The organism is Pseudomonadota bacterium (assembly GCA_039196715.1).
Taxonomy (GTDB): domain Bacteria; phylum Pseudomonadota; class Gammaproteobacteria; order CALCKW01; family CALCKW01; genus CALCKW01.
The window spans coordinates 1-56,444 of sequence record JBCCUP010000017.1 but is presented as its reverse complement, the minus strand read 5'-3'; the positions used below and the strand labels follow the sequence as shown (position 1 = coordinate 56,444).

The window sequence follows — 56,444 nt, the reverse complement described above, 5'->3', positions numbered from 1 at the left end:
GAACGGTACACTCGGCACTCCCTGTGCTGGACCCGACCAGACGCCCAAGGTGGTTTCGATGTGCGTGATTCAACGGCTGATTGCCGGATTGAGCCTGTTGCTGCTCGCAGGCTGCGGAAGTCTGCCCGCAGGCATGGCACCGGTAGAGCGCTTTGACCTCGAACGTTACTCGGGTACCTGGTACGAGGTGATTCGCCTGGAAAACCGGTTCGAGCGGGGCCTCTCGCGTGTGACGGCTCAATACACGGTGCAGTCGGACGGCAGCGTGCGGGTGCTGAACCGTGGCTATGCCGATGCCGACAGCGTGTGGAAAGAGGCCAGTGGCAAAGCCAAGTTCGCCGGCGCGAGCACGGAGGGGCGGCTCAAGGTGTCCTTCTTCGGGCCCTTTTACGCCCCCTACATCGTCTTTGACCTCGACGCCGTCGACTACCAATACGCCTTTGTCAGCGGCGGTGAGCGCACGCTCTGGTTGTTGGCGCGCACACCGACAGTGGACGACGCGCTGATCGAGCGGTTTCTCGCTGCGGCGGCGCGTTTCGGCTACGCCCTGGACGAGCTGGTCTACGTTGAGCACGGGCCATTGTGACGTCGTCTGCCGGCCCGACGCAGCCCCCGGACGACACTGTGATGCGTCGTCCGCCGACCCACAACGGTCGGGAACTCGAGCTGATGTTATCCGGAAGCAAACCGCTCGCGCTGTTCGGAGATGCGCTCTGCTGTCTGCCGGATGAGTGTATTGTCCCGGAGGTGGCTTTCGCGCCACACGTGGCGTCCGGGGCCATCGTACGCAGTGCAGTGGAATACCGTTCGTCGGTTCTGGCGCGCGATGGGGGTTTTCCGCTGATGCGTGAGGTGCTCTTTGCGCTGCATGAGGAGGCCTGGCGCATCCCAGCCATGCAGCTCTTGCTGCACACACATCGCCGTACCGGTGTGTGGAACGAGACCTGTGAGCGGACACAGGGCGCACTGCTTGGCTACACGGACCACGAGAACGACCTCTGGTGTCGTTGGCTGGCGACCCGGGAGGCGCACCCGTATGGCTGATTTCAGCGACGGTGCCGCGTTTGTCTACGGTGAGTTGGTGCCGATCGCGGAAGCAAAAATCTCGCTGCTCGACTGGGGCTTCCTGCATTCGGACGCCACCTACGATGTGGTGCACGTGTGGGAAGGGCGCTTCTTCCGCCTCGACGATCACCTCGACCGCTTTCACGACGGTATGGCGGCCCTGCGGATGGTGGCGCCGTACCCTCGGGAACGGATCCGGTCCGTGCTGGCGGACTGCGTTGCTGTCAGCGGCTTGCGCAACGCCTATGTCGAGATGATCACCACGCGCGGGCAACCACGGCCGGGCTCGCGAGACCCGCGCAGCTGCGTGAATCAGTTCTTCGCTTTTGCCATTCCGTTTGTCCGGATAGCGGAACCGAACCACGGACTGCACCTCTTGATCAGCGATCGGCAGCGTATCCCACCTCAATCCGTCGACCCGACGGTCAAGAACTACCACTGGTTGGATCTGGTCATGGGCCAGTTCGACGCCTTTGATCGCGGTGCCGAAACCGTCGCCGTCGTCGACGAAAACGGCAACGTCACCGAGGGCCCGGGCTTCAACGTGTTTGCGGTCAGCGCCGGCACGCTGACCACGCCGGCCTCCGGAGTGCTGCGCGGTGTGACCCGGCGCACTGCGATCGAGATTGCGGCGGCGCTCGGTCACCCGCTGGTCGAAGCGCCGTTGAGCCCGGCACAGGTGCACGCGGCAGACGAAGTGTTCGCCACCAGCACCGCCGGCGGCATCATGCCGATCACCCGCGTCGACAGGCACGCCGTTGGCAACGGCGCGATCGGGCCGATCACGCGCGCACTGCAGGCGCGCTATTGGTCACTGCACGGTGAGCCGGCGTACACCACCGCGGTCGACTACGCGGCGCGCAGCGCATCCTGATCCGCCGGTTCAGGCCGCGGGCAGCGAGCCGCAAATGCGGATCAGCGTCTTTGCGTCGCGCGCTGACAAGCCGGACGCGGTAAACGCGGTGTCGGTGATGCGGCGTGCCTTTCTCGCCAGGCGCTTGCCGCGTAGGGTCAGCGACACCAGCTTCAGACGCTCGTCCGATGCCGGCATGGTCTGGGCCACCAGGCCCTTGTGTTCCAGCAGCCGAACCAGTGGCGACAGGGTGGAATTGCCCAGCGTGGTGTGCGTGGACAGCTCGCTCATGGAGCGGGTGTCGGATTCCCACAGGGCCATCAACACCACGAACTGCGGGTAGGTTATGTCCAATTCGTTCAGGAGCGGGCGGTAGAGTGCCATCACGCGCTTCGTCGCGCTGTACACGGCAAAGCAGGGCAGTTCCTTGAGAGTGGGCGTGTCCACGTGGCCTCGGTACTCGCTTGGGGTGGAAAAACGGACCTTGGCGGGACCGTGGTCTCACCCGTTTGACCTGGGTCGAAACATACGAGAAAGCTCGGACGTTGAGCAGACCCGGCGAGCGTGTGGCGTCGTGTCTGCGTCAGGCGCGGCCGTCGCGTGTGTCACAACTGAAACGCGGCAAGCCCATCTGTCGTTGTGGCCGGTGCGCTGTTCGGCGTTGCAGGCACGGAGTGCACGCGTGCCGCGGCCACTGGCACCCGTAGGGCCTGTCAGCCCTGCTCGAACTGGCGTCGTCTTGATTCGAGTTCGCGCGTTGTTGTTCTGAGGGTGTGTCGGTTGATGTCCTCGGGCAACAGGCCGGTCTCGCAGTTTGGGCAACATGGCACGGTGTCTGCGCTTTGCCACGCCGTGTGCAGCACCCCGGCCGCGCGATCGGCCTCCGTGTGGTCGCTCGGGAACACGCGCACGCCCTGGCTCTGGGTGAAGCGCAGCGTGTTGACCGTCTCGGTGTTGATCAGGCTGCTGATCATGTCAAACACGTCAATTTCGTCACCGCAGGCTTCGCAGTGAATGGTGCGGTTTTCGAGGTCGACGATCAGTGTACTGTGCGAACACCGTGGCGCCGGGCGCGACGTGTGGTCACAGGATTCAACCAGTGAAAGGGTTTTTTCCTTTGTTATATCGCGCGTTGTGGGTCCGTCTGACATTGTAGGTACAACGTTAATAAACAAAATACTACGCGTACGAAACATCATAATAGAAACCGTATCGCAACACGTCCAGTTACGTTTCATACGTTTATTTACGTATCCGCGTGATATTGGCCAAAGGTCCTATAAAAATGCTGTTTTGTGCACCAAGGCGGTGCGCATTGAATGTGTGGCGTGGGTAAACACCGGATATTAAGCGATGAATTGCACAGGCGGTGTATTAACCCCCTGTGATAATCCGGATGTCTTTACTGCTGTGAAACACGGTCGACGGTTAGGGGTGTGATCCGGCGCGCACGTCCGGGGTCGTCCATTCGGGCCGGAGCGACCGACCTGCAGGTCAGGGGCACGCAGGCAGCGTGCTGGGCGCGGCGTTCAGCGCGTCCATGGCAAAGCCGGCGCTGGCCTTGTACTGCGCCATGAAGGCATTGCGCTCCGCCTGGGGAACCACCGTGTCAATGTCCTCGAACACGCCACCGCAGCGCGCGTCGACCAGGTTGAGCAAACCGAAGGGCCCGGCGCTGCGGTTGCGCAGCACGAGCGCCGAGATCGGTTCGCACAGCGACGCATTGTAGGAACGGAGCGCTGCGGACTGTGCGCCGTGCTCGAGGCAGGCGGCGCCGAGCACGCGCGCGTCGACGATGGCCTGGCTCGCGCCGTTCGATCCGGTCGGGTACATCGCGTGCGCGGCGTCGCCCATCAACGCCACCCGGCCGTCCACCCAGGTCGGCACTGGATCGCGGTCGATCATCGCGTTCTGGTACGCACAGTCGGCACCGGCGAGCAGCGCCGGCACATCCAGCCAGGGGTAGCGGTAGGCGTCGAAGTGCTCGACGAAATCCGATACCTCGGCCGGCTGGAACCAGCTGTCGGCCTGCCAGCCCTGCTCCGCGTCCACGGTGATCTCCGCGATCCAGTTGATCAACGCGTTGCCGTCGGCGTCGGGGTGCGAGATCGGGTAGATGATCATGCGCTGTTGGTGTGTGCCCAAACCGATGAACGACGCACCGGTGCGCAGCGCCCGCGTGCGGCTGGTGCCGCGCCAGAGAATGGCGCCACCCCAGTGGATCGGCGGTTGGTCCGGGTGCATCTGCGCGCGCACGCGGGAGTGGATACCGTCGGCACCGACCAGCAGGCAGCCGGTGTGGTGCTGGCTGTCGCCGCGCCCGTCCTGCGTCACGACGTCGACGCCGGTGACGTGGTTGGCATAATGCACGACGCGCTGGTTCAACTGCACCGCGTCGACGCCGAGCCGCTCGCACACCGTGCGATAGAGCAGCATGTGGAAAGCCCCTCGGTGTACGGCGTACTGCGGCCAGCGGTAGCCGGCGTCCTCGCCGCGTGGCTCGGCGTAGATGTCCCGTCCGTTCAACCCGACCAGAGCCCATTCGCGAACGGGCAGCCCGACCTCGTCAAGTTGTGCTCGCGTGATCCCGAGCTCGAGCAGCTCGCGCACCGCATTGGGTTGCAGGTTGATACCCACGCCCACGGGTTTCAGATCCCGAACCGACTCGAGCACGCGACACGGTACACCGATCTGATGCAGCGTGAGTGCCAGGGTCAAACCGCCGATCCCGCCGCCAGCGATGAGCACCGGGTGGGTCGGGGCGGTGTCCGGGATCGGGGTGTCGGCCATGGGGGGAGTGCACGCTCGGGTATGGCTGCATCCTAGGGTGCCACGCGTGCCGCGTGCAAACGGGCTCCGACGGATCAGTGAAAGAGAAAGCTGCGCATCGAGATGCTGCCGTGTTCGATGCCGGTGTTCATGAACGTCAGGGTGTCTCGCGCGTCTGTGGCGCCCGCGACCGTCAGTGCCGGCAGGTAGTGGTCAACCGTCGGGTGCGCCTGCTGCAACAGCGTGCCCAGCGCGCGACGGTCTGCCAGAGCGGCGACATCACGGTCGCTCAGTTTCTGCGCAACTATCGCGTCGAATTCGCTCGCCCAGGCGTGGGTGTGGCCGTCTCGTGTCAGCGCGCCGAGGTTGTGCACCAGGTTGCCGCTGCCGAGCAGCAGCACACCGCGGTCGCGCAGCGAGGCGAGGTGGCGGCCGATGTCGATGTGCCAGTCCAGCGGCTGCGCCATGTCGATCGAGAGCTGGAACACCGGCACGTCGGCGTCCGGGTACAGCCAGGTCAGGACCGACCAGGCACCGTGGTCGAGGCCCCAGGTGTCATCGCCCTGGGCGTGGTGACTCGAGAGCAGCGCTATCACGTCGGCGGCGAGCTCGGGGTCACCGGAGGCAGGGTACTGCTGCGCGTACAGGGCATCCGGGAAGCCGTGGAAATCGTGGATGGTGCGGGGCACGGCCGAGACATCGACCAAGGTGCTGCCCTCGGTCATCCAGTGGGCCGAGACCACCAGGATGGCCTGCGGCCGCGGCAGTGTTTGGCCGAGTGCGGTCCAGCCCTGCGCGTAGGGTGTGTCCTCGATGGCGTTCATCGGGCTGCCGTGGCCGAGGAAGACCAGTGGCATGCGGTCGGTGCGCGCCAGACCGTCGCGCAGTGTGTCCAGTTGGGCTGACAAGCTCATGTCGTGCCTCGCATTCGAGCGGTGGGTGTGGTGGGCGAGCCGGGCCTCGGATGACCCGGTTCAGACAAGACTATCGGGCCCCGGTGTCGCACAATACAGGGCGAACCGGGCGACACACTGTTACCGATCAGGTCACAATCATGGATCAACTGGACTGCATGCGGTCGTTCATTGCGGTGGTGGAATCGGGTTCCTTTACTGCGGCTGCTGACCGCCTGGGTGTCTCCAAAAAACGGGTCAGTGCCCACGTCAGTGCGCTTGAAGCGCGCTTGCACGTGCGTTTGCTGAGCCGCACAACGCGCAGTGTCAGTGTCAGCGATGCAGGCTTGTCATATTATCAAGGGTGTCAGGGGATCCTCGCGTCGCTCGACGACCTCGAGAACGGGCTCAGCGAAGACAACGGCCGACTGACGGGCACGCTGCGCCTCGCGCTGCCCGTGGACTACGGCCGGTTGGCCGTGTTGCCGTCGATCGCCGCCTTCGGTTGGTTGCACCCGGACTTGTCCCTGGACCTGCATTTCAGTGACCGTTTCGTGGACCTGGTCGCCGAGGGCTTCGACCTCGCCGTGCGCGTGGGCACGCTGACGGACTCGACACTGATCTCGCGCGCGGTGTCCAGCACCTCGGTGTGGGTGGTCGCCGCACCGGCGCTGGTCGAGACCCACGGTGCACCCGAACACCCCGATGATCTCGCCCGCTACCCGATCCTGCAGGACGCCAACTTCCCGACCGAATCCGTGTGGCACTTTCGGCACGCGGGGACTGAGCTGCGGTTTTCGCCACGGGCACGGCTGCGTGCCAACAGCGCCACGGCGGTTCGGGACCTCGCTGTGACGGGCTACGGCGTGGCGCGGGTGCCGAGCGTCATCGTCGAGCGCGACGTCGCGGCCGGGCGTCTGGTGCGACTCCTCGGCGACTTCGAGTTGCCCGGTGCTGATATTCACGTGGTCTACCCAAGCCGGGAACACCAGCCCGCCAAGGTCCGTGCGCTGATCGATCATCTGCGCGAGACACTGCCGGGCCCGGAGCGCCGCGGCCGCTGACTGGCGATTCGGGACAGCGCCAGCGTCAGGCGCTCAGGCGAGTTTGACGGGCAGGTTGGTCACACCGTGAAACCCGAAACCACGCCACTCGACGGCGTCGGGGTCCGGCAGACTCAGGTTCGGAAAGCGGTCGAACAGCATCGGCAGCATGATCTGGGCAATTGCGCGCCGGGCGACGTGGGTGCCCTGGCAGAAGTGCGGCCCGTTGCCGAACGCCTGGTGGGGCTGTTTGTCGCGGTAGACGTTGAAGGCTTCGCCGTCGTCGTAGAGGTCCTCGTCGCGGTTCGCACTGGCCTGGACCGTCATGACGGTGTCCCCCTTCGGAATGAAACACCCGCTGATCTCGGTGTCTTCGGTCACCAGGCGCGAGGACACCGAGATCGGTGCTACCCAGCGGATACCCTCCTCAAAGGCCTTTGCCCAGTCGCCCTGGCGCTTGACCGCATCGAGTTGATCCGGGTGGGTCAGCAGACCGAACAGGATGGTGTTGAGGGCGTCGCGCGGCTCGTTGATGCCGCCGCCGATGGCGATCTTGATGTTTGCGTAGATCTGCGATTGCGGAATCGGGTCGTCAGCGTTCAGCATGACCGAGAATGCCGAGTGGTTCGGCGATGCGGTGTGGCGGGCTTGCACTGAATCGAACAGCGCGTCCATCTCGTCGTTGGCCGTGTCCGAGCGCGCAAAGACCTCGTCTCGCCAGCCGAAATTGCCGGCGCCGTCGATCAACGCCTGCGACCAGCGTTGCATCTCGTCGTCACTGGCTTCCTCGATGCCGAGCAGCGCGGCGAGGCCCCGCGCGGCGTAGGGCCCCGAGAGCGCCGGGAACAGGTCGACCACCTCGCCACGGGGTAGGCGAGAGACGTACGCCTCGGCAATCGCCTCGTAGCGCGGACCCCAGTCGTCCCGAATCACGGCGGGGTGGAAGGTTCGCATCATGGCGTTGCGCTCTCGGCGGTGCGCGTCGCCGTCCTTGCGCATCAACGTGTGCGCCCGGAACGCGCGTTTCATCGGGGTGTTCGGGTCGTTCGAGCTGAACAGCGACGGGTTGTCCTTCACGTAGCGGGTGTCAGCGGCCTTGGTCAGCAAGGTGCGCCCGGTGGCCTGCACCCTCAGCACCGGGGTTTCGGCACGCAGCCGGCGGTAGATCGGGAACGGGTCCCGGTCGAGTTGCGCCAGCGTGATGTCGGTGTCGAGTGGGGCGGGTTTGGCCATGGGCGTATCGCGGACGTCGGGCCCGTGTGCTTCGGTTGCCGACAAGGATACAGCCCCGGGGCTGAGCGGTGCGCGCGTCGGTGGCGTCGCTCACGAGCTGCACGAACGGCGCAGGGTGCTACGCTTTGCCGCTCGCGACGGCATGCCGTCGACCCCCACGCGTGGAGCTGCTCGCATGCGCATTCGCCACACCGGCGTGTTGTACGACGACCCCGACCGGTCCACGCCGGGCTACGTGTTGATCTGTCCGGTCGACGGTGACCGGGCCTTCCTCTTGGACCCGGCGGGCGAGGTGGCGCACAGTTGGCATACCCAGCGCGGCATGACCAACTGGGCGTACCTGTTGCCAACTGGCAACCTCGTCGTCAACGAGCGCTGCGTCGAACCCAAGGGTGTCGCCCTGACGGTGAGCGGCCAGATCAGCGAGTACACCCCGTCGGGCAGGTGCGTCTGGCGGCACGTCGACCCGTACCAGCACCACGACGCCCGGCGCCTCGACGACGGCGCGGTCTACGCGGCCTTTCTTGAGATCAGCGAGGCCGAACAGCGCGCGATCCCCGGTGGCATCCCGGGTTCGGAAGCGAACGGCGGGCCGTTCAGCGAGGTCATTCGCCAGGTCAACGCCGCGGGTGAGGTGGTGTGGGAGTGGGACTTCCGTGAGCTCGGGCCCGCGTCGCACCCGATCTACCGCAACGGCAACCGCTGGAGCTACGGCCACACCAACACGGTGTGCCCGCTCGACGGCGAGCGCTACCTCGTGAGCTGCAAGAACCTCAACCTGCTTTTCATCGTCGAGCGCGCCTCGGGCAAGGTGGTCTGGGAACACCAGGACGACGCCATGAGCGGCCAGCACGATGCGCAGATGCTGGACAACGGGCACATCCTCGTCTTCTGCAACGGCGCGTACCAGGGCGACCTGCACCACAGCCAGGTCTGGGAAATCGACCCGGACACTCACACCGTGGTGTGGCGTTACACCGCACCCGACGACATGACGTCGTTCTTCTCGCCGCACATGTCAGGGGCCCAGCGTCTGCCGTCCGGCAACACGCTGATCTGCGAGGGCAACAAGGGCTGCCTGTTCGAAGTGACGCCCGCGGGTGAGACGGTGCGCGAGTTCGTGAGCCCGCACTTCGTCCACGGCACGCAGTTCGGCCGCATCAACTGGCTGTTCCGCGCGCGGTGGTACGCGCCGGAGTCCTCCGAGGTGCGCGCGGTTCTGGGCGCGCGCAACGCCAGCTGATGGCCTCGTGTCAGCGCCTCAGGCGCGGTAGGCAGGCAGCGGCGACCGGTCTTGCAGTTCTATGGTCCGGCGTAGCATGGCCTCGGTGAGGGCGTGCCGTACACTGGCGGCGGCCGGGTCGTCGAAGCGGTTGTGGATTTCGTCCGGGTCGTCGACGAGGTCGTACAGCTCATCCCAGTCTTCGCCCTCGCGAAGCGACATGCGGTGGCGTTCGGTCACCACCGTTCGCACCCGCTGAGGGCGGTCAAAGCCGGTCATCACGCGTTGGCTGTCCTCTTCGACAATGATGGCCTCGGGCGGCGTGCTGTTGAACAGATCGCGTCCCTGCAGACCGTTGTAGCCTTGTACGCCTGCGCGTGTGAGCACCGTGCTGGCGATGTCGATTGACGACGCAAGGGCATTGTCCTCAGCTGCCCGGCTTGGGGCCGTCGGGTCGTGCCAGATGAACGGCACGCGGATCAGGCCCTGGTAGTGCAACAGCAGCTTCAGCATCAGGCCGTGGTCACCCATGTAGTCCCCGTGGTCGGATGTAAACACCACGACGGTGTTCTCCGCGAGCCCGAGCGCCCTCAGCCGCGCGAGCACCCGCCCGATGGCGTCGTCGACCATGGTGATCAGCCCGTAGGTGAGCGCGGTGATCTCCCGTGCCTCGTCTGCCGTTACGGCGAACGGGTCTTGTGAGGTGCGCTTGGCCGTGCCGTCTTCGCGCGCGGCGCGCATCGCCTGCAATGGCGGCAGGTCGCCCTTGCCGAACGACACTGGCAAGGGGATGTCGTCCGGGTTGTACAAGTCCCAGTATTTACCCGGCGGTGTGAACGGGTGGTGGGGGTCGGGGAAGGACATCTGCAGGAAGAACGGCGCGTCGTCCTCGACACGATCGCGCAGCCACGCCTCGGAGCGGTCGGCGACCCACGTGGTCGAGTACAGCGACTCCGGCACAGCAGTGCGCCAGGCCTGCGGTGCGTTGATCCGGTTGTCCGGCAGCGCGTTGTCCGGGCCGACCAGCTCGTCGAAGTCGGCCCGTTGCTCGCGCGCCCAGAGGGCGTAGTCGCCGCAGGCCTGATCGCCGTGGTCGGCTGCGACTTCGACGTGGTCAAAACCGTAGAAATGCGTGTCCATTCGCTCGGCCAGCGGCGTGTGCCAGTTCGGCGCGACTTCGAGGTCGTACTCCGCGCCGTGCCGGTTGCGCTTGATCGCGTCGCGCAGACACGGAGACGGCGTGGTCTTGTCGGCTGCCGGTTGGTAGGTGTTGGTGGCTGGCAAGCCGGTGAAACTCTGCAAGTGTGACTTGCCGATCAAGCCGGTGCGGTAGCCTGCGTCGCGCAACAGTTCCACGAAAGTCGTGTGGTCCTTCGAAAGCGGGATGCCGTTGTGCCGTGCGCCGTGCAGAGAACACATGCGTCCGGTCATGATCGACGCCCGGTTGGGCATGCAGATCGGGTTGGCCACGTAGAAGCGGTTCCACCGTGTGCCGTGGGTGGCAATGCTGTCGATGTGCGGTGTGCGCACAATGGGGTTGCCGTAGCAGCCGAGGTGATCGGCGCGGTGCTGGTCGGTGATGATGAAGAGGAAGTTCGGGCGTTGGGTCATCACGCGGGCTCCGGGGACGGTGGAAGGGTGCGGCTGCGGTGCCGGTCGAGTGCCAGCAAGCCGAGGCCGAGCAGCACGGCCGGGAGATGCACGACAGCGGGCACCACGAGGGCGGCGAATGCGGCGACGAAACGCAAGGCAATCTCGACCGGGCTCAGTTTGCGGCGATCGAAGCCCGACAGTGCGGACGAGAACAACCAGATGCACAGGCAGGTGCGCAGCACGATCCAGAGGAACGGCAACAGGCTGAAGGTCTCGATGATCAGCACCGTGGGGTAGAAGGCGAACACGAAGGGAATGATGAATTTCGCCATGCCGAGGCGAAACGCCATCAACGCGGTGAACAGCGGGTTGGCGTTTGCGATCGGCGCGGCGGCGTAGGCTGCGATCGCGACCGGCGGCGTCAGCGACGAGGCCACGCCGTAGTAGAAGACAAACATGTGCGCCGTGAGGATCGACACCCCGAGCGCCTGAATCGCGGGCCCCATCACCAGGATGATGATCAGGTAGGCCGGCAGGGTAGGCATGCCCATGCCGAGCACCAGGGCGCCAACCATGGCAATCAACAAGGCAGAGAACAGGCCGTCGCCGCGCACGGTCGATATGAGATTGGCAAGCTTGAGGCCGAGGCCGGTGGAGTCGAGGGATCCGACCAGTATGCCAATGGCGGCCACCGCGATCAGTAGCGTGGCGCCCGATTGCGCGCCTTTGAGAAAGGACCGCCAGACGCGCATCGGGTCGCGGCGCACCTCGGGGTTGATGACCGACAGGACGAGCAGCGTGCAGACGGCGTTGAAACCGGCGGCGGAGGTCGAGAGGCCGAGAATCAGCGAGCAGATGACGGTCAAAATCGGGCCGATGAACAGCACGGAGTTGATGATGTCGACGCGGGTGATCGTGTCGTCGATCGTCAGCGGTTGCACTGCGATGCCCTGACGGCGGGCCTCGACGGTGACAGCGGAGAACAGGCTGAAGTAGTAGAAGAGCGCGGGGCACAGGGCGGCGACGATGATGTTGAGGTAGCCGGTGCCGGTCAGGTCGGCCATGACGAGCGCGGCGGCCCCCATGATCGGCGGCATGATCTGCCCACCCGACGACGCAGTCGCCTCGATGCCCGCGGCGAAGGTTGGCGAGAAGCCGCGGCGTTTGATCATCGGGATGGTGAAGGTGCCCGTGCCGACGATGTTCGCAACGGTTGATCCGGACATGGTGCCGAACAGCGACGAGGCGAGAATGGCGGCGTGTGCCGGGCCACCGCGGGTGCGCCGGGTCAGCAAAAAGGCGAACTTCAGCAACGTGTCACCCGCGCCCGTGCCCTCGAGCAGGGTGCCGAAGACGATGAAGATGAACACCGTGCTCAGAACGATGTTGGTGATCGAGCCGAACACCCCTTTGTTGGTGTTGTACCAGAGCGCCTCGGCCACCTCCGTCGATGAGAAGCCGGCGTGCGCGAGGAAGCCCGGCAGGTCCTGCCCGAACAGCAGGTAGAGCACACCGCAGAGGCCCACGCCGAACAGCCCCCAGCCCCACAGGCGGCGGCAGAGTTCGAGAAACACCGCAAGCCCGGCAAGCGCGGGCCAGGCGTCATGTGCAGAGACGTCGTACAGCGCCTCCTCCATCTCGGTTTGGACAAAATGGAAGGACCAGATCGACCAGAGCCCGGCCAGCAGCAGGACCGCGTCGAACGCCGTGTGCAGCGGGCCGTCTGACGCCGACTCGGGTTCGCGTTGGCGGCGGCGCGCGCGGCTCAGGGCGATGCCGACCACCAGCGCCAGTGCGAAACCGGTCGCGCGGTGCAGCTTCGGGTCGATCAGGCCGATGCCGCTGCTGTACAGCGCCATGGCGCCGAGGGCGGTGGCCGCGAGACCCAGCAGCACGGCATGGAACCGGCTCAGCAGGGTGGTTTCCTCAGGCGGGGATAATGCAGGCATGTTCCGTGGCGAATGCGCTGGGCGACGTTGTCAGCCCGGCGCACCGTCTGAGCTGCGTACGCGTCGCTACGGGCGAAGGTCGTCGGGGATGCTGAATCCGGCTTCCTCGTAGTAGCGCAACGCACCGGGATGGAGCGGCACGTTTACCGATGTGAAAGCGGTGTCTTCGGCGACAGCCTGGAGGAAAAACGCGGTGGCCTGGACCTCGGCGATGTTCTCCCAGAACGACTTGGTCGCGGCGTACACCACGTCGTCGGACACGGCTGCCTGGGTGCCGACAAACTGCGTGAAACCCAGTGCGGTGATCTCGCCGTCGGTCAATTGGCCCTTGTAGACGCCGCCGTCGAAGGTCAGCATGCCGCGCCCCGGACGGCCAAACAGGGCCTGCATGGCGTCGCTGCCGACCACGTCGTCGGGAATCGACAACACGCGGAACTCACCGGACAGCCCGAACTGCTCGATTTTTGCTGAGCCAACTTCCGCCGGGCGGACCATCATGTCGATCTTGCCGTCGGCCAGGGCTGCGTAGCCCTCACCCCAGCTCAGGCGCACGGCTTCATAGTCGGTGCCCGCCTCGTAGCCGGTGATGATCTTGATCAGGGCCTCGGAGGTTGCCGACGCCGAGCCCGCTGGCGGGCCAGTGAACACGGTGCGGCCTTTCAGGTCGTCCCAACCTGCGATCCCTGAACCGGCCAGGGTGACCGGGTGGTAGGCGCCGGCCTTGAAGCCGACGATTGCGCGCAGGTTGCCAGCGAGTTCGTCGCCGTTTTCGATGTTTTTGTACATCCGCTTCTGGCCAGCCATCAGGTTGACCAGCGACGGCACGGTGGAGAAGAAATCGATATCGCCCTTGGCGCCCTTGAGCATCGACTTGGTCAGGGTCTGGCCGGCGTTGACCTGGATGTCCACGCCGGCTTTGCCGGCCTGGTTGGCGAAGGCCACAAACATCGTGTGAACCGGATCGCCCACACCGGCGGTTTCGCCTTTGAAAATCTCGGCTGTGGCGGTCGATTGGAGCGCGACGGCCACGGTGACGGCCGCTACAGCGCGGCTCCAGAATGTGCTGTTTTTCATGGTGCTCTCCCAAGGTAGCCAATCGACCCTATCAGCTTTAAAACATGCGATATAATCAATTATCAAGCTATAAACATATCATAAAGATATGAAAATTGACCCCAAACAGCTCGTGCAGTTGTCAGTCATCGTTGAATCGGGGTCTTTCCAGTCCGCGGCGGACCGCCTCGGCACCACGCAGCCGGCGCTGAGTCGCAACATGAAAGCTCTCGAGGCGCGCATTGGCGCCCCGTTGTTCCAACGCGAGGGGCGACGCTCACTGCCGACCAGCCTTGGCCAGCGACTGGCGCACAACGGCCACACCATCCGGCTCGCCGAGGAACAGGCTGGGGTCGTCGCGCTGCAGGTCGCGCGTGGGGCCACGGGCGAGCTGCGCATCGGTGCGCCACCGATCGTCTCAGGGCGTTTTCTGACCGGCACCCTTGCCGAGTTTATCCAGACCAACCCGCACTGCAGTGTTGAGATCCGGACCGGGCTGGTGCACGAGCTGCGCGCGTTGCTCGAACGGGCGGCTGTCGACTTGGTGATCGGTCCGAGTGTGTTGGCCGAGCCGACCGACGGCTTGGTATTTTCGGAGTTGATCGATGATCGAGTAGGGGTCCTGTGCCGTGTGGGTCACCCGCTGACGCAGCGCGAGACTTTGCTCGCTCCGGATCTTGAAGCGGCGAGCTGGCTCGCGCACTCCCGCGGCAGTTTGTTGCGGCGGCAGACCGAGGCGGCCATGAGTGCATCGGGTGTGCGGTCCATGCGGATCAGTTGTGAGACCGACTCGATCCGCTCGGTGCTGGAAATTGTCGCCGCATCGGACTTGATCACGACCATGCCTCGGGCGACTACAGCGCCCTACCTCCGGGAGGAACTGGTCTTCCTGCCATTCGATCACCCGCAGTTTCGGCGACCGCTCGGCGTGATTCGGCGAAGGCAGTCGCCCTTGAACCCGACGACACTGAACTTCATCAATCACCTCACGTGCAAGCTGCCGGGAGGTGCCAGTCGACCGGTCAATCCGCTCGGCGGCTAGCCTGTCTGAACACGATCGGAGCCATGACAGGTTGATCTCCACCGGGATTGCCGCCGCTGGGTCTGATCTTGATCGCGTGTGTGCAGTGGAACGGGGTGCCGCTGTGGCTCTCAGCACCGCTCGTCGCGGCTGTCGTGGTGGGTCGACTGCAGCACCCGCTCGGCATCACGAGCGCGGACGCACCCTGACGCACCGCGGGTGCTCGGCATGCAATTGACCTTGCTGTCGCTCGTCGCGGTGAATACGGTTGTCGCGGTGTCACTGGTGGGTACAGTTTGACGATGACTCCCGTGCGATCGCGATGATGCTCGGCGACTGGAAATCGGCGCGGTCTACGCCGCTTTTCTCGACATCCCGGACGCAGAAAAATTGCGTATCCCGGGCTCGGAAGCCAACGGTGGCCCCTTCAGCGAAGTCATCCGCGAGGTCAACGAGGCAGGAGAGGTCGTCTGGGAATGGAATTTCTGCGAACTTGGGCTCGATACCCACCCGATCTACCGCAACGGCCACAGTGTGGTCTTATGCAACGGCGCGTACCAGGGCGACCTGCACCACAGCCAGGTCAGGGAAGTCGACCCCCTACACCCACACTGTCGTGTGGCGCTACACCGCGCCCGACGACATGACGTCGTTCTTCTTGCCGCACATGTCAGGGGCCCAGCGGCTGCCGTCCGGCAACACGCTAGAACCTGCGCGCTCAACTCCAGATCACCTAGATTGTGAAAATCGGGGTAGGCCTCTTTCATCATGTTTGTCAGCGCTTGTGCGTCCGTTGCACCCTGAAGTGCCTGCTCGAAGGTGTCGACGTAGCGCCGTGTGAACGACACGATGCTGTCGTTCTCCGCACTCTCGCCAGACACGTGCCCGGGCAGGATGCGCGTCGGCTCGAGTGCGAGGACGGTATCGAGGGTCTGACGCCATGCGTCCCGGCTCGCCTCGGTCTGCGTGTCTGCCATACAGACGTGCAGGCGCGCGGGCCACCACAGTGCACCTGCGCCCGGTGCTCGGCGCCGATGTCACGCTTGCGGTCAAGGCGTTGTGTCCAGCGAATGCCGGGGTAGCCATATTGCCCGAGTACCTCGTCTCGGACGACGTCGAACGCGGCGACCTGGTGCGGTTGTTACCGGATTGGCGACTGCCGTCGGGCGGGGTGTACTCGGTTTTTCCTCCCACGGCGTTTCGCTCGGAGGCAACCAGGCGGTTTGCCGAACTCTTTGCCACGCGCTTGCAAGCGCGTTTCTGATTGCCGCGGGTGCCACCGTCCCCGCGCGGCGGTGCCACGCAATTCCGTGATACTGTGTTCGGACGCGGGCTTGTGCTGATGCCCTCGCCGCCTGTGTCGGTGTGAAGGCTGGCCACACACCGAGTGAGTATCGACCTGATTGACGTGGAACGCGCATGGACGGTATGGACAGCGCCACAACACCTGCTGGCGGCACTGCTGCTCAACCGATCGAGGCGTTTCAATCGCGGTTGAACGGGGTGTGCGGCTCCTTTGACCTGCATGTCGACAAGCCTCGCCAACCGGCGGTTTCGGGTCACGTGTCCGTGTCGGCGTTCGGCGGGCTGGACATTGCCGAGGTCGGGCTCGACGTCGACCAGGTGACGCGTCGGCGGGACAACATCCGTCGCGACCCCGGCAACCACTTTTTTCTGATTCTGCAACGCCAAGGGCGAGCCCGTTTGCATCAGCAGGGTGTCACGGCGTGGATGCAGCCGGGCGATCTCTTCGTTGTCGACTCCACCCAAGAGAGTGCCTTCGCCTACGGCGGCCGCTACTCACTGCAGACCTCGGTTCACCTGCCGCGGGACGAGATGCACCACCGATTCGGACGGCGCCTGGGTGGCAGCCTGTCGATCGACGGAAGCGATGCGCTTGCGGTGGCCATGAAAGCGGTGTTGGCAAGCCTGCTTCGAACGGACACGGTCGGAGCACAAGCGCACACGGTGGAGGCGTTCTACAGCGTGTTTGGCGCGCTGCTCAGCGAGCGCGCCACGGGCAACACCGATCAATTGAGCGTGGATGCGGCCTTGGTTCAGAGCGCCGAGACAGTGATGGCCGCGCATCATCGCTTACCCGGGTTCAACACCCGCGCCGTGGCGGAACGGCTTGGCGTGTCACTCCGTCGGTTGCAGCGTGCGTACAGGGCCACGGGTGAAACCCCGCATATGCGCTTACAGCGCTATCGCGTCGAGGCCACGCACCGGATGCTGCTGTCGCGCGCCGCGCACGCGGATGACACCGTCGCCAGTCTCGCGTTTGACGCAGGTTTCAGCGATCTCTCCACCTTTTACCGCCTCTACCGCAAGCGGTACGGACGTGCGCCTGGCCTCACGCTGCAACAACCTGACGCCACGCGCAAACTCCGCTGACGCCTGTTGCCAAGACACGCTTCACGCCCCGCGACACAGTGCGAGCTCACGCCACTACGTAACGCACGCACCAGAGGAGGCTTGCATGTCCGCTGTATTCAACATGACCATCAACGGGGCGCCCCACGCAACCCCGTCGACCTTTGCGGTCCAGAACCCCGCTACCGGCGGCACCGTGGGGCTTGCGCCCAACGCCACGCTGGCAGACCTGGACGCCGCGGTCGCCGCAGCGGGTGCGGCGTTCGAGAGCTGGTCACAAACGTCTGATGAGGCGCGCGCCGCGGCGGTCCGGTCGCTGTCAGAGGCCCTGGGTGACCACGCCGATGAATTGGCCAAGCTGATCACACAAGAGCAGGGCAAACCGCTCAACGGCGTGGGCTCTCGGTTCGAAATGGGCGGTGTCGGCGCCTGGACAGACTACGCGGCTGCGATGTCCCTGCCCATGAAAGTGCTGCAGGACAACAACGAAGGCCGGGTCGAGTTGTACCGCAAACCGCTCGGGGTGGTCGGCTCGATCACCCCCTGGAACTGGCCCGTGCTGATCGCCACCTGGCACCTGATGCCGGCGATCCGAACGGGCAACACGGCGGTAATCAAACCCTCGCCCTACACGCCGCTTTCCACCTTGCGCATGGTCGAGATCATGAACACGGTGCTGCCGGCCGGTGTGGTGAACGTGGTGACCTCGGACGACCAGGGCGATAACATTGGCGCGGCCATGTCGGCGCACCCGGGCATCCGCAAGATCGTGTTTACCGGCTCGTGTGCCACGGGTTCCAAGGTGATGATGTCAGCCGCCGAAACCATGAAGCGCCTGACCCTGGAAATGGGAGGCAATGATGCGGGCATCGTGTTGCCCGATGTCGACCCTGACGCCATCGCCGAGGGCCTGTTTTGGGGTGGCTTCATCAACATGGGTCAGACGTGCGCGGCGATGAAGCGCCTGTACGTGCACGAAGACGTCTACGACGGCGTGTGTGAGGCGCTGGCGAATTTCACCCGGAACATCCCGATGGGCGACGGACTGGATGAGTCATCCATCCTTGGCCCGGTGGCGAATCAGATGCAGTTCGACAAGGTCAAACACCTGGTGGACGACGCCAAGACCCGCGGCCGGGTGCTGGTGGGCGGCGAGCCCGGTGAGGGCTTGTTCTTCCCGCCCACGATCATCGCCGACCTCGACAACGGCGACCCGCTGGTGGATGAGGAGCAGTTCGGACCGGCCTTGCCCATCATCAAGTACCGCGATCTCGACGAGGTCATCGCACGCGCCAACGACAGCGACAACGGTCTCGGGGGCTCGGTGTGGTCACAAGACATCGACGCCGCCAAGGCCGTAGCGGCGCGCATGGAATGCGGGACCGTGTGGATCAACAGGCACGGCGGAATCCAGCCGAACGCCCCCTTCGGTGGGGTCAAACGTTCCGGCCTCGGGGTGGAGTTCGGCGAAGAGGGTATGCAGGAGTACACCGACCCGCAAGTGGTGTTCTGCTGAACCGGCGCTGAGATCTGCACCTCGCCGAATGCGAGGTGCGTTCTGGCCTGCGGTCCGGGCGCAGTGTATGCGCCCGGTCAGACCCGCTCAGGCTTCGGAGAATTTCGCCGCATCCTCGGAACCACCGGTCGCGTTACCCTCGGAGTACGACTTCGCCCCGGTGCCGGCGAGCTTGCCGCCGTCGACGATCAGGTATTCGTCGCGGATCGGTCGGCCTTCGAAATAGCACTCGAGGATTTCACGCGTGCCCGCTGCGTATCGGGCTTGAGCCGACAGACTGGTGCCTGAGATGTGCGGTGTCATGCCGTGGTTCGGCATGCTGCGCCACGGGTGGTCGCGCTCGGGCGGTTGCGGGAACCACACGTCGCCGGCGTAGCCGGCGAGCTGGCCGGATTCCAGGGCGTCGACAATGGCCTGGCGCTCGCAGATCTTGCCGCGTGCGGTGTTTATGATGTAGCTGCCGCGCTTCATGCGCTGAATCATCTGAGTGTCGAACAGGTGCTCGGTCTCGGGGTGCAGCGGGCAATTGATGGTGACCACATCACAGTGCGGCACCATGTCCTCGACGGTGTCGTGCCAGACGAGGTTGAGTTCCTGCTCGACCGACTCGGGCAGACGGTGGCGATCGAAGTAGTGCAGCTTCACATCGAAGGGGTGCAGGCGGCGCAGCACGGCCAGTCCGATACGTCCCGCTGCCACGGTGCCGACGTGCATACCCTCGAGATCGTAGGAACGCGCAACGCAATCGGCAATGTTCCAGCCCCCTTTCATGACCCAGTTGTACGACGGAATGTAGTTGCGCACCAGGCTGAGAATCTGCATGACGACGTGTTCGGCCACGCTGATGGAGTTGCAGAAGGTCACTTCTGCAACCGTGACACCACGCTCCATGGCGGCGCTGAGGTCGACGTGGTCCGAGCCGATTCCCGCTGTCAGCGCGAGCTTGAGCTTGGGTGCTTTCGCCATGCGCTCGGCCGTGATGTACGCCGGCCAGAAGGGCTGCGAAATCACGACTTCGGCGTCTGCGAGCTCTTGCTCGAGCACGGAGTTCGGGCCGTCTTTGCTGGTGGTGACGATGAACTCGTGACCGTTGGACTCGAGGTACGTGCGCAAGCCGAGCTCGCCGGATTGGCTGCCGAGCAGCTCGCCAGGGGTGAAATCGATCGCCTTGGGCGTCGGAGCCGTTTGACCGTCCGGGTAGCCCGTGATCTCGGGGATGGCGTCGCGGGCGTAGGAGGTTGGCTGACCGTCTTCAGGATCTTCGTACAAAACGCAAACAACTTTGGCCATGGTGGTGAACCCTGTGTTGATGTGGAGCCGCATCCGTGAGGGCAGTGGGCTTCGGGGTGCGTCGGTTGTTTCCCGCGCCCCGGCACTGGCTCAACAGGCTGGTGCGGTTCGTCACAGTGCAGCAGGCGAGTTGCGAGACGTCCAATTGATAATGTCAGTGTTTGATAAATTCTGTTTATTGAGTCGGTGTTTGCTCGGCGTCGAATGCCTGTGCAATATCGGAGTTGAAGACAGCCGAAAACACGGCGCGCGTGAGTTTTGACATCGGCTGTCGATCGGGGACCACCAGCCCGATGGCGTGACGATTCGTGTCGTTTGCGATCGGTCGCACATCGAAATCCTCTGGTGCGCCGAGTCGGCCGAGCAAGGTTTCGGGGACGACGCTGACCCAGCCGCCGCGTTGCACCAGTGTGCTCAACGCGAGGAACGAGTTGGCTGTGATGCCGGGCGAGAGGGCAACGCGGTGGCGACGGGCTGCGGCGTCAAGGATGCGCCGGTTCTGCATGTCCCGGTTCAGCAAGCAGAGCGGCTCACGTGCAAGTTGTCGCCACGACACCGGTTTCTCGGAGGTGAAATGGCCCCGGGCCGCCAGCACGACGTCGCGTTCGACGAAAACGGGGAAGGTGAGCACGCGTTGCAGGGGCTCGTTGTCGAGGTAGGTCAAGCCGCCGTGCAGCTCGAGGCTGTCCAGCCCGGTTTGAATCTGCCGTGAGCTGGTCTCCTGGAAATCGATAGCGGCATTGGGGTGCGCACTCAGGAAATACTCGACGAGCAAGCCGACAAGCGCCGTTGCAGCAGGTACCACGCCGATGCGCAATGTGCCCTGCAGGTCAGCGGCACGGTCTGTGAGATCGAGCTTGAGGCTCTCGAAATCCAGCAGGATCTGCTGCGCCCACAGCAGCACGCGTTTGCCCTCAGGGGTCAGGCCGAGAAAGCTGTGGTCGCGGTCAATCAAGCGTGCGCCGAAGTCGGATTCCAGCTTGCGCAGTGCCGAGGACAACGCCGGCTGTGAGATATTGCAAGCCTGAGCGGCCTTGGCGAAGTGCCCCTCACGCGCCAAGGTCGTGAAGTAGTGCAGATGGCGTATCAACATGGTTCTGGATCACGTGGACGAGACGGTAGACGTCGGTTTTTTTGCTGTGAATCGTCGATGCGCGCACTACACTGGCCTGCGGCGGTGCGGTTGCACAGCGGTCAATGGAAATCAGAGGACTCGATCCATGGTGACAGGTGAGGGCGCGGATGCCAAAGCCCCCTACCGGCGACTCTCCGTCATGTTCGCGCGAGCACTCCCGCCCGCCAGCGCGGGCAGCGCTCTGGTTGCCGGGGTGGGCAGTTTTCTCGCCATCGGTGCGTTGATCACGCTCGACGGGCTGTTGTCGATAGCGTTGCTGATCGCGCCGTTTGGCGCGAGTTGCGTGCTTATCTTCGCCTTGCCGTCGGCACCGCTGGCGCAGCCGGCGAACGTGGTGTTCGGGCACGCCGTCTCGGCGGGCGCCGGGCTGCTCGTGATTGCCGCGTTGCCCGACTTCGCCTGGTCGCCCGCGCTCGGCGTCGGTTTGGCGGTCGCGGCGATGGTCTTGTTGCGCGTCACCCACCCGCCCGCCGGCGCCAACCCGATTGTGGTGTCGTTGCTCGATCCGGGCTGGTTGTTCGTGCTGGTGCCCGTGCTGCTCGGCGCCGTCGCGCTGGTGCTGATCGGTGTGGCGTTCCACCGTGTCACCGGCAAGCCCTACCCGGTGCGCGTCCACCCGCGCTGACGCCTGGCCGCTGTCGTGGCGGCCTCCGCGCACCGCCACGGGAGACCAGAGTGATAGGTGTCAACCGCTGTGGTTGATCAGTTCCTTGCCGTTGTGCAGCAGTCGTGAGCGCCAAGGAATCGGGTTGCGCAGCGCGAAGTGCGCCATGCACGCGTTTTCAGCTTCCTCCATGAGGTCGCGGATCCGCTCCTCGGGCTCGTCACTCTCGATCAGCACGTGCGTCTCGATGTGCTCGGTCTTACCCTCGGTCATGTGCCCGAGCTGGCGCATGTTGCTCAGGTTGGTGTTGAAGCCCACGCGCTGCTCGAGCTTCATCGACCTGATGCTGATTTTTCGGGCGGTGTAGATGTCGGTCAAATGTGTCATCAGGCAAAAGCCGATGCCGGCGCACATGTAGGCCAGCGGCGGCGGTGCGGTGTCGTCTCCCACCGGTATGTCCTCGTCACAGAAAAACCGCACTGGCGAAAAGCCTGGGATGTTGACCTGGACCACGCCGGTCTTGCGCTGCTTCTCGGTTGCCTCGGCGGTCATCACCACCTCGAAGCTCAGCGGCTCCGGGGGGCGGCCTTTCTTGAAAGGTTTCGGTTCGAATTGTGTGGGTTCGGGTTGCGAGTCAGCCAGTTGGCCGACCCGGTAGTGTTTTTCGGTCATTGGGGATTCCGAGCAATCGTGAGGGGAGCGGTTGGTTTCAGCACCCGAGACACCGAAAATAGTTCACGTCCGGCGGCAGTGCTCGACACGCAGGGGCTGCGTGTGGTGGCGCGCGTCATCACCGCAACCAGGCGTCGCGCCGCGATTGGGGAGGCGTGGTTACTGGCTCGCTTCACCCGTGCGCGGCCCTTGTGTGACCCGACTAGCGCGTGAGCGCCTCGGCGCGCCGTCCGAGCGCTTCACTGGTCTTCGTGTAAGCCGGTTCAATCCAGTCTGAATTCCAGAACCACAAGCCGATGCCGCGATCGGTTTCGTGCTGCACGATGCGTGTACCACCGTCGATCGGCTCGAGCAGCCAGCGGTGGTCGAAGGTGATGATCCCAGGCATGCCGCCGCTCTGACGGAGCTCGGCGGCGGCGCTGACGGTTCGCACCTTGGCACGCATGTCCGTCTCGCTTACCGACGGGTCACGCACGGTGTTGACCACCGACGCGCCCTCGACGTAGTCGCCGTCCACGGCGATGAACACCGGGTTCCACTCCGGGTAGGCTGCCGTGTCCATCAACACCTGCCAGACCACCTCTGGGGGCGCAGCAACGTCGTGCTCGATGCGGAAGGTCTTCTTGGTCAGTAGCGCACCGACCAGCGCGATCAGCACGATGGTCGGAATGGCCCACTTGATTACAGTCCACATCCTGTTTGCCTCACAGGTAGGAGTCGAACCAGGACAACACACCAGCGGGGTGTGTACCCAGGTGGTCGTAAGCTGCGAATCGACTGGCCTCCAGGTCGAGCCAGCTCAGGTCCTTCTCGACCGCGAGCGCCTGGTAGTAGGCCTCGACCATATCCAGCTGCGTCCACGGGTCATTGCGGTTCTGCACGACGCGCGTCGGCACGTTGATCGCCGCCGCGTGGTCGACGAAATTGGGTTCTCCGAGGTCGAAACCCAGCCGTTGCGTGCTCACCCGCTCTCCGGCACGCGCCATGAATCCCGGCATGCCCAGCGCATCCATGAAGCAACGGTAGCGCAGCGGTTGCACCGCAATCAGCGCTTTGATGCTCGAACGGGACGCCAAACCGTCTTCGCGCCCGTAGGCGTAGGTGGTGGCAGCCGAGCCCATGCAGATCGACAACAAGCCAACTCGGGCTGACGGAAAGCGCTCGCCAATGAAGTCGACAGCGGCAACGACGTCCTTGGCCTCCTCCGGCCCCCAGGAAACCCACGGAATCGGGCCAGTCTCGCTTTCGCCATGGCCTCTGAAATCGTACATCAATACGGAGTAACCCTGCTCGACCAGGTAGGTCGCTTGCCGCAGAAACCGAATGTCCGTTTTCCAGGGTTTGATGGGCCCCTTGCCGCGCGGCGTCCAACCGCCCCGGTTGCACTGAACGCCGAAATGCGACTGCACGATCACCCGGTCCGAGCTGCCTGGCAACAACCAGCCCTGCAACGACGTACCGTCTTCGGCAGAGAAACGCACATCCTCGAATGCCAGACCGTGTGCCGCCGGCGTGTCGAACAGCGGCGATTGGCCCGGTTTGACCATCATGTTGGACACCACGTTGCCGATCATTGGGATACACCTCGAGGTTTACAAATAGACATTATATGTACATAAGTTTTTACAAATTTAGGCAGTCTGTCAAGTGATAGACTGCCAGGCACGTAAACACCCAACCAGTCACCCCTGACGTGTCCGAGTCCGAAACCCATCAGCGCATCATTGCTGCAGCGATTCGGTGTTTCGTGCATTTCGGTGTGCGCAAGTCGGCGATGGCCGATATCGCCGAGGAGGCCGGTGTGTCACGTCAAACGCTCTACGATGCCTTTGGCAGCAAGGACGCGTTGATCCGCGCCGCCATCAGGGCCATCACGACGCAGGCGATCGCAAACATCGAACGCCGCTGGGCGTCATCGAAGGGCTTGGCTGATCAGCTCGACGTGTTCCTCGACGAGACCGTGGTCCGCTCGTTCGACTTGCTGCAAACCGCTCGGGACCCGGACGACCTGATCAGCGGCCACAACGCCGCCGGCGCTGACGCGATCGCCGAGTCGCATGCGCGTCACGGCACGCTCATGACGACGGTGCTCGCTCGGCACAGCGACACGCTGCGAGCGCAAGGGCTGACGCCAGAGCAGTTCGCGCACTACGTCGTGTCGGTTGCGATGGGCTTCAAGTACGTGAAGGACCGGTCAGAGCTGATGCGGCTGATGGCCGCATTGCGCGCGTCGGTCATCGCAACGGTCGGCGAGTCGCCGACGCCACACTGATCGCACGCACTATCCCCCTCTCTGAAGGAACTTCTGTGACAGACACCTCCCCCCGCATCGGTTTCGTCGGCCTTGGCTTCATGGGCCACGGCATCGCCAGCAACCTGCTCAAGGCGGGTTACCCGCTCACCGTGATCGCGCACCGCAACCGTGCGCCGGTCGAGGACCTCGTGGCCCGAGGTGCAGTTGAAGTGACCACTCTCAGGGCACTCGCCGAGGCGAGCGACGTCGTGCACATCTGTGCGCCCGGCTCGCCGCAAGTCGAGGCGATTGTCGGCGAACTGCTCGAGGGTTTGGCGTCCGGCAGCGTGATTGTCGACTGTTCAACCTCGGACCCGGTGTCGACGGCCAAACTGGCGGGCCTGACCGGCACGCACGGTGTGGACCTGGTTGACGCCCCCCTGGCGGGTACACCCCAACAGGCCGCGGCAGGCGAACTGGGCGCCATGGTTGGTGCTGAGGACGCGGTCTTCGCGCGGGTCGAGCCGGTGCTCGCCGCGTGGGCCAAAAGCGTGGTGCACATCGGCGCAGTGGGCGACGGGCACCGGATGAAGCTGCTGAACAACTTCCTCGCCATGGGCTATGGCGCGCTCTTCGCCGAGGCGCTCACACTCGGGCAGAAGGTCGGCATCTCGCCCGAGACCTTCGACAGCGTGATCCGCGGTGGCCGCATGGACTCGGGTTTCTACCAGACCTTCATGGGCTGCGTGATCGAGGGCAACCGCGAGAGCCACAAGTTCACGCTGACCAACGCCTTCAAGGACATGCGCTACCTCGAGTCGATGGCCGACAGCGTGGGCTTGAACAACCCGGTCGGCAACGCCGTCAAGAACACCTATGCGCTCGCTGTGGCCAACGGCGGCGACGGGCCCGAGGACTACGTGCCGCACCTGGTCGAGTTTGTCGGTAAGCTGAACGGCGTGTCGTCCTGAGCGCATCGCGCGTACCGAGTCGGCCAGGAACACACGGAGACCCCATGATATGACCTTCGAGTTTCTGATCACCTCGTTGATCGTGGTGCTGCTGCCTGGTACTGGCGTGATCTACACCGTGTCCATCGGCTTGTCTCAGGGTGCACGCGCCAGTGTGGCGGCGGCGCTCGGTTGCACGCTGGGTATCGTTCCGCACCTGTGTGCCAGCGTGTTCGGTGTTGCGGCGATTCTGCACACCAGTGCGTTGGCGTTTCAGGTCTTCAAGGCAATCGGGGTCGCGTATCTCGGCTACCTCGCGTACAGGATGTGGCGCGAATCCGGCGCGATCGAGTTTCGCAAAACGCAACAACAAGCGTTGTTCCGCATTGCATCACGGGGTTTGCTGATCAACATCCTGAACCCCAAACTCTCGATCTTTTTTCTCGCCTTCCTGCCCCAGTTCGTGCCCACAGCGTCAGCGAACGCAGTGGGCGTCATGCTGTTGTTGAGCGCTGTCTTCATGTTGATGACGTTCATTGTCTTCGTTGGCTACGGGGTGTTGGCCGGGCAGGTGCGGCAGCTGGTCGCGGCGTCTCCCCGTGTGCTGCAACGGGTCCAACGTGTCTTCGCGGGTGCCTTTGTCGCACTGGGGGCCAAGCTGGCATTGTCGGAGCGCTGATATGACGGTGGGCACCCTGGTGTTCCTGTGCGGCAAGATGGGTGCGGGCAAGTCGACGCGGGCGGCGGCAATCGCGCGTGAACGCGGGGCGGTGTTGCTGTCCGAAGACGTGTGGCTCGCAGCGCTGTACCCGGGTGAGATTCAATCGCTCGACGATTACGTGGCCCGGTCCAGACGGCTCAAGCGGCCGCTCACTGCGCTGGTGCAGGCCACCCTCGCGTCCGGCACCGACGTCGTGCTCGACTTCGCCGCCAACACGGTCGCGCAGCGGGCCTGGTTCCGCTCGCTGTTCTCCGAGGTCGAGGCACCGCACGAGCTGGTCTACATCGACGTGGACGACGCCCGGTGCCTCGAGCAAATCGCCCAGCGGCGCGCCGAGCAGCCTGAACGGGCGGCGACCGACACCGAGGCGATGTTCCGGCGCGTCACGGCACACTTCGCGCCGCCGACCGACGCAGAGGGCTTCAACGTGGTTCAGCTGTGAGTGGCGATCAGCAGGTGGTGCACGCGATGAGCCCGGCGGTGTCGTAATATTCCTCGAACGACACGATTTTGCCGTCGCGAAGGCGAAAGATGTCGACCTTGGGTGTCTCGACGCGTTTGCCGGTCGCCCTGTTTGTCCAGGCGGTCGAGCCGATCGCGACGACGCGATCGCCTTGGGCGATGTACTCGTCTACCGTGAAGTGTTCCATCTCGAACTGCGAGCACAGCCCGTCGAAATAGCCGCCAACCTGCTCCTTGCTGGTCATGGCCTTGGTGAACTCTACCCCCTGGGCACCCTGCGCCAGAGACATGAAGGCGATTTCGTCGGCCATCAGGGAAACCCAGTGGTCGACACTGCCGCCACGTGAGTTGTGCCAATCGGTGTAGGCGTCGCGCAGCATCGCGACATTCGTTTCTTCTTCGGTGCTCATGTTGTATTTCCGTTGGGTGGCCTGAAGGCGTGGCATTGCAGTGGCCACACACCGGAGGGTGCGACGGTGCGGTCACGCGAACAACCTGTGTGCGAATGAAAGCACCGCAAGTGAGTCAGGTTGGGCAGACGCATTTCGGTCGTGAGGTACCCGGGTACGACCGGTGTGTGCCGGAATTCCGGCGCGCTGCACGTTGCACCCGCACGCTGATCGAAAGAGGGCATTGCAATACCGAACCGTTGTGGCAACCTGCCACGCTCCACTTTGACAAAAGTAAGCCCCAGTGTGGTTTCGGGAGTCCGCGTCGATGGGAAAAGCAATGCCGCAGAATGCTACCGTGTGCGAATGGTCACCGGTGCGCAGCATCATAAACAAGACAGCTCTGGCCTGTTTTTTAGGTGTCGCTGGTCTGGCATCTGCCAAGGCGGCAGACATGCCGAACAGTTGCCCGGTCGACGGGTGTATCGTCACCATCTCCGCGGTTGATCGGGATGGCGATGAACTGCGCGTGACCTTGGCATCCAATTTCACTCCCGACAATTCGCGCAATCACTTTCACATGTGGTGGGGCGAGCAATACGACGTTCGACAGGTCGGGCGCAATGCGTCGAGTGAACACAGCGTCGAACAAGGCAAGTGGCACAGGCATGACGACTACCCGCTCTACCTGACCACCGGTGCAGCGTCGACAACCGTGCGGGAGGGGGCGACGACATTGTGCGTGACCGCCGCAGACCGCGACCACAACGTGCTCGATGCGGCGTTGTTTGACTGCATGGATGTCAGTCAACAGCTCAACTGACGGACCACACCGGTAGGCACGGGACCGTGCAGGCGTTGCCCGCCTACGTGGGCCGATACCAACTCAGGGAAGAGATTGGCCGCGGCAGTTTTGCCACGGTGGCACTCGCGTGGGATGAGGAACTCCAGTCGTCGGTGGCGCTGAAGATTCTCAACGTGACCGATACGGACACCGAGCGGCGCTTTCTCAACGAGGCGCGCTTGCTCCGCCGTGTCAAAGCGCCCAACGTGGTGACCGTGCACGACATCGGCCGGCTCAATGATGCACGGCCGTACTTCGTGCTCGACTACGCGGACCGAGGTTCACTCGCCGAGCGATTGCCGCACCCGATCCCTCTGGCCACCTTGACCGCTGAAAACCCGTCGCGTCCGAACGGTGCAGCCGTCGACGGCGCGTACGCTGAATTGCAAGCCCTGCTACTGCTGGTTGACGCCCTGGCCGAGGGGTTGTCCGCAATCCACGCGGTTGGCCTCGTGCACCGGGATATCAAGCCCGGCAACGTGTTCTTTGAAAGCGTGCGCCGCTCCACGCAGGAGGGTGTCGGTCAGCCGTTGCCGCGGGGCGGGCCGATCGTGCGAGCGGACGAGCGACCGCTGGTTGGTGACCTCGGGATCGCCAAGGATGTCAACGCCGGCAACGAACAGCCAACCCTGCTCGGTGGCACGCCACTTTATCTCGCGCCCGAGCAGCTCGACCCGACTGCCGTGATTTCGCCAGCAGCGGACATCTACGCAGCGTCTGCAGTGGTGTGGAATGTCGCGACCGGCAGTCCGCCGCCGCTGCCCGACCGTCTTGACGAGGCGCTGGCGACACTGCCCGCGCCGTGGCGCACCATTTTGTCGGTCGGCCTTGCCCGCGAGCCGGCGCACCGATTCGACAGCATGGACACGTGGAGATGGGCGATTCACGACGTGGTTGGCAACGCTGGTCGCACGGTGGTTATCGCGCCGGGCGGCGATGCCACAGCCACCGAGGTGTGTCCCTACAAGGGGTTGGCGGCGTACCAGGCCGAGGATGCCGAACGCTTTTGTGGCCGTGAAGCGCTCGTGGACGAACTGCTCGGGCGACTGCAATTGCACGCGGTGTTGGTCGTCGGCGGGGCGTCCGGCAGCGGCAAGTCGTCGTTGGTGCGGGCGGGGTTGTTGCCTGCCCTGGCCTCGGGCAGCCTGCCCGGCAGCGAAGCGTGGCGGGTCCGGTTGCTCACGCCTGGCGCAGAGCCGCTGGCGCGCCTGCAGTCGGCGTTGACGGCGTCGGAGGCAGGCGGGCCGGCACGTCTGGTGGTGATTGACCAGTTCGAGGAGCTCTTCACCCTGGCCGAACCTGCGGCACGAACAGCCTTTCTCGATGCCCTGGCCACCTATGCCAACCGCCTCGACAGCGAAGACAAGCTTGTCATCGTGGTGCGAGCCGACTTCTATGCCGAGTGCGCGCGAGAGCCCTGGCTGGCCCACCGCATCTCGAACAACCAGGTGTTGGTCTCGCCGATGAGAGAGAGCGAGCTCAGGCAAGCCATCTCGGAACCTGCCCGCCGGTCGGGGTATTTCCTCGAAAACGGTCTGATTGACGCGATCCTGGAGCAGGCCGGTGACGAGGCAGGCGCCCTGCCGTTGGTGGCTCACGCCTTGGTCGAAACGTGGGTTCGGCGTGAGGGCAACACCCTCACCCTGGCCGGATTTCAGGCTGCTGGCGGGGTGGTCGGGGCGATCAGCCAGACGGCCGACGCCTCGTACGAGCACCAACTGGACGACACGGGTCGCGAGCAAACCCGACGATTGATGTTGCGGCTGGTCGCGGCCGGCACCAGCGCTTCGCCGGACACGCGCCGTGTCGTGTCGCGCGCTGAACTCCGTAGCGCTGACGTCGCCGAGTCGATTGATGCCTCGGTGATCCGGGTGCTGACCGACGCCCGGCTGCTCAGCATTGACGACGATACCGTGCAGATCGCACACGAGGCCTTGTTGCACAGTTGGCCGCGGTTGCACCGCTGGATCGAGGAGTCACGTGACGACTTGCGGGTGCGACACAAGATTTCGCGCGCTGCGCAGGATTGGGAAGGGGAGCGGCGCGACGCCGATCTGCTGTACCGCGGAACGCCATTGCAGGCTGCGATTGAGTGGCAAACCCAGAACCCAGGTCTGTTGAACCCGCTGGAACAGGATTTCCTCGACACCTCACAGGCCGAGAGTGAGGCGCGAGCGACGGCAGAGGCGGCGCAGGTGGCGCGTGGACGCCGCGTGCGACGGCTGGCGGTCGCCGCGCTGACCGTGTTGGCCCTGGGCGCCAGTGTGTCAACGCTGATCGCCTACACGGCCTTCCGCAACTCGCAGCGCCAGGCCCAGCGGGCCGATGCGGCAACGCTGGCGGCGGAAACGCGGTTTGCCAGCGCGCTCGGTGCAGCAGCGTACGGACATGTCGAAGAAGACCCCAGACTCTCACTTGTGCTTGCAGCGGAGTCCACTGCACGCGCACATGCGGGCGCCACGCCCTACGATACGCGGGCCGCGATGGTGAGTGCGCGGCACGCCCTGGCACAGGGCGGGCCTTTCCTGTTCGGTGGGCCCCTGGTTGCAAGTGACGCATTGAGTGTTGCGCTCAACCCCCAGGGTTCCATGCTTGCGTTGGGGTTGGTCGACGGCAGCGTCGACTTGATCAACACCGCCAACCGAAAACCGATTCAGGCCAGGCAGCGGGACCACAGCGGCGGTGTGCGGGACATCGCCTTCAGTCCAGACGGCCGCGCTCTGGTGTCGGTGAGCACCGATGGCGGCGTGCGGCTGTGGCGCGCGAACAGCGCGGGAGTCTGGCGCTCGGTGTTGGTCGCCCGAAGCCGCGATGTGATCGTCGACGTGGATTTTATGCCCGACGGGCATTCGGTGATCACGGCCAACGACGACGGGACTGTGCAACGGTTTTTCCTTGATGGGCGCACGGAACATCCGCCACCCATTGTGCGGTCCGACTACGGCTTCAATGCCGTCGGGATCAGTTCGGACGGGCGCTACGTCGTCACCGGCAACGCTGACAAGCGGATCACGGCGTACGCGATCGAATCTGGCGAGCGTGTGCTTGGGCCGATAGACGCCTCTGACGCCAACCATTTGGTCGACATCTCCTTCAACGTCGACGGTACGGCCTTCGCTGTTGTCGACACGGACGGTTTTGCCCACGTGCACGCGTTTCCCGGTGGAGAGCTCGACGACGCACGCTTTGATTTCAGCGGCCGTCTCGGCGTGTTGTTTTTTCACCCCGACGGAGAGCGCCTGATCGGCGGGGATGGGGCGGGGCGCCTGAATCAGTGGTCGATCGGGACAGGCGAGCTGCAGCGCCAGTCGCCGCCAGGCCATTCGCAGACCATGGTGGCCAGTTCACTCAGCGCCGACGGCGGGCTGCTAGTCACCTTGGGCCGCGATCAACTCGTGCGGTTCTGGACACTGGACGAACGGTTTCCGTTGTCTCGCAGCTGGGCGGTTGCCACGTCCGCCGCCCGGGGTGTCAGCGTGAGTCCCAGTGGGCGATTCCTGGCGGCTGCGGACAAGTCCGGTCTGGTGCAGCTTCGGCGCACCGAGGCCGCAGACCGCCCGCTGCAACTGCGCGGTCACATGGCGGGGGTCTGGGCACTGGCCTTTGACCCCGGTGAGGCGGTGTTGGCCTCAGGAGACCGCCACGGTCGGATTCGCTTGTGGGACGCGATCACCGGTCAGCTGCTCGACGAAACCACGGTCGAAGGTGAATCCATCTGGTCGCTGGCGTTTGACGCTGCAGGCACAAGCTTGCTGATCGGGTCGGACAGCGGTGTCCACGAGTACGCCGTCAGCGAGCGGCAGTGGCGCACGCCGGTGTTTCGGACGGCGGCCCAACTGACCCGCTTGGCGATTTCGCACGATCGACGCCGTCTCGCGGTCAGCGACGCGGTGGGCAACCTCACGCTGATCGACCTCGGTACGCGGGAGACGCTGCTGGCGCTCTCGGGCGGACGCGATACGGTCTGGAGCGTTGCGCTCAGCGCGGACAACGCGGTATTGGCGGCGGCGTCTGGTGACGAGATCGTGTCGCTCTACGCAACCGAAACCGGTGAGCGCATCGCGCGCCTGACCGGTCATGCTGGTGGCGCGACCAATGTCGGGTTTCTCGCTGACGGCGTGACGCTGGTCGCAACGGACCGCAAGGGCCACTTGCACTGGTGGGACCTCGAAACCGCGCGCCGCCTGGCGTCGCCGATCAAGGCGCACCGTCGGGCGATCTGGCGGCTGCAGGTGCACGCCGACGGCACGCGCGTGGCAACCGCCGGTGACGACGGCACAGTGCAGCTCTGGGACGTGATGGACCCCCACCGGGCCTGCGTCATCGGACTGCCAGGCTTCGATGCCACTCGGCGTCTCCAATACCTCGGCGACGCGCGCGAGCTCAGTGTCTGTGGTCGCTGAATGGGCACACCCGAGCGCGCGGCACCGTGTTCAGCTCGGTTCCATGACGCCGCAGTGAAAGCGAAGGGTGTGGTCGGCGTTTTGGTCTGGCGGCGCGCCGAGCGCAAGACTGCCGTGGCCCGACATCGGCCATTGCTCGCGCCGAAGGTACATCGTATTGCCCTCGTGGGTGAGCAAGTGGGTGCCGTTGGTGCTCTTGTCACTGAGCACGAAATGGTCTCGCACGCGTTCGATCGTCACATGGCGGCGTGACACTGACTCGGCCGTGACCACGAGGTCGTTGGTCAGTGCCCGCCCGATAGAAAAGGCGCCGATCAGGCCACTGAGATCGTGGTCACGCCCCCGGTAGTGCAGCATCAAGCGGTGGCCGTCTACGGGCTGCGGGACGTCCGTCCGGGCGGTGACGATGGTCGTCAGTTCCTCGGTTTGCCAGGGCAGGTCGAACACCTTGAGCAACTCCGTCTTGCCTTTCACGCGCGTCTCATCGAACTGCCGCACGCTGGTCAGCCAGGTTGGCGACGCACGTTGCAGCAGCGCTTCGGTGAGGATGGTCTGCTCAGCCTGGGCGATGCCGTTGACGCGGGAGGCAAGGTTGACGGTGTCGCCAAAGAGTCGGTTTTCCGTGGTGTCGGTGATGACCTCGCCGTAGTGCATGCCGATTCGCAGTTGCAGCCTTGCGCCATGTGCATGGCTGTATTGTTGCGCGTCGTGGTGCAACGCCACCGAGCACGCGAGCGCGCGATCAGCGTCTGCGAAACACACCATGAGCTCATCGCCGACGATCTGGTGCACGTTGCCATCGAAAGCGGCGATGCGCTCGCCGAGTAGCCGTTGCACCGCTTGTACGTGTTCGCGCGCGGTGGCATCGCCGACCGTGTCGTATAAATGCACGCTGTCGGCGAGGTCGGCAAAAAACACCACACAAGGGGTTGTCGCCATGGATTCCGTTCGCTCTGAGAAGGGGCAACAACCCGAGTGTACACTGCAGGCCGGTCCTCAGCGCGTGGCGGTGCTCGCACGGGAAGCGTGAAGTACAAGATGGCATGTGCACCTGAACTTCCGGCCTGGGATGGCAGTTCCACAGCGGCGCTCGAGGCGTTCTACAGCCGGTGGTCTGCGACTGGCAGCATCGCCGACAGCCTGATCGCCTTGCTCGCCGAGCCCGATCAGCAGAACAGCGCCACCTGGTTGCTCAAGCGCTGCTGTGACGAAGGCGTCGCGCTCACCGCGGGCCAATGCACGCAGTTGATCGACTGCCTGCCGTCGCTCGTCGACTGGCCGGCGCGCTTGCACCTGCTCCAGTGTCTGCCCTACATCGACGTGCCAGACGCCCACGCTGCGACGGTCACAGCCTATGTCCTCGCGCAGCTCGAACACGATCGGACCTTCGTGCGCGCGTGGGCCTACGGCGCGTTGCACCGGTTGGGGCAAGCACACCCAGCCTATACGGACACGGCGCGCGAGCGCATCGCCTGGGCGCTCGAACACGAGGCGCCGTCGGTCACTGCGCGCTTGCGGCGACTCGGGGTGCAGCGCTGCTGACGCTCAGCGCGGCCCCCGTGCTACCGTCGGGCCGAGTTGATCGACGGGGAGTGACCCGTGGCTGGAGCAACACCCGGTGTGGACGACATCGAACCCTACGCCGCCGATTGGCGTGCCGGCTGTCTGGCCGTGTTCGACGGCAACCTCGGACGCTACTTCGCGGACGACGAGCGGGCGACGTTCATCGAATACCTCGACGTGCACTCGAGCACATTGCCGTACTTTGTGCTGGTGTCGGGCGACACGGTGCTGGCCTGCGGTGGCTACGGCAAGGAGGGGGATCGGGTGTCGCTCAACTGGGGCATGGTGGCGCGTGACCACCACCGGCGCGGCCTCGGCCAATGCATCACGCGCTTCCGCCTGGAGCGGATCGCGGTCGAGCACCCCGACACCCCCGTGCGGATCGAGACCTCGCAGCACACGATGGGCTTCTACGCGCGGTTGGGCTTCGCAGTCGAGAACCACACCCCGGACGGCTTCGGAGTCGGCATCGATCGAGTGGTGATGGTGTGGTTGCCGGCGGCCCCGGAGCCAGGCGCGTGAGCGTGTACACACAAGACGAACTCGTCCGTTTTGCAAGCGCGGTCTACGGCGCGCTCGGCGTGGCGACTGAAGCGGCGCTGACGCTTGCCGATTCACTGGCGCAAGCGGACGCGTGGGGCCACCCCTCGCACGGTGTGTTGCGCACCTTCTGGTACGCCAAGCGGATCGTGTCCGGGGCGACGCGCTTGGACAGCGCACCCGAGGTCGTTGTCGACGCGCGCGCGCTGGCGGTGGTCGACGGGCACAACGGCATCGGCCAGGTGGTGGCGCAGACGGCGATGCAAGAGGCCGTCGACCGGGCGAAGCAGTTCGGCGTCGGCGCAGTCGCTGTGCGGCAGTCAGGGCACTTTGGTACCGCGATGTATTTCACCCGGCAGGCGGCGCAACAGGGTTGCGTCGCGCTGGTCTCGACCAACGCGAGCCCCGCCATGGCCCCCTGGGGCGGCTTGGAAAAACGCGTGGGCACCAACCCCTGGTCGGTCGCGGCGCCGGCTGGGCGCTATCCGCCGATGCTGCTCGACATCGCCAACACCGCGGTCGCGCGCGGCAAGCTCTACGTCGCGCAGCAGCGCGGCGAGCCGATTCCCCTCGGCTGGGCGATGGACGCCGAGGGCCAGCCCACCACCGACCCGGCCGCGGGCATCGCGGGCACCATCCTGCCCATGGCGGGGCACAAGGGCTACGCGATTGCGACCCTGATGGACGTACTCTCAGGGGTCTTGAGTGGCAGCCGCTTTGGCGAAGACGTGGTCGGTCCTTACGAGCCGGACGGCGACAGCGGCGTCGGCCACCTGATGATCGCGCTCGACATCGCGGCGTGCCGGCCGCTGGCCGACTTCAACGCGGACATGGAGCGGTACATCGATCGCCTCAAAGCGACGCCCACCGCGCCCGGGGTCGAGGCCGTGCACTACCCGGGTGAATTGGAAGCCGGCGCCGAGGCCCGCCACCGGGTCGAGGGCATCGCACTGCCCGATGCCACCGTGCTGGCGCTCAACCGGGAAGCCGCTTTGCTCGGCGTGCCGCCACTCGCCCCGCGCGGCTGAGTGGCGTTGGCGTCCACCCGGGCGCCGGGCTACCCTGAGCGCCCGCTCCACACCCCGCAGGTCCCATGCGCGCACACATCGTCCTTGCCCACCCCGAACCCCGGTCGTTCAATGCGCAATTAGCGGCGCTCAGTGCGGCTACGCTGGAACAAGCCGGGTGGCAGACTTCCATGTCGGACTTGTATTCGATGGGCTTCGACCCGGTCGAAGGGGCACGGCACTTTCACGGACGGTCTGATCTCGATTTCTTTCACACCCAGAGTGAGCAACGCCACAGCGCGGACCAGGGTGCGCTGCCGGTGGACGTCGGCGCAGAGATCGAGCACATCGAGGCCAGTGAGCTGGTCGTGGTGCACTTTCCGCTCTGGTGGTTCGGGGCGCCGGCGATGTTCAAGGGCTGGATGGACCGCGTGTTCGTTTACGGCAAGCTTTACCGGAGCGCCCAGCGGTACGACCGCGGCACCTGCGCGGGCAAACGGGTGCTGTTCTGCGTGACGACCGGTGCGAGCGCGCACGCTTGCGCCCACAACGGGCGTGAGGGGGACACGGCGCTGTTGTTGTGGCCGCTGCTGTTCCCGTTTCGCTATCTCGGCTTCGAGGTGCTCTCGCCGGTCGTCCTGCACGGTGTGGGTGGGGTCGCGTTCATCGAGGGGGCCGAGGAGGGCCTCGCAACGCTCGAACTCCACCGATCGCACTGGGTCGAGGCGCTCGAACACCTGCCGTCTCGCGCGACGGTGCCCTACAACCCGGACGCGGACTTCGACGAGACCACGCGACTGCTGCCGTCGGCGCCGACGCTTTCGCCTTTCATCCGTCAGGCCGTCGATGCCGTGCCGTAGCCGCGTTGCGGTGCTGTGGCGGGCGGAGTAGGGTGCTGCGTACGGCAGGTTTCGCGTCAGGAGGCACGCTTGTGAAACGGATCATCACGCAGATCGCCCTGGTGGCAGCCTTGGCGGTGGCGCCTCTGCACGCGGCGGACGGCGACAAGACCGCCCTGATCGAGCGCATGTTCGCGGTCATGGGGCTCGACAAGCAGATGAACGGCGGCTTCGAGGCCATGCTGCCGGTGGTCGAGAACATGGCCGCACAACTTCAGCTCAACTCGGCGGAAAAGGAAGAGCTGAAGAACATCTACCGTGCATGGTTCCGCGAGGACTTCGACCGTGACGCGATTGCCGACAGAATGGTGGGCCTCTACGCGGACGTGTTTTCCGAGCAGGAACTGCGCGACGTGATCACCTTTTACGAATCGCCCACCGGGCAGAAATTCCTCGACGCGTCGTCGGGCCTGATGCAGGAGGCAGCGCAGATCGGCATGCAGGAGGGCATGGCCAAGCAGGATCGCCTGCTCGAGCGGCTGCAGCCCTTTCTCGACAAGCACCGCAACTGAGCGCACACCGGCGAACCGCAGGTGTGCCGCCCGATTGGCTTACTCTCAGGCGACCGCCCAGCCGACTGGCCACGCGGTCGGAGGTGGCCTTCTCAAGTCGTCCGCACGGGGCGCATCCGGGTGGCACGTGTCGGGCCGAGACCCTGACATCGGCCGCGATGCGGGCGCGGTGTGATACCGCGCACACCACACTTCGCCTGAAATAACAGTGTACTTATCGTGCGTTTTCCGTCATAAAGTGCAGGTTGCCCCGACCTGGTGCGCGCGGAGACGCGCGTGGTGCGCGAGAGCCCTTGCGGGCCTGCGGTCGCACGGTGTTCCGTTGGAAGAGGCCGGCCACACCGGTCCTGCTTCGCGCGGCCGTGGCAACGTTTACTCGCCAACCCAATTGGAGGCTTTATGGCCGATTCAGTCAACCGTAGAAAATTCCTGAAGGGCACCGCCGCGACGGCAGCCGCCGCCACCGCGGCGACCATCAGCGCGCCCGCCATCGCCGAAGGCAAGAGCGTCACCCTGAAAATGCAGGCCGCGTGGGGCGGCGGCATCTTCCTCGAGAACGCGCAGTCCTACGTCAACCGCGTCAACGAAATGTCAGGTGGCGCTTTGGTCATCGACCTGCTGCCGGTGAACTCGGTCGTCAAGACCAGCCAGATGCAGGACGCGGTGCACCGCGGGGTGCTCGATGCCGCGCACTACGTGCCGGCCTACTGGTACTCGAAGTCCAAGGCCGCATCGCTGTTCGGCACCGGACCCTGCTTCGGCTGGTCCAGCCAGGAAGTCCTCGGCTGGGTCCACTACGGCGGCGGCCAGGAGCTGTTCGACGAGCTCATGGGCTCGCTCGGGTTGAACGTGGTGTCGTTCTTCAACTCGCCCATGCCGGCCCAGCCGATGGGGTGGTTCAAGGAGGAAATCACCGACGCCTCACAGATGAGCGGCCTGAAATACCGCACCGTCGGCCTCGCGGCGGACGTCCTGCTCGAGATGGGCATGTCGGTCGTGCAGCTGCCCGGTGGCGAAATCCAGCCGGCGATGAAGTCCGGCCTGATCGACGCGGCCGAGTTCAACAACCCGACCTCCGACCGCGACTTCGGCATGCAGGACGTGTCCAAGCACTACCACCTCGCGTCCTTCCACCAGAGCCAGGAGTTCTTCGAGGTCACCTTCAACAGGAAGAAGTACGACAAACTGCCCGACGAGCTCAAGGCCATCCTGAAGTACGCGAGTGAAGCCGAAAACTCGAACTTCTACTGGCACAACACCAAGCGCTACGCCGACGACCTGACCACCCTGCGCGACGAGCAGGGCGTCAACGTCTACCGCACGCCGGACAGTGTCATGGCTGAACAGCTCAAGGCCTGGGACATCGTGGTTGACCGCATTTCCGGGGAAGACGAATTCTTTGCCAAGGTGGTCGAGAGCCAGAAGGCCTACGCGAAGAACGTCATGAACTACCTCAACCTCAACCAGCCGGATTACAAGCTGGCCTACAGCCACTACTTCGGCTGATACGGCGACGTTGTGATCGATTGGGGACCGCCCGCGTGGCGGTCCCCCCGTTTTGAAACCGGATGAAAGGGCGGGCAGGTGGTTAAATTCATTCACGCCATCGAGGGGCTCAGCCAGTGGGTTGGGCGGGCCTTCGGGTGGTGCATCTTGATTCTGACCTTGAGCGTCAGTTACGAGGTTTTCGTGCGCTATGTGCTCAACGCCCCCACCGTGTGGGCGTTCGACATGATGGTGCAGATGTACGGCGCGCTCTTTTTGATGGCAGGCCCGTACGCACTCGCCCAGGATGCACACGTGCGCGGTGATGTGCTCTATCGGCTGTTCTCGGTGAAGTGGCAGGCGCGCATCGACTTCGTGCTCTACATCCTCTTTTTCTTCCCCGGCATGATGGCGCTGTTCTGGTACGGCTGGGAGATCGCTTCCGACAGCTGGCGTTACAAGGAAGTGAGCTGGAACAGCCCGGCGCGCATCCAGATCTACTTCTTCAAGACACTGATCCCGGTCGCCGGCCTTCTGCTGATGTTCCAGGGCTTTGCCGAGATGCTGCGGTGCTGGATGGCGATGCGGTCCGGCGTGTGGCTGGAGCGGCTTGCTGACGTCCGCGAGACCGAAGACCGGTTGATGGACCTTGACGACGACGACGCCGAGCCCGAGCTCAGCGGCGCGAAAGACTGACGGCTGGAAGCGCAGAGATGACTGATCCCCAAGTTGCCATATTGATGCTGAGCCTGTTCATCGTGCTCGTGCTGCTCGGCTTTCCCATCGCCTTCACCCTGCTGGCGATGGGTGTTGGTTTTGGCTATTACGCCTACTACTCCGGTGATGCCGAGAGCATTGCCGACCTCTTCGACAACAACATTTTCTATCTGCTGAATCAGAACACCTATTCGGTGATGGAAAACGACACGCTTGTGGCGATACCCCTGTTTCTGTTCATGGGGTACGTGGTCGAACGTGCAAACATCGTCGACCGCCTGTTCTACTCGCTGTACATGGCCGCGCGCAACCTGCCGGGTTCGCTCGCCATCGCGGCGCTGCTGACCTGCGCGGTGTTTTCAACCGCGTCGGGTATTGTCGGCGCGGTGGTGACGCTGATGGGCCTGCTCGCCTACCCCGCGATGGCCAACGCCGGCTACCAGAAATCTTTTGCCTCCGGTGTCATCTGCGCGGGTGGCACGCTTGGCATTCTGATCCCCCCGTCGATCATGCTGATCGTCTACGCGGCGATCGCCGAACTGTCGCCGTTGCGGCTGTACGCCGCGGCGGTGTTTCCGGGCCTGCTGCTCGCCGGCATGTACATCGTGTTCGTGATGATCCGGGTCTGGCTCAACCCGGCCATTGCACCACGGCCGCGCGACGAGGACGTGCCGCCGGCGGCCAAGATCTACCTCGATCTGCTGGTGAGCTTCGTGCCGTTGACGGTGCTGATCATGCTGGTGCTCGGCTCGATCCTCGGCGGGCTCGCAACACCTGCCGAAGCCGCGGCGATGGGGGCGCTGGGTGGCCTGGTGCTGGCCGCGCTCTACCGCTCGCTGACCTGGACCAAGATCAAGGAGAGCGTGTTTCTCACCGCCAAGGCCACGGCGATGGTCTGCTGGCTGTTCGTCGGCTCCTGGACCTTTGCCAGTGTCTTCTCCTTCCTCGGTGGCCACGACATCATCGAGCACTGGTTCGTCTCGATGAACCTGCAGCCCTGGCAGTTCCTCGTGATGGCGCAACTGATCATCTTCCTGCTCGGGTGGCCGCTCGAATGGTCGGAGATCCTGATCATCTTCGTGCCGATCTTCCTGCCCATGCTCGACACCTTCGGCGTGAACCCCTACTTCTTTGCCATGTTGGTTGCCTTGAACCTGCAGACCTCCTTCCTCACGCCACCGATGGCCATGAGCGCCTACTACCTCAAGGGGGTGTTGAAAGGGAAGATCGAACTGATGGAAATCTTCAGGGGCCTGATGCCGTACCTCGGCATCGTCATCCTGTGCATGGTGTTGATGTACCAGTTTCCGGGTATCGCGCTCTGGCTGCCGGATTACCTCTTCGGGGTGTACATCCCCTGATGCGCGGCGAGCTGCACACGCTGGGCGCACTCGAGGCGCGCGACGCGATCCTCGAGGGCCGGCTGTCGTCAGAGCGTCTGGTCACGGCCTGCCTGGCGCAGATCGGCGACGACCCGCTGAACGCCTGGGCCTGCCTCGACGCGGAGGAGGCGCTGTCGCAGGCGCAGGAGGCCGACCGCGTGCGCAAGTCCGGCCGGGCCACGGGCGCCCTGCAGGGCGTGCCGGTGGCACTGAAGGACATCGTCGACACCCGCACCCTGCCGACCGAACGCGGTTCGGCGGTGTTTGCGGGGCGCACGCCGGACGACGACGCCGAGATCGTCAACCGCCTGCGCGAAGCCGGCGCGGTCGTGCTTGGCAAGACCAAAACCACTGAACTCGCCTTCGTTCACCCGTGCGATACCCTCAACCCGCACGACCCGACTCGCTCGCCCGGTGGCTCGTCGAGCGGCTCGGCAGCGGCGGTGGCGGCGTGTCAGGTGCCGCTAGCCGTCGGTTCACAAACCGGTGGCTCGGTCATCCGACCCGCGTCGTACTGCGGGCTCTACGGCTTCAAGCCGACGCGCGGCATGCTCTCGCGCACGGGCGTGCTCAAGACCTCCGAGACCCTCGACCACCTTGGCACCTTCGCGCGCTCGCTCGACGACCTCGCGCTGTTGACTCAAGCAATTGGCAGCTTCGATCCCCGCGACGCGAGCAGCCTGCCGCGGGCACGGCCGGATCTCCTGGCCGGGGCCCGCGCCGAGGTGCCGGTCGATCCCGACATCGCCTATTTCGAGTTTCCCTTTCACGACCAGCTTGCACCGGACGCACGCGAGGGGCTCGAGGCCGTGATCGACGCGCTCGGCGCGCGGGTGACACGGCTGCCCGTTGCCGACAGCCTCAGTGGCCTGATCGAGGTGCACCTCACGATCCACGAGTACGAATTCTGTCAGCACCTGCGCGAGGTCATCGACACGCACGCCGACCTGCTGAGCGACAGCCTGACGCCGGTGATCGCGCGCGGGCGGGCGATCTCGCAGACCGAGTACGAAGACGCACAAGCCGTGCGGGCGTCGGCCGAGGCCTTTTTCGCCAAGCATTTCACCGACTTCGACGCGGTGCTGGCGCCGTCCGCAACCGGCGAGGCGCCGTTGCTGTCGTCCGGCGGCACCGGCGACCCGGTGTTCTGCCGCATCTGGAGTCTCACCGGACTGCCTGCGCTGACCCTGCCGTTGCTTGTCGGCGAGAACGGCTTGCCGGTCGGCGTTCAACTGATTGGCGGCGCGGAGGAAGACGACCGTCTGCTGCGCACCGCCGCGTGGGTTCAGCGCACCCTTCAAGGCGCCCACACCTGAGGACCGTATCATGTCTCGTTCCGTTCACATCCTCGTGGCTCTGATCGGCACGGCCCTGATGATGACCTTCGTCATTGGCCTGTCCCATTCGATCTCAACCGGTTTCGCCGGCTTCCGGGGCGGCTTGCCGTTCATGATCATTGCCGTCTTTGTCATCGCCCTTGCGCTCTACGACTTCTGGGACGAAACCGTGCGCAAGAAGCCCCAATGAGCCGCCCACGGCTCTGGTTTCCGCGGCGCCTGTCCGACGCGACGCTTGAACGCGCGCAGCGTGACTACGACTGCGTGATCAACTGGGAAGACGGCCTGAGCAGTGCCGACGACATCGTGCGCATGAGTGCCGAGGTCGACGCCGTGGTGCCGTGTCACTCCGAACACTTTTCGGCCGAGGTGGTCGCGCGCCTCGATGACCGACTGAAGCTTGTCGCCAACCACTCCGTTGGTGTCGACCACTGCGACCTCGGGGCACTGGCTGCGCGCGGCATCACCGTCACCAACACCCCCGATGTGCTGAGTGACGCGACCGCCGAGATCGCCATGCTGCTGATGCTCGGCGCTGCGCGGCGCGCCGTCGAAGGCGACCGCCTGGTGCGCTCCGGTGCCTGGGACACCTGGTCGCCGAGTTTCATGGTCGGCAAGCAGGTCACTGGCGCGCGGCTCGGTATTGTCGGCATGGGGCGCGTCGGGCAGGCCTTTGCCGAGAAGGCGCGTGGCTTCGGCATGGACGTCCACTACCACAACCGCTCGCGTGTGCCGGCTGAGCGCGAGCACGGCGCGCGCTTTCACGAGACGCTCGACAGCCTGCTGGCGGTCTCGGATTTCCTCTCACTGCACTGTCCGGCAACCCCGGATACGGCCGGTATCCTGAACGCGGCGCGCCTGGCGTGCCTGCCGCGAGGGGCCGTGGTGGTCAACACCGCGCGCGGTGCGCTGGTCGACGAAGCCGCGCTGATCGACGCGCTCGACAGTGGTCACCTCGCGGGCGCGGGCCTCGATTGCTTCGCGACCGAACCGGGCGGCAATCCCGCCTTTGCCCGCTTCGACAACGTCTTCATGCTGCCGCACATCGGCAGTGCCACGGTGCAGACGCGCGACGCGATGGGGTTTCGGGCGCTCGACAACGTCGACGCCTTCTTCGGCGGCGCTGTGCCACGCGACACCCTGTGAGCACGCCGCACGCTGTGTGACGGCGCGCGGGTGTCTCAGCCGTCGGCGCTGCACCGGGCGCCATGGATCGACTGGTTCAGCGCGCGTGCGTTCGCTGTTTTTCGGGGTCGTGTACCGGGCTTGCAACCACTGTGGCTGTGGTCTGCAACCCGTCGCCAGACACCTGTAACACCGCGCCGTCGGCAATGTCCGGCCGCACATGGGCGAGTGCGAGCGAGGCGTTCAGTCGGTGTGAGAAGCAGGGGCTGTTCACGACCCCGACATCGACGTCCGCTGCAACCAGGGTTTCGCCGCCGGTCAACGCCGCGGAGTGGTCCACCCGCAGTGTGACGTTGCGCACGCGTTCCCGGCCTTGGGCTGCGACCACCGCGGCCTTGCCGCGGAAGTCGGACTTGCCGGTGTTGACCGTGAACCCGAGGCCAGCCTCCCACGGCGTGTGCTCGTCGGTCATATCGTAGCCGTAGAACAGCAGGCCGGCTTCGATCCGGAGTGCGTCGAGCGCCGTGAATGAACACGGCATCACGCCCGCGTCGACCAGCGCATCCCAGATCGGCCCGATGTGTGACGCGCTGGCAAAGACTTCGTAGCCGCGCTCGCCGGAGTAGCCGGTGCGCGAGAGGCGGCACGGGTGGCCGAAGAGGGCGGCGGGTGCGTGGTCGAAGTAGGCGAGGGCGGCGAGGTCGATGTCGCAGTGCGGGTTCAGTGTCTCGAGTGACGCCGGCCCCTGCACCGACACGTTGTGCAGGTCGTCGTCGAGCTGAACCGACACGTTTCTGCCCTGCGCTGACGCCTGCAACAACGCAGCGGTGTCGCCAGACCCGTGCACGACCCACCAGGTGTCGTCTCCGCAGTTTGAGACGATGGCGTCGTCGGCGAGCGTGCCTGTCTCGGTCAGCACGCTGACGTACGCGGCGCGGCCCGGCGTGAGACGGGCCATGTCGCGGGTGGTCAGGTGATCGAGCACCGCTTGAGCGTCCGGCCCGCGAACGACCTGTTTCTTCAAAGGCGACATGTCGAACATGCCGGCACGCTCACGCACGGCGTCGTGCTCGTCGCGCGGATCGGTGTGGTACGACCACGCGGTGCCCATGCCATTCCAGTCTTCGAGATCGGAGCCGAGCGCGCGGTGTCGGGACGCGAGGGCGGAGGTGCGGTTCAGTGTGTCGGACATGACGAGGGTCTCCTAGTGCCAGGCATCGGGAAGCGCGGCTTTGCGCGCGTGAATGAAGTCGTCGAGTGCCGTCGCAAGCGACGGGGCGATGTCGGGTTGGGTGTAGCGCGCGAGCATCTCTTGCCACGCGGCGGTGGCGCGCTGGTCGGCGGTGGGGTTGCCTTGCTCACGCCAGGTTTCGAAGGCACCCGGTTCCGGGATGACGGGTTCGAAGTTCGCGGTGGCGCAGTGGCGCAGGGTGTGCGCGGTGGACAGGAAGGTGTTGCCAGGCCCGGCTTCGCGGTACGCCTCGCGTGCGAAGCTGTCGCCGTCGACCTGTACGCCCTGCAGTAGCGTCATCATTGCGCCGCAGTGGTCGAGGTCCAGCACGAACTTCTCGTAGGACAAGGTGAGGCCGCCTTCGAGCCAGCCGGCGGCGTGCCAGACCTGGTGGCTGCCGGAGAGCAACGTCGCCCACAGCGCGTCTGCGCTGTCCTGCATGGCCTGTCCGTCCGGTGCGTTTGCCGCGGTCACTTGCCCACCACCGGCGCGCACCGGCACGCCGAGCCGGTAGCCGAGCTGTGCCAGGATGAGTGTGGCGAGGTTGGCTTCCGGTGACCCGAAGGTGAGCGCGCCGGACCGCAGGTTCATCGCCGCGTGAAAGCTGCCTAGCACCGCTGGACATCCCGGGCGTACCAGTTGTGCGAGCGCGATGCCGACCGAGGCCTCGGCGAGGGTCTGCGCGGCGACCGCCGCCGGCGACAGCGGTCCCATCGCGCCGGCGAACACCGCGGGCGAGACGCAAACGCACTGGTTGGCCTCAGCGTAGACCCGCAGGGCCGCCGACATGGTGTGGTCGAACACCAGCGGGGAGTTCACGTTGATGTTGGCCTGCATCACCGCGTGGGTGTCGAGGGTTGTGTCGCCGAACACCAGGCGCGCCATTTCGATGCTGTCTGTCGCTTGCTCGGGCGATGTCACCGCGCCCATGAAGGGCTTGGTCGACAACAGGAGGTGCGCCCGCACCATGTCGAGGTGGCGTTTGTTGACTGGCACATCCATCGGCTCGACCACCGTGCCGCCCGTGTGGTGCAAGGTCGGCGCGAGGTGGCTCAGCTTCACGAACGATTCGAAGTCCGCCAGCGTTGCGTAGCGGCGACCGTGGACCCGGTCGGTTACAAACGGCGAGCCGTAGCCCGGCATCAGCACCACGTGGTCGCCACCGAGCGTCACGCTGTGCGCCGGATCGCGTGCATGCAGCGTGAATTGGCTGGGGGCGGTGGCGCACAGCGCCCGCACCTGGCCGGGCGCAAAACGCACGCGCTCGCCGTCGACGCGCGCCCCCGCGTTGGCAAACAACTCGAGTGCCACGGCGTCGCCGCGAAACTCGACGCCGATGGTGTCGAGGATCCAATCGCCCTGGGCTTCGATGGCCGCGAGGGCGTCGTCGTCGAGCAACGCGTAGCGTGGTATACGTCGGCGGGACAGGCGCTTCGGTGTGACAGCTTGCGCGGTGTGACGCCGCCGACGCCGCACGGCGAGCGTTGAACGACGCGGACGTTGGGCGTTGGAGGGCATCGCTTGCTGACCACCAAACAGGCTCTGAACCCGATGTTGGGCGATCATCGACACTCTGAAAATCGAAAAATGCTATCCAGAGCGTTCAAGAAAATTATACGCTGAGGCTATGACGATCCACTTTCGCCACCACGATTCGTTACGCGTCTTCGTCGACGTGGCGCGCTACCCGAGCTTCTCGGAAGCGGCCGAGGCGCTGCACATGACCAAAGGGGCCATCAGCTACCAGATCAAGCTGCTTGAAGCGCAATTGGGCATGGCGCTGTTTGTCCGCGGCGCGCGCGGGTCCACACTGACCCGCGCGGGGAAGAACCTGCTCGCGCTGAGCGAGAGCCGCTATCGCGACCTCGAGTCCGACCTGCTCGCGCTGCGCGGATTGTCCTCGGAGACGCTCACCATCGGCGTGTCGACCTACTTCGCCGCCCGGTGGTTGTCACCGCGGCTCACAGCCTTCATGCAGTTGCACCCCGGTATCGTCTTGCGGCTGCAACCCATGGTGAGGTTGTTCGACCTGGAGCAGCAAGGGGTCGATGTTGCAATAAGATGGGGGCACGGCCGTTGGGATGACGCCGACATCCTGCCCTTTATGCCGCTGCCGACCTACCCCATGGGAAACCGCGCCGCCTTCGAGGCGGTGCAACAGGGTGGCGCGCGGCGCGCCCTGCAACGATTGACCCTGTTGCGCGACCACGACGACAGCAACGCCTGGACGGACTGGTGGTCGCACGCGGGGTGGCCCGCACGGCGGCGACGCGACACCTTGATCATCCTCGACCCGAATGTGCGCGTGCAGGCGGTCATCGACGGCCAGGGTGTCGCGTTGATGGATGCCCTGGTTCAGTCCGAAATCGACGCCGGTGCCCTGTGGGTGCTGTCTGACACCGGTCTCACGGACTACGGCTATTGGTTGGCGAGGCCGAGGCGCACGCGCCACAACGTCGCCGCCGACCACTTCATCGCCTGGATGCAAGCACAGACCACAGTCAATGCCGCAGTCTGATCGGACCCACAGTCAGGGAGCGACCGTGCTTCGCCACGCTTGCAGTTTAGGTGGCGTAGAGCCGGACCCGCCTAGAGACCCAGCGCCGCCAGAGCCTGGGCCTGTCGCGCCGCCAGGCGGTCGACTTCGGCGATCGCCTGGGTGGAGAGGGTCACACCAGGCTTGCGCACGGTAGGGTGGGCGATGATGCCCTGCTTCGCCAGGGAATACTTTCGGATTGCGAGGCCCATGCCGGGCTGGGCCTCGTAGCGCACCATGGGCAGGTAGGCGTTGAAGATGTCGTGCGCGCGGTCGCTGTCGCCGGCGCGGTGCGCGTCGACCACGCGCGCCATCATCTCCGGGTAGCCGAAGCCGGTCATCGCGCCGTCGGCGCCGCGCGCGAGTTCTTCGGGCAGGTAGAGCCCGCCGTTGCCGCACAGGATCGAAATCCGCCGGGCACCGGCGTCCGAAGCGGTGCGCAGCTGGCTGATCTTCTCGAGGCCGGGCCAGTCCTCGTGTTTGAGCATCACGCAGTTCGGGCAGGTCTCAACGATGCGCAGGATGACTGGCGTCGCGATCTGCACGCCGGTCGCGAGCGGGAAGTCCTGGAGCACGAAGGGCGCACCGTTGATCAGCTCGGCGATGTCCTGGTAGTAGCGCACGATCTGGTCGTCGGTGCGCAACTTGGACGGGGGCGCCACCATGACCGCGGCCGCGCCGGCGGCCATGGCGGTGTCGCTGAGCGCGGCGATCGCCGCGTACCCGGGTGCCGAGACACCGACGACCACCGGTACGCTGGCGCGTGCCACGACACGCCGCACCACCTGCTCGCTTTCCTCGGCGGTCAGTTTTTCCGCCTCGCCCATCATGCCAAGCACGGTGAGGCCGGTGGCGCCCTTGTCGATGTAGGCGTCGACCATGCGGTCGAGGCTCTCGGTGTCGAGTGCGCCGTTCGCCTCGAACGGTGTGGCGGCGATGGTGAAAACGCCTGACGCGGATTCAGTCAGCATGGGGCGGTGCCTGTGTGCGGTGGCTGAGGTTGAGGGCGATCTGGCCCAGTGCCAGGCTGGTTGCCACCTGGCAGGGCTCGACCACCGGCAAGCCGGTTTCACGCTCGAGCGTGTCGCGGTAGTGGGCCATGCCTGCACAACCGAGGATCAGCACGTCGGCGCCGTGCTCGCGTTTGAGGCGCAGGCCGGTGTCGATCATCGCGGCCTCGCAGGTGGCGCGGTCGGCGAGCTGCACCACGCCGAGCCCGAGTGCGAGGTCGCCGGCCAAGCGGTCGGTGACACCCATTGCGCCGAAAGCGCGCAGGTGTCGGGGGATCGAATTGGCCGCGATGGACACCACGCCGAAACGCTGGCCAAGCGTCAAGGCGGTCACAACGGCGGCCTCCTGAATGCCGACCACGGGCAGGGATGTGGCGTCGCGCAGGGCGTGTACGCCCGGGTCGCCGAAGCAGGCGATCACGTAGCCGGCGGCGTCGTGTTGGGCGCGCGCGAGCGCGAGCATCGGCGCGATCGTCAGGTCGGCCTGCTGTTGGCTCTCGATGCCGGGCGGGCCTGCGGCGAGTGTCAGGCAGCGAATCGGCACACCGAAGCGGCGCAACGGCGCGACCGCGGCGTCGATGCCGTCGGTCACGTGTTGCGACGAGTTGGGGTTGATGATGACCAGCGGCCGGTCGGCTGTGGCGGCTGGCGTCACGGCGCAACCTCTGCAGCGGTGCGGGGCGGCGGATCCGGCCGGTCGATCCACCGTCCGGCGCCGGGCGTGCCGTGAAAACCGCTCGGGTCGACGACGGTCTCGCCGCGCACCCAGACGTGGGTTGGCCAGCCGGTGACGGTGCGGCCCGCCCAGGGGTTGTAGCCGACGTTGTCGTGCAGGTCGTTTTCGCCGTAGGTCACGGTCGCCGTCGGGTCCCAGAGCGCGATGTCGGCGTCCTTGCCCACGGCGAGACGGCCTTTGGTGTGCAAGCCGTAGCGGTGCGCAGGCACCGTGGACGTCACGGCGCAAAAGGCCTCGGCGCCCAGCTGGCCCTGGCTGACCATCGCGTCGAACAACAACGGCAGACGGGTTTCGAGCCCCGGCAGGCCGTTGGCGATCTCGGTGAAGGTGGGCGCGGTGCCGGCGGAGAGCTTGCCGGTCTCGTCATAGCGGTAGGGCGCGTGGTCCGAAGAGACCAACTCGATGGTGCCATCGGCTAGCGCGGCCCACAGCGCGGCCTGGTCGTCCGGTGTGCGCTGCGGCGGCGAGCACATGAATTTCGCGCCCTCGAGGCCCGGTTTGTCGAGGACCTCCTCGGTCATGAAAAGGTAGTGCGGACAGGTTTCAGCCCACACCGGCGCACCGCGCGCTTTCGCGGCCCGGACCGCGTCGGCGCTGCCCGCCGCCGAGAGGTGAAACAGCATCACCGGTTGATCGAGGTGTTCGGCGTAGTGGCACAGCCGCGCCACGGCTTCGATCTCGGCAACCGGCGGGCGGGACGCCGCGTGGTAGCGCGGTGCCGTTTTGCCTTCGGCGAGCAAGGCGGCTTTTTCGCGTGCGATCAGCGCGTCGTTCTCGGCGTGCACGCAGACCAGGGCACCGTGTCGACGCGCAGCGCCCAACACCCGCAGGATGTCGGCGTCGCTGAGCTGGATGTTGTAGGTTGTGAAGATCTTCAGCGACCGGTGCCCGGCGTGGATGATCTCGGCCAGGTCGTCCTCGAAGTGCGGCACCGTGGTGTCGGAGACAATCACGTGAAAGGCGTAGTCGATCATGGCGCCGCGCTGCGCGCGTGCGGCGTAGTCCGAGAGCGTGTCCGCCAGGCGCTCGCCTTTCGCCTGCGCCGCGAAGGAGATCACGCTCGTGGTGCCGCCACAGGCGGCCGAGCACGTCGCCGTTTCGAAGGTGTCGGCGTTCATCACGCCCATGCCCGAGCGTTGCTCGATGTGGGCATGAACGTCGACCCCGCCGGGCATGACCCAGTGACCGCCGGCCGCGATCTCGTGTCGGGCGGGCCCGAGCGCCGGGCCGATCGCCGAGATCCAGCTGCCCGTGATCGCGAGGTCACCGTCGACGATCCCGTGCGGGGTGACGATGCGCCCACCGCGGATGACCGTGTCCGCGAGCGTGTCAGTGTCTGTCTGCATGGCCGCATTGTGCCATCAACGCACACAGCGCTGGCAGTCGTCGCACGTTGACGCAGCGCTGTCCTGCCGCGGGGTCAGTGCGCGGTGTGACGCGCGCTGCGAACAACCTGCACGGTCAGCCCCACCAGCACGAGGAAGCTCAACACGAACGAGATCTGCCACCGTGCCGCGAGCGACTGTGTGCGGTTGAGGGTTTCGGTGGATTCACCGTGCAGGCGCGTGAGGTAGGACGAGAACGAATGGTCCGAGATCGACCGCACCGTGGCCTGCTTGCGGCGGCCGACATCGACGATCAGTCTGGCGTGGGTCAGCAGCGTGCGCACGGCATCGGGCTGCGGCGCGTCGGAGTTCTCCAGGGTTGCCATTGCCCGGGTCAGCTTGTGGCTGGCGTTGACCTCGCCGGCCGCCATGTGTTCAAGCAACAACCAGAGCACCGCATCGAGCTCGTCGTGCGAACCGGCCGACACCGGTCTGAGGTCGGGGTGCGCCAGCGTCTCCCTGACGGCGCGAACCGAGTTCCGGTAGATCGCGAGGTCGGACTTGAAGTCGTCCACCAAGGTCATCTTGCGTTCGACGTGGTCGCTGACCTGGTTCAGCGGGGCGGTGCCGTGCTTGGATTTTGTCAGTGCGACAAGCGACGTCGACAGCGCCGAGAGGCGATCGAAGTGGGTGGTGAGCCCTGCGTTGAGAATCAGGATCTCCCGGTCGATCGCGGTGTTCAGCGAGTCGAGCTGATTCAGGTAGCTGGCGTCGTTGACGTAGGTGCCGAGGCCGCCCTGGCGGCTGAAGTGAAACGACAACGCCGTGAGGCCGGACAGGGCCAACAGCAACACCAGGTTGCTCGAGACCCTCACAGCAGACCCGCCTTCGGCTTTGCCGACAGGGCGCCGAGAAAGGCCTTGAGCAGCTGCACGTCCTCGTCGTCGAGCTCGCGCCCGAGCTGGTACCGCGCCATGATCCGGATCGCGTCCTCGATGCGTTCGACCGAGCCGTCGTGGAAATAGGGTGCGGTCTCCATCACGTTGCGCAGCGAGGGCACCTTGAACACGTGTTTGTCCTGTGGTCGCTGCGTGACGTTGAAGCGGCCGAGGTCGGCGTCGGTGCCGCCACCGTGGTCGGCGTAGTAGTCGCCCACGACGCCGAATTTCTGAAACATGTTGCCACCGACGTTCTTGCCCTGGTGGCAGGACACGCAGCCGAGGTCGACAAAGCGTTGCGAGCCGCGCAGGGCCTCGCCGTCAAGTGCATCGAGGTCGCCGAGCAGCCACCGGTCGAACGGCGCAGGTGTGATCAGCGCGCTCTCGTAGGCCGCGATTGCGTCGGTGACGGCATCGCGGTCGACGGCCTCGTAGCCTGCGTCGCGGAACCGCGTCGACAGTGCGCCGTCGGCTTGCAGGCGCTCGATTACCACCGACCAGTCGCTCGCCATTTCGGCCGGGTTGGTGATGGGGCCGGTCGCTTGCGCCTTGAGGTCGCTGGCGCGGCCGTCCCAGAACTGACGAAAGTTGTGCACGCTGTTCAGTACGCTCGGTGCGTTGCGCCGGCCACGCACGTCGTTGACGCCGATCGACACCGGGCGTGCGTCGGCACCGCCGCGTGCGACTTGGTGGCAGCTTGCACACGAGATCGACCGATCGTGCGACAACCGCGTGTCGTGGAACAGCAGCTTGCCAAGTTGAATGCGCGGGTCGTCCGGGTCGACGCCGACGCTCGAGATCGGCACAAAACCCTGTTGATTGTCCGCGTTGACCGAGTGGTTCTCGGTGCTCAGCACCGCGAGCGGCTCGGGTGTGCGCAGTGTGGTGTCCTGGCAACCGACGAGGCCGACGGCGAGCAGCAGGGTGGCGCAGCGTAGGGCGTGTGGTGTGTGCACAACTGACATCCTGTTCGTGTGTGCGGTGGGTCCTGGCAGCGCAACGCGCTGCGCGCAGTCACGGTCGCTTTTTCATCTGACCGGGTGTGTCGGGTGCAGCCTGCGACGGCTGAGGGGGCGAGAACGGGCGGGTCTCGCTGCGCCGCTCGGTGTAATCGGCGGGCCTGTAGTCCGCCATCCAGCGCCGGAAGTCATCCTCCGGCAGCGGCTTGCTGAAGAAATACCCCTGGGCGATTTCGCACTTGTGGTGCTTCAACCGGCGCAGGCTGTACTCGTCTTCGATGCCTTCGGCCACCACCGTCAGTCCCATGCCGTGGGCCAGTTCGATGGTGGTGGAAATCAGCAACTCGTCGTCGGAGTCGGCCGAGATCTGCGAGACGAAGCTCTTGTCGATCTTGAGTTCGTCCAGCGGCAGGTCGCGCAACTGCGCCAGCGAAGAATGCCCGGTGCCGAAGTCGTCGATGGACACCAGGATGCCTGCGGCGCGGAAGGTGTTCAGCGTCTCGACAGCCAGGTCCAACTCCTCCATCACCGAGCTCTCGGTGATTTCGAGGATCAAGCGCGTCGTCGGCACGTCGTGCTGTTCGAGCACCTCGGTCACGTAGCCGAAGAGGTCGCGGTCGAGCAGGTCGCGGGCAGAGAGGTTGACCGCCACTTTCAACGTGAAGCCGTCGTCCTGCCATTGGCGCGCCGCGGCGATGGCCTTCTGGATCACGTAGCGGGTCAGCAGTTTGATGTTGTCCGAGCGCTCTGCGGCCGAGATGAAGTCATCCGGCGGCAGAAAGCCGAGCTCGGCGTGTTGCCAGCGCACCAGCGCCTCGGCGCCGTACAGCTCGCCCGACGCGATCGACACCTTGGGTTGGAAGAAGACCTTCAACTCCTCGTGTTCGACGGCGGTGGGCAGGTCCTGCACGATCTTCAGGTAACGCGTGAAATCGGCTTCGCGACCGGTGTCGTAGGTGTCCAGACGCAGCTTCTTGCCCTTGGCGTCAACCGACGCGATCATCGCGTAGCGGATCAGGTCTTCGGCCGAGGTGGTGTGCGAGGGGTAGTGCGCCACGCCCGCGTGCGACTTGAGTGTGATGCGGGTCGAGCCGAGTTGCGTGCCGAGGTCGAGCTGGTCGGTGATGTCGCGCGCGAGCGCCTGTGCCGTGGCGAGGTCGGTGTTGCAGCAGGCGACGGCAAAGCGGTTGGTGTCGATACACGCGACGAAGTACCCGTCGCCGGCAACCGACGCGATCGTCCGCGCCGTCTCCCGCGTGAGCTCGTCGGTGGAATGCAGGCCGAGTGACGAACCGATGCGGTCGAGGCTTTGCATCTTGATCACGATCAGCGAGACCTCGGTCACGGCCTGGCTGTCGATCTCACGCTCGAGCACCGCGATGGTGTGTTTCTGGTTGGGCAGTCCGGTCAGCGGGTCGTGCAACAGCTGGTGTGAGATCTGGGATTCGCGGCTGGCAACCGCTTTGCGCATCTCTTCGAAACCTTGCGCCAGCTCGCCAATCTCGTCCCGGGAGGCCACGCGGATCTCGGTCTCGTACTCCCCCTTGGCGAGTGAGCGCGTAGCACTGGCAAGCGATCTCAGTGGCCGGGAGACGCCGGCCGACAGCCAGGCACCGAGCGCGACCACGAGCACCAACAACCCCACACCGAAAGCCAGCACGTTGTCCTTGGCCTTGAGGAAGTGCTGCAACGGTTTGAGCTTTTGCGACGCGAGCACGATGAACACGCGCTCGTCGGCGCGCGTCAGCGGCAAGTGCGTTACCCAGAATTCGTCCGGACCGACCAGCTTGGGGTACACCGAGTTGGCGGCGAGTTGCTTGTTGAGCAAGTCGGGCGGCGGGACGTGGCTGTGCGCGGCGTCGAAGGTGCTCACCGCCGTGTTGATGCCGGTGGCACCGATCTGCAGGATGGCGACGTTCAGGTCGGTCAGCTTGCGGATCGGTTTGGCGATGTTGTCGCCCACCCGGAAACCGAGCATCAGGTAGCCGATGGTCGTGGGCGCGCGCATCTCGGCGGTGTAGACCTGATACACCGATTTGCCAAGCACGATGGAGAAGATGTCGGGCAGGGCGCCGTCGTTGTCGAGTACCGTGAGCGCGTAGCGCTGGACGTGCCGTTCGAGCGCCGAGGTGGCCCGGTCGGACTCGCCGTCGTCGTCGATGTAGACAAAGGTCGAGAGGTCCGCGCCGATCCGGTTGGCGTGGTTGTCCAGGGCCGAGCGGGTCGACTCTGGATCTGAAATTGCAATCACTTCCTTCAGCGCGAAGTCGGACGCAAGCAGTTTGACGTTTCGCGAAATTTGCTGGTTTCGCGTTTGCACCAATTGTTCAGCGACTGCCGACCCGACGCGAAGCGCCTGTTTGGCGCCGGCCTCGATTTCCTGCTTTGACGTCTGCAGCACCGCGAGCATGGTGCCGGCCTGCGCGATCAGGACCGGGGTGACGGTCAGGATCAGCAGCTTGTGCAGGAACTTAAGTCGCATAGCCAAGGGTCGATATCGCGCTTAGGGGACGAGTCCCGTGGGGTGCCGCGTGCAGCGTGAACAGCCTGCTCTGTGCCGCAAATAGCGGGCCAGCGTGCCAACGGACGACGTCGCCAGGGGAGACGACGGATGCAAGGGAGAAGACGTGTGATCAAGGACCTGATGCGCCACATCGGCCGTGCGGTGGGCATTGCGATGCTCGGTGTGGGCGGTCTGTCGGCTGCGACCATCGACGTCGTGGTGCACGACCGTAAGGGAAACCCCGTACCCGACGTGGTGGTTCTCGCCGAATCGAGCACCGGCGAGCCCCTGCCGTTCGGCCCGGGTGCGCAAACCGTGTTCGAGATCGATCAGCACCACATGATGTTCGACCCGTACATCTCCGTGGTGCCGGTGGGCGCGTCGGTGAATTTCTTCAACAGCGACCCAACGGCACACCACGTCTACTCCTTTTCGAAGACCAAGCGCTTCACCCTGCCGCTCTACAAGGGCAAGGCACCCGACCCGGTCGTGTTCGACAAGACCGGTCTCGTGACCCTTGGCTGCAACATCCACGACCACATGGTCGGCTACGTGGTGGTGGCGGAATCGCACGTGCACGCGCGCACCGACGCAGCGGGCAAGGCGACCTTGACGTTCGACGGCGATGTCGAAGAACTCCAGGTGCGCATCTGGAGCCCGCGGATCCGCGACAGGCAAAACCGGCTCGCGCAACGGGCACGCGCGGGCGCGACGGTGCAATTCGACCTCGCCAAAAAGCTGAAGAAGCCCTACGCACCTCACAACGCGGATTCGAGCGAGTGGGAAGACTACGCGCAGTAGCCCTTGCATTGCCCGTCGCCCTGGCGACGGCAGCCGGCTCCGCCGCCAGTGCGGCGACTGGCTCGGCCGACCGTGCGCGTTGGCACCTTGGGGTTGAAGCAGCGGCTGCCGACCTCGACGGCCTGCCGTCCTGGGTCGACGGCTCGGTCGGCAAATTTGCCGCCCATGGCACCGAGCCACCGGTGCGCGGCTACGGCGAGCACCGCCGGCAACTGAGCGACACCGTGTCGGCCACGCTCGTGCTGGAGGCGACTGCCGACGGCATCGGTGACCCGATCAACGCCACCGAAGCCTACCTCCACTGGGCACCTGTGCCGCGCTCGGAGACGCGGTACCGCATCAAGGTGGGTGCCTTCTACCCGGCACTTTCGCTCGAGAACACGCGCGCGGGCTGGCGCAGTCCGTACACGATCAACTACTCGGCCATCAACTCGTGGGTGGCCGAGGAACTGCGCTCGACCGGCGTGGAAGTCACGGCGATCAAACGGCTGCCGTCGCTCGGTCCGCGGCACCGGCTGATCCTCCAGGGCTCGGTGTTCGGGGGCAATGATCCGGCTGGCTCGCTGCTGTCCTGGCGTGGCTGGGCCATCCATGACCGCCAGACCCGTTTTGGCGACAACCTGCCGTTGCCGTCGCTGCCGTTGAACCGCCCAGGTGAGCTGTTTCAGACTCAGGCCGCTGTGGTCGAACCGTTCATGGAAGTCGACAACCGGCTCGGGTTCACCGCCGCCGCCGAGTGGCAAACACGCGGGCGCTTCGCGCTCAAAGGGCTCTACTACGACAACCGCGGCGACCCCGAGGCGCTCGAGAAGGGGCAGTACGGCTGGGACACCCGGTTTTGGAGCGTCGGCGCACGGCTGGCGTTTCCGAAGAAAGTCACGGTGCTCGCCCAGTGGATGCAGGGCAACACCGGCATGGGCCCGTTGATGTCAGGCAAGCACGCCATCGACAACAACTTCGAGAGCCACTACCTGCTGCTGTCGAGAAAGCTGGGGCCGCACCGGCTCTCGGCCCGCTACGACCGCTTCCGGGTCGACGACGTTGACATCGTCACCGCCGACGACAACAACGAGCGCGGGTCGGCCTGGACTCTCGGTTACCGGTTCACGGCCTCCGAGCGATTGCAGGCCGCCACCGAGTGGACGCGCATCGAGACATCACGCGCCAACCTCGTGTTCAACGGCTTCGGCCCACGCGAAGTCGAGACGCTTTTCCAGATCCGCCTGCAGCTCGCGCTCTAGCAAGATCGAAAAAACACGCCACATCCCCGTGGGAGCCCAGTCCTCGCGCAGCGAGACCGGGGCGAAGTGATCTCGCCGCGGAGCACGGATTCAGCGATATTCGCGCGGCGTCCCTGCGGGACGGCCACGCTCCCACAAGGTCAAAGAAATACGCACCCCATCCGTGGGAGCCCGGTCCTCGCAAAGCGAGACCGGGCGAAGCACTCTAGCCGCGGCGCACAGATCAACATCCTTTCGCGCGGCGTCCCTGCGGGACGGCCACGCTCCCACAAGGTCAGAGAAATACGCACCCCATCCGTGGGAGCTCGGTC

General features: G+C 65.2%; 54 protein-coding genes (1 of these 54 running past the window's edge). 31 read left to right on the top strand and 23 right to left on the bottom strand.

All coding sequences use genetic code 11. The annotated features are described in order from the left end of the window. From AAGA11_08495 to AAGA11_08480, 4 genes are all read left to right on the top strand, one after another. Position 1: a 1-nt sliver of a hypothetical protein gene (locus AAGA11_08495; protein MEM9602888.1), read on the top strand. 626 nt of this gene lie to the left of the window's left edge; just 1 of its 627 coding nucleotides falls inside the window; its start codon lies beyond the left edge, outside the window; its stop codon straddles the left edge of the window (only 1 of its three bases is visible, at position 1). Positions 2 to 67: 66 nt separating this feature from the next. Next, complete coding sequence (locus AAGA11_08490; protein MEM9602887.1) at positions 68 to 586, top strand: lipocalin family protein; 519 nt, start codon at positions 68 to 70, stop codon at positions 584 to 586. 41 nt (positions 587 to 627) lie between these two features. After that, positions 628 to 1,044 (top strand): hypothetical protein, encoded by a 417-nt coding sequence (locus AAGA11_08485; GenBank protein MEM9602886.1) that lies wholly within the window; start codon positions 628 to 630, stop codon positions 1,042 to 1,044. Further along, a complete protein-coding gene (locus AAGA11_08480; GenBank protein MEM9602885.1) occupies positions 1,037 to 1,939 on the top strand; it encodes an aminotransferase class IV in 903 nt (300 codons plus the stop codon). The genes AAGA11_08485 and AAGA11_08480 overlap by 8 nt, the downstream gene beginning before the upstream one ends. Before the next feature lie 9 nt (positions 1,940 to 1,948). Here the strand turns inward: AAGA11_08480 and AAGA11_08475 are convergent, their stop codons facing one another. The 4 genes from AAGA11_08475 to ygiD form a co-directional block, all read right to left on the bottom strand. Then, positions 1,949 to 2,365 (bottom strand): MarR family transcriptional regulator, encoded by a 417-nt coding sequence (locus tag AAGA11_08475; GenBank protein ID MEM9602884.1) that lies wholly within the window; start codon positions 2,363 to 2,365, stop codon positions 1,949 to 1,951. A 266-nt stretch (positions 2,366 to 2,631) separates the two neighbouring features. Further along, positions 2,632 to 2,901 carry a hypothetical protein gene (locus tag AAGA11_08470; protein MEM9602883.1) on the bottom strand — a complete coding sequence of 90 codons (270 nt, stop codon included), beginning with the start codon at positions 2,899 to 2,901 and terminating at the stop codon, positions 2,632 to 2,634. A gap of 511 nt (positions 2,902 to 3,412) precedes the next feature. Further along, positions 3,413 to 4,708, bottom strand: a complete 1,296-nt coding sequence (locus AAGA11_08465; protein MEM9602882.1) for a flavin-dependent oxidoreductase — start codon at positions 4,706 to 4,708, stop codon at positions 3,413 to 3,415. A 74-nt stretch (positions 4,709 to 4,782) separates the two neighbouring features. Beyond that, positions 4,783 to 5,601: a 4,5-DOPA dioxygenase extradiol gene (gene ygiD / locus AAGA11_08460; protein ID MEM9602881.1), complete on the bottom strand. Its 819-nt coding sequence runs from the start codon at positions 5,599 to 5,601 to the stop codon at positions 4,783 to 4,785. A gap of 140 nt (positions 5,602 to 5,741) precedes the next feature. On the opposite strand from ygiD, the gene AAGA11_08455 reads away from it, so the two are divergent. Further along, positions 5,742 to 6,644, top strand: a complete 903-nt coding sequence (locus AAGA11_08455; GenBank protein MEM9602880.1) for a LysR family transcriptional regulator — start codon at positions 5,742 to 5,744, stop codon at positions 6,642 to 6,644. Between the two features lie 33 nt (positions 6,645 to 6,677). Here the strand turns inward: AAGA11_08455 and AAGA11_08450 are convergent, their stop codons facing one another. Beyond that, positions 6,678 to 7,856 (bottom strand): cytochrome P450, encoded by a 1,179-nt coding sequence (locus tag AAGA11_08450; protein ID MEM9602879.1) that lies wholly within the window; start codon positions 7,854 to 7,856, stop codon positions 6,678 to 6,680. Positions 7,857 to 8,031: 175 nt separating this feature from the next. On the opposite strand from AAGA11_08450, the gene AAGA11_08445 reads away from it, so the two are divergent. Next, on the top strand, positions 8,032 to 9,099 hold the full coding sequence (locus AAGA11_08445; protein ID MEM9602878.1) for an arylsulfotransferase family protein: 1,068 nt from the start codon (positions 8,032 to 8,034) through the stop codon (positions 9,097 to 9,099). An 18-nt stretch (positions 9,100 to 9,117) separates the two neighbouring features. Here the strand turns inward: AAGA11_08445 and AAGA11_08440 are convergent, their stop codons facing one another. The 3 genes from AAGA11_08440 to AAGA11_08430 all read right to left on the bottom strand — a co-directional run bounded on the left by AAGA11_08440 (position 9,118) and on the right by AAGA11_08430 (position 13,694). Then, positions 9,118 to 10,689 carry a sulfatase-like hydrolase/transferase gene (locus AAGA11_08440; protein ID MEM9602877.1) on the bottom strand — a complete coding sequence of 524 codons (1,572 nt, stop codon included), beginning with the start codon at positions 10,687 to 10,689 and terminating at the stop codon, positions 9,118 to 9,120. Beyond that, complete coding sequence (locus AAGA11_08435) at positions 10,689 to 12,620, bottom strand: TRAP transporter fused permease subunit (GenBank protein MEM9602876.1); 1,932 nt, start codon at positions 12,618 to 12,620, stop codon at positions 10,689 to 10,691. The genes AAGA11_08440 and AAGA11_08435 overlap by 1 nt, the downstream gene beginning before the upstream one ends. A 66-nt stretch (positions 12,621 to 12,686) precedes the next feature. Beyond that, a complete protein-coding gene (locus tag AAGA11_08430) occupies positions 12,687 to 13,694 on the bottom strand; it encodes a TAXI family TRAP transporter solute-binding subunit (GenBank protein MEM9602875.1) in 1,008 nt (335 codons plus the stop codon). Positions 13,695 to 13,782: 88 nt separating this feature from the next. On the opposite strand from AAGA11_08430, the gene AAGA11_08425 reads away from it, so the two are divergent. The 4 genes from AAGA11_08425 (at position 13,783) to AAGA11_08410 (ending at position 18,583) form a co-directional block, all read left to right on the top strand. Further along, positions 13,783 to 14,715, top strand: coding sequence for a LysR family transcriptional regulator (locus tag AAGA11_08425; GenBank protein ID MEM9602874.1), 933 nt, complete (start codon positions 13,783 to 13,785; stop codon positions 14,713 to 14,715). 919 nt (positions 14,716 to 15,634) lie between these two features. Continuing rightward, on the top strand, positions 15,635 to 15,958 hold the full coding sequence (locus AAGA11_08420) for a LysR substrate-binding domain-containing protein (protein MEM9602873.1): 324 nt from the start codon (positions 15,635 to 15,637) through the stop codon (positions 15,956 to 15,958). Between the two features lie 155 nt (positions 15,959 to 16,113). After that, positions 16,114 to 17,088, top strand: coding sequence for a helix-turn-helix domain-containing protein (locus AAGA11_08415; protein ID MEM9602872.1), 975 nt, complete (start codon positions 16,114 to 16,116; stop codon positions 17,086 to 17,088). Positions 17,089 to 17,173: 85 nt separating this feature from the next. Next, positions 17,174 to 18,583, top strand: coding sequence for an aldehyde dehydrogenase family protein (locus AAGA11_08410; GenBank protein MEM9602871.1), 1,410 nt, complete (start codon positions 17,174 to 17,176; stop codon positions 18,581 to 18,583). A gap of 87 nt (positions 18,584 to 18,670) precedes the next feature. Here AAGA11_08410 and AAGA11_08405 read toward each other — a convergent pair whose 3' ends face one another. Both AAGA11_08405 and AAGA11_08400 read right to left on the bottom strand, forming a co-directional pair. After that, positions 18,671 to 19,873, bottom strand: coding sequence for an NAD-dependent formate dehydrogenase (locus tag AAGA11_08405; protein ID MEM9602870.1), 1,203 nt, complete (start codon positions 19,871 to 19,873; stop codon positions 18,671 to 18,673). 175 nt (positions 19,874 to 20,048) lie between these two features. Beyond that, positions 20,049 to 20,966: a LysR family transcriptional regulator gene (locus AAGA11_08400; protein ID MEM9602869.1), complete on the bottom strand. Its 918-nt coding sequence runs from the start codon at positions 20,964 to 20,966 to the stop codon at positions 20,049 to 20,051. 127 nt (positions 20,967 to 21,093) lie between these two features. Between AAGA11_08400 and AAGA11_08395 the strand changes: the two genes are divergently transcribed. After that, positions 21,094 to 21,633 carry an HPP family protein gene (locus AAGA11_08395; GenBank protein MEM9602868.1) on the top strand — a complete coding sequence of 180 codons (540 nt, stop codon included), beginning with the start codon at positions 21,094 to 21,096 and terminating at the stop codon, positions 21,631 to 21,633. A 60-nt stretch (positions 21,634 to 21,693) separates the two neighbouring features. Here the strand turns inward: AAGA11_08395 and AAGA11_08390 are convergent, their stop codons facing one another. The 3 genes from AAGA11_08390 to AAGA11_08380 all read right to left on the bottom strand — a co-directional run bounded on the left by AAGA11_08390 (position 21,694) and on the right by AAGA11_08380 (position 23,858). After that, the gene (locus tag AAGA11_08390; protein ID MEM9602867.1) at positions 21,694 to 22,284 is read right to left on the bottom strand and encodes an OsmC family protein; all 591 of its coding nucleotides are present in this window, start codon (positions 22,282 to 22,284) and stop codon (positions 21,694 to 21,696) included. A gap of 202 nt (positions 22,285 to 22,486) precedes the next feature. Continuing rightward, the gene (locus tag AAGA11_08385; protein ID MEM9602866.1) at positions 22,487 to 22,978 is read right to left on the bottom strand and encodes an SRPBCC domain-containing protein; all 492 of its coding nucleotides are present in this window, start codon (positions 22,976 to 22,978) and stop codon (positions 22,487 to 22,489) included. A 10-nt stretch (positions 22,979 to 22,988) separates the two neighbouring features. After that, positions 22,989 to 23,858, bottom strand: coding sequence for an alpha/beta fold hydrolase (locus tag AAGA11_08380; GenBank protein MEM9602865.1), 870 nt, complete (start codon positions 23,856 to 23,858; stop codon positions 22,989 to 22,991). Between the two features lie 119 nt (positions 23,859 to 23,977). On the opposite strand from AAGA11_08380, the gene AAGA11_08375 reads away from it, so the two are divergent. The 4 genes from AAGA11_08375 to AAGA11_08360 are packed head-to-tail and all read left to right on the top strand — an operon-like array spanning position 23,978 to position 26,630. After that, positions 23,978 to 24,556 carry a helix-turn-helix domain-containing protein gene (locus tag AAGA11_08375; GenBank protein MEM9602864.1) on the top strand — a complete coding sequence of 193 codons (579 nt, stop codon included), beginning with the start codon at positions 23,978 to 23,980 and terminating at the stop codon, positions 24,554 to 24,556. Between the two features lie 35 nt (positions 24,557 to 24,591). Then, complete coding sequence (locus AAGA11_08370) at positions 24,592 to 25,488, top strand: NAD(P)-dependent oxidoreductase (GenBank protein ID MEM9602863.1); 897 nt, start codon at positions 24,592 to 24,594, stop codon at positions 25,486 to 25,488. A gap of 49 nt (positions 25,489 to 25,537) precedes the next feature. Then, positions 25,538 to 26,146 (top strand): LysE family translocator, encoded by a 609-nt coding sequence (locus tag AAGA11_08365; protein ID MEM9602862.1) that lies wholly within the window; start codon positions 25,538 to 25,540, stop codon positions 26,144 to 26,146. 1 nt (position 26,147) lies between these two features. Beyond that, a complete protein-coding gene (locus AAGA11_08360) occupies positions 26,148 to 26,630 on the top strand; it encodes an ATP-binding protein (GenBank protein MEM9602861.1) in 483 nt (160 codons plus the stop codon). A 7-nt stretch (positions 26,631 to 26,637) separates the two neighbouring features. On the opposite strand, the gene AAGA11_08355 is transcribed toward AAGA11_08360, so the two are convergent. After that, positions 26,638 to 27,060, bottom strand: a complete 423-nt coding sequence (locus AAGA11_08355) for a nuclear transport factor 2 family protein (GenBank protein MEM9602860.1) — start codon at positions 27,058 to 27,060, stop codon at positions 26,638 to 26,640. A 307-nt stretch (positions 27,061 to 27,367) separates the two neighbouring features. Between AAGA11_08355 and AAGA11_08350 the strand changes: the two genes are divergently transcribed. Continuing rightward, positions 27,368 to 27,862 (top strand): hypothetical protein, encoded by a 495-nt coding sequence (locus AAGA11_08350; protein ID MEM9602859.1) that lies wholly within the window; start codon positions 27,368 to 27,370, stop codon positions 27,860 to 27,862. Between the two features lie 26 nt (positions 27,863 to 27,888). Next, complete coding sequence (locus AAGA11_08345; protein MEM9602858.1) at positions 27,889 to 32,286, top strand: protein kinase; 4,398 nt, start codon at positions 27,889 to 27,891, stop codon at positions 32,284 to 32,286. Positions 32,287 to 32,316: 30 nt separating this feature from the next. Here AAGA11_08345 and AAGA11_08340 read toward each other — a convergent pair whose 3' ends face one another. Then, positions 32,317 to 33,225: an adenylate/guanylate cyclase domain-containing protein gene (locus AAGA11_08340; protein MEM9602857.1), complete on the bottom strand. Its 909-nt coding sequence runs from the start codon at positions 33,223 to 33,225 to the stop codon at positions 32,317 to 32,319. A gap of 99 nt (positions 33,226 to 33,324) precedes the next feature. Here AAGA11_08340 and AAGA11_08335 point away from each other — a divergent pair, with 99 nt between their 5' ends. From AAGA11_08335 to AAGA11_08285, 11 genes are all read left to right on the top strand, one after another. Further along, on the top strand, positions 33,325 to 33,828 hold the full coding sequence (locus tag AAGA11_08335) for a hypothetical protein (protein ID MEM9602856.1): 504 nt from the start codon (positions 33,325 to 33,327) through the stop codon (positions 33,826 to 33,828). Between the two features lie 57 nt (positions 33,829 to 33,885). Continuing rightward, the gene (locus AAGA11_08330; GenBank protein ID MEM9602855.1) at positions 33,886 to 34,371 is read left to right on the top strand and encodes a GNAT family N-acetyltransferase; all 486 of its coding nucleotides are present in this window, start codon (positions 33,886 to 33,888) and stop codon (positions 34,369 to 34,371) included. Continuing rightward, positions 34,368 to 35,417: an Ldh family oxidoreductase gene (locus AAGA11_08325; GenBank protein ID MEM9602854.1), complete on the top strand. Its 1,050-nt coding sequence runs from the start codon at positions 34,368 to 34,370 to the stop codon at positions 35,415 to 35,417. The genes AAGA11_08330 and AAGA11_08325 overlap by 4 nt, the downstream gene beginning before the upstream one ends. Before the next feature lie 65 nt (positions 35,418 to 35,482). Then, complete coding sequence (locus tag AAGA11_08320) at positions 35,483 to 36,256, top strand: NAD(P)H-dependent oxidoreductase (GenBank protein MEM9602853.1); 774 nt, start codon at positions 35,483 to 35,485, stop codon at positions 36,254 to 36,256. 71 nt (positions 36,257 to 36,327) lie between these two features. Next, on the top strand, positions 36,328 to 36,807 hold the full coding sequence (locus tag AAGA11_08315) for a DUF2059 domain-containing protein (GenBank protein ID MEM9602852.1): 480 nt from the start codon (positions 36,328 to 36,330) through the stop codon (positions 36,805 to 36,807). A 399-nt stretch (positions 36,808 to 37,206) separates the two neighbouring features. Then, a complete protein-coding gene (locus AAGA11_08310; GenBank protein ID MEM9602851.1) occupies positions 37,207 to 38,313 on the top strand; it encodes a TRAP transporter substrate-binding protein in 1,107 nt (368 codons plus the stop codon). 78 nt (positions 38,314 to 38,391) lie between these two features. Continuing rightward, positions 38,392 to 38,988 carry a TRAP transporter small permease subunit gene (locus AAGA11_08305; protein ID MEM9602850.1) on the top strand — a complete coding sequence of 199 codons (597 nt, stop codon included), beginning with the start codon at positions 38,392 to 38,394 and terminating at the stop codon, positions 38,986 to 38,988. A gap of 17 nt (positions 38,989 to 39,005) precedes the next feature. Next, entirely contained in the window at positions 39,006 to 40,370 is a 1,365-nt protein-coding gene (locus AAGA11_08300) for a TRAP transporter large permease subunit (GenBank protein MEM9602849.1), read from the top strand. Next, the gene (locus AAGA11_08295; GenBank protein ID MEM9602848.1) at positions 40,370 to 41,707 is read left to right on the top strand and encodes an amidase; all 1,338 of its coding nucleotides are present in this window, start codon (positions 40,370 to 40,372) and stop codon (positions 41,705 to 41,707) included. Before AAGA11_08300 ends, AAGA11_08295 begins: the two co-directional genes overlap by 1 nt. Before the next feature lie 10 nt (positions 41,708 to 41,717). Then, positions 41,718 to 41,918, top strand: coding sequence for a hypothetical protein (locus AAGA11_08290; GenBank protein MEM9602847.1), 201 nt, complete (start codon positions 41,718 to 41,720; stop codon positions 41,916 to 41,918). After that, positions 41,915 to 42,874 carry a D-glycerate dehydrogenase gene (locus AAGA11_08285; protein ID MEM9602846.1) on the top strand — a complete coding sequence of 320 codons (960 nt, stop codon included), beginning with the start codon at positions 41,915 to 41,917 and terminating at the stop codon, positions 42,872 to 42,874. The genes AAGA11_08290 and AAGA11_08285 overlap by 4 nt, the downstream gene beginning before the upstream one ends. 76 nt (positions 42,875 to 42,950) lie before the next feature. Here the strand turns inward: AAGA11_08285 and AAGA11_08280 are convergent, their stop codons facing one another. Together AAGA11_08280 and AAGA11_08275 are read right to left on the bottom strand one after the other, a co-directional pair. After that, positions 42,951 to 44,045, bottom strand: a complete 1,095-nt coding sequence (locus AAGA11_08280; protein ID MEM9602845.1) for an aminomethyltransferase family protein — start codon at positions 44,043 to 44,045, stop codon at positions 42,951 to 42,953. 12 nt (positions 44,046 to 44,057) lie between these two features. Continuing rightward, positions 44,058 to 45,650: a trimethylamine methyltransferase family protein gene (locus AAGA11_08275; protein ID MEM9602844.1), complete on the bottom strand. Its 1,593-nt coding sequence runs from the start codon at positions 45,648 to 45,650 to the stop codon at positions 44,058 to 44,060. Between the two features lie 61 nt (positions 45,651 to 45,711). On the opposite strand from AAGA11_08275, the gene AAGA11_08270 reads away from it, so the two are divergent. Next, a complete protein-coding gene (locus AAGA11_08270) occupies positions 45,712 to 46,602 on the top strand; it encodes a LysR substrate-binding domain-containing protein (GenBank protein ID MEM9602843.1) in 891 nt (296 codons plus the stop codon). Between the two features lie 71 nt (positions 46,603 to 46,673). Here AAGA11_08270 and AAGA11_08265 read toward each other — a convergent pair whose 3' ends face one another. The 6 genes from AAGA11_08265 to AAGA11_08240 form a co-directional block, all read right to left on the bottom strand. Continuing rightward, positions 46,674 to 47,591: a dihydrodipicolinate synthase family protein gene (locus tag AAGA11_08265; protein MEM9602842.1), complete on the bottom strand. Its 918-nt coding sequence runs from the start codon at positions 47,589 to 47,591 to the stop codon at positions 46,674 to 46,676. Then, the gene (locus AAGA11_08260) at positions 47,581 to 48,285 is read right to left on the bottom strand and encodes an aspartate/glutamate racemase family protein (GenBank protein ID MEM9602841.1); all 705 of its coding nucleotides are present in this window, start codon (positions 48,283 to 48,285) and stop codon (positions 47,581 to 47,583) included. The genes AAGA11_08265 and AAGA11_08260 overlap by 11 nt, the downstream gene beginning before the upstream one ends. Beyond that, positions 48,282 to 49,712, bottom strand: a complete 1,431-nt coding sequence (hydA, locus tag AAGA11_08255; GenBank protein MEM9602840.1) for a dihydropyrimidinase — start codon at positions 49,710 to 49,712, stop codon at positions 48,282 to 48,284. The genes AAGA11_08260 and hydA overlap by 4 nt, the downstream gene beginning before the upstream one ends. Positions 49,713 to 49,786: 74 nt before the next feature. Next, positions 49,787 to 50,566, bottom strand: a complete 780-nt coding sequence (locus AAGA11_08250) for a DAHL domain-containing protein (protein ID MEM9602839.1) — start codon at positions 50,564 to 50,566, stop codon at positions 49,787 to 49,789. Then, on the bottom strand, positions 50,563 to 51,585 hold the full coding sequence (locus tag AAGA11_08245) for a cytochrome c peroxidase (protein MEM9602838.1): 1,023 nt from the start codon (positions 51,583 to 51,585) through the stop codon (positions 50,563 to 50,565). The genes AAGA11_08250 and AAGA11_08245 overlap by 4 nt, the downstream gene beginning before the upstream one ends. Positions 51,586 to 51,643: 58 nt before the next feature. After that, positions 51,644 to 54,070: an EAL domain-containing protein gene (locus tag AAGA11_08240; protein MEM9602837.1), complete on the bottom strand. Its 2,427-nt coding sequence runs from the start codon at positions 54,068 to 54,070 to the stop codon at positions 51,644 to 51,646. 147 nt (positions 54,071 to 54,217) lie between these two features. Between AAGA11_08240 and AAGA11_08235 the strand changes: the two genes are divergently transcribed. Together AAGA11_08235 and AAGA11_08230 are read left to right on the top strand one after the other, a co-directional pair. Then, the gene (locus tag AAGA11_08235; GenBank protein ID MEM9602836.1) at positions 54,218 to 54,892 is read left to right on the top strand and encodes a hypothetical protein; all 675 of its coding nucleotides are present in this window, start codon (positions 54,218 to 54,220) and stop codon (positions 54,890 to 54,892) included. An 8-nt stretch (positions 54,893 to 54,900) separates the two neighbouring features. Continuing rightward, a complete protein-coding gene (locus AAGA11_08230; protein ID MEM9602835.1) occupies positions 54,901 to 56,133 on the top strand; it encodes a hypothetical protein in 1,233 nt (410 codons plus the stop codon). Positions 56,134 to 56,444: the final 311 nt, after the last annotated feature.

What these genes read in the sequence shown, in the direction of transcription:
- AAGA11_08485 (MEM9602886.1), top strand. Translation starts at nt 628, where the DNA reads ATGCGTCGTCCGCCGACCCACAACGGTCGGGAACTCGAGCTGATGTTA.
- AAGA11_08480 (MEM9602885.1), top strand. Translation starts at nt 1,037, where the DNA reads ATGGCTGATTTCAGCGACGGTGCCGCGTTTGTCTACGGTGAGTTGGTG.
- AAGA11_08465 (MEM9602882.1), bottom strand. Translation starts at nt 4,708, where the DNA reads ATGGCCGACACCCCGATCCCGGACACCGCCCCGACCCACCCGGTGCTC.
- ygiD (MEM9602881.1), bottom strand. Translation starts at nt 5,601, where the DNA reads ATGAGCTTGTCAGCCCAACTGGACACACTGCGCGACGGTCTGGCGCGC.
- AAGA11_08455 (MEM9602880.1), top strand. Translation starts at nt 5,742, where the DNA reads ATGGATCAACTGGACTGCATGCGGTCGTTCATTGCGGTGGTGGAATCG.
- AAGA11_08450 (MEM9602879.1), bottom strand. Translation starts at nt 7,856, where the DNA reads ATGGCCAAACCCGCCCCACTCGACACCGACATCACGCTGGCGCAACTC.
- AAGA11_08445 (MEM9602878.1), top strand. Translation starts at nt 8,032, where the DNA reads ATGCGCATTCGCCACACCGGCGTGTTGTACGACGACCCCGACCGGTCC.
- AAGA11_08440 (MEM9602877.1), bottom strand. Translation starts at nt 10,689, where the DNA reads ATGACCCAACGCCCGAACTTCCTCTTCATCATCACCGACCAGCACCGC.
- AAGA11_08435 (MEM9602876.1), bottom strand. Translation starts at nt 12,620, where the DNA reads ATGCCTGCATTATCCCCGCCTGAGGAAACCACCCTGCTGAGCCGGTTC.
- AAGA11_08430 (MEM9602875.1), bottom strand. Translation starts at nt 13,694, where the DNA reads ATGAAAAACAGCACATTCTGGAGCCGCGCTGTAGCGGCCGTCACCGTG.
- AAGA11_08425 (MEM9602874.1), top strand. Translation starts at nt 13,783, where the DNA reads ATGAAAATTGACCCCAAACAGCTCGTGCAGTTGTCAGTCATCGTTGAA.
- AAGA11_08420 (MEM9602873.1), top strand. Translation starts at nt 15,635, where the DNA reads ATGCGTCCCGGCTCGCCTCGGTCTGCGTGTCTGCCATACAGACGTGCA.
- AAGA11_08415 (MEM9602872.1), top strand. Translation starts at nt 16,114, where the DNA reads ATGGACGGTATGGACAGCGCCACAACACCTGCTGGCGGCACTGCTGCT.
- AAGA11_08410 (MEM9602871.1), top strand. Translation starts at nt 17,174, where the DNA reads ATGTCCGCTGTATTCAACATGACCATCAACGGGGCGCCCCACGCAACC.
- AAGA11_08405 (MEM9602870.1), bottom strand. Translation starts at nt 19,873, where the DNA reads ATGGCCAAAGTTGTTTGCGTTTTGTACGAAGATCCTGAAGACGGTCAG.
- AAGA11_08400 (MEM9602869.1), bottom strand. Translation starts at nt 20,966, where the DNA reads ATGTTGATACGCCATCTGCACTACTTCACGACCTTGGCGCGTGAGGGG.
- AAGA11_08395 (MEM9602868.1), top strand. Translation starts at nt 21,094, where the DNA reads ATGGTGACAGGTGAGGGCGCGGATGCCAAAGCCCCCTACCGGCGACTC.
- AAGA11_08390 (MEM9602867.1), bottom strand. Translation starts at nt 22,284, where the DNA reads ATGACCGAAAAACACTACCGGGTCGGCCAACTGGCTGACTCGCAACCC.
- AAGA11_08385 (MEM9602866.1), bottom strand. Translation starts at nt 22,978, where the DNA reads ATGTGGACTGTAATCAAGTGGGCCATTCCGACCATCGTGCTGATCGCG.
- AAGA11_08380 (MEM9602865.1), bottom strand. Translation starts at nt 23,858, where the DNA reads ATGATCGGCAACGTGGTGTCCAACATGATGGTCAAACCGGGCCAATCG.
- AAGA11_08365 (MEM9602862.1), top strand. Translation starts at nt 25,538, where the DNA reads ATGACCTTCGAGTTTCTGATCACCTCGTTGATCGTGGTGCTGCTGCCT.
- AAGA11_08360 (MEM9602861.1), top strand. Translation starts at nt 26,148, where the DNA reads ATGACGGTGGGCACCCTGGTGTTCCTGTGCGGCAAGATGGGTGCGGGC.
- AAGA11_08355 (MEM9602860.1), bottom strand. Translation starts at nt 27,060, where the DNA reads ATGAGCACCGAAGAAGAAACGAATGTCGCGATGCTGCGCGACGCCTAC.
- AAGA11_08350 (MEM9602859.1), top strand. Translation starts at nt 27,368, where the DNA reads ATGGGAAAAGCAATGCCGCAGAATGCTACCGTGTGCGAATGGTCACCG.
- AAGA11_08340 (MEM9602857.1), bottom strand. Translation starts at nt 33,225, where the DNA reads ATGGCGACAACCCCTTGTGTGGTGTTTTTTGCCGACCTCGCCGACAGC.
- AAGA11_08335 (MEM9602856.1), top strand. Translation starts at nt 33,325, where the DNA reads ATGGCATGTGCACCTGAACTTCCGGCCTGGGATGGCAGTTCCACAGCG.
- AAGA11_08320 (MEM9602853.1), top strand. Translation starts at nt 35,483, where the DNA reads ATGCGCGCACACATCGTCCTTGCCCACCCCGAACCCCGGTCGTTCAAT.
- AAGA11_08310 (MEM9602851.1), top strand. Translation starts at nt 37,207, where the DNA reads ATGGCCGATTCAGTCAACCGTAGAAAATTCCTGAAGGGCACCGCCGCG.
- AAGA11_08300 (MEM9602849.1), top strand. Translation starts at nt 39,006, where the DNA reads ATGACTGATCCCCAAGTTGCCATATTGATGCTGAGCCTGTTCATCGTG.
- AAGA11_08295 (MEM9602848.1), top strand. Translation starts at nt 40,370, where the DNA reads ATGCGCGGCGAGCTGCACACGCTGGGCGCACTCGAGGCGCGCGACGCG.
- AAGA11_08290 (MEM9602847.1), top strand. Translation starts at nt 41,718, where the DNA reads ATGTCTCGTTCCGTTCACATCCTCGTGGCTCTGATCGGCACGGCCCTG.
- AAGA11_08285 (MEM9602846.1), top strand. Translation starts at nt 41,915, where the DNA reads ATGAGCCGCCCACGGCTCTGGTTTCCGCGGCGCCTGTCCGACGCGACG.
- AAGA11_08280 (MEM9602845.1), bottom strand. Translation starts at nt 44,045, where the DNA reads ATGTCCGACACACTGAACCGCACCTCCGCCCTCGCGTCCCGACACCGC.
- AAGA11_08275 (MEM9602844.1), bottom strand. Translation starts at nt 45,650, where the DNA reads ATGATCGCCCAACATCGGGTTCAGAGCCTGTTTGGTGGTCAGCAAGCG.
- AAGA11_08270 (MEM9602843.1), top strand. Translation starts at nt 45,712, where the DNA reads ATGACGATCCACTTTCGCCACCACGATTCGTTACGCGTCTTCGTCGAC.
- AAGA11_08265 (MEM9602842.1), bottom strand. Translation starts at nt 47,591, where the DNA reads ATGCTGACTGAATCCGCGTCAGGCGTTTTCACCATCGCCGCCACACCG.
- hydA (MEM9602840.1), bottom strand. Translation starts at nt 49,712, where the DNA reads ATGCAGACAGACACTGACACGCTCGCGGACACGGTCATCCGCGGTGGG.
- AAGA11_08240 (MEM9602837.1), bottom strand. Translation starts at nt 54,070, where the DNA reads ATGCGACTTAAGTTCCTGCACAAGCTGCTGATCCTGACCGTCACCCCG.